We start from the raw sequence: 56,700 nt of genomic DNA on the forward strand, positions 1-56,700 counted from the left end.
CCCTCCCCCTCCCCAATCTTTTCCCGTTTCAAAATAAGCCTGCCCTAATCGTGATTCGGGATGTAGTTGATGGTCGCTTCTTCCTCGGTTCGTTCAACCTTGAAAATGACGGGGCGCAGGCCGTCGTTGCAACTGCATATGGCTACGCCCGGCTTTTCGATCCAGTCGCCGTAATAAAACTGTCCGCTGCCGTGCGCCAAGGCGAAAACATACTGATAGATAGCCTTCCACGCCTCATCACAGAACCCGTCCGGCTTGGCGTAGTCGGCGTAAAAGATTTGCCCTTCCTTGAGCATCGGACACTTGCCGATCCCCTTGGAGCCGTATTCCTTAGCCAGTTCCTCATCAAAATGCCGTTTGAGGACGGTGATCCTACATCGTTTCATGTCTCTCTCCGTGGTGGGGTTGGAAAAGGCACATCCGGGAAACTGCCGCCAAGGGACAGCCCCCGGCGCTCCCGAAAACCTTATTCTGTCCCATTTGCGAAAGTCTTTGAAGAGGAAGGGGGGAGGTTTGGAGGGGGGAAGGGGAAACTTTCTCCAGAAAGTTTCCCCTTCCCCCCTCCAATTCCTCATTCCCCTCCAGCCTTCTCAGAATGCAGCTTCCTGAAAATGGTACTGCGGTTGACCTTGAAGACTTCGGCAACCTTCTGGACGGAACCATGCACCTTGAGGGCCTTGCGGAGGATGCCGCGCTCGATGTCGGCCATGATGTCCTTGAGGGGGCGCTCATAGTTGATGCCGTCGTCAGGGAAAAACAGCTCCTCACTTTCGTTGCCGGTCATGTGCCGGGGCAGGTCCTTGACGGAGAGCGGGCCGTGATCCTTGGTGATTACAATGCTGTGCATGAGGTTCTGGAGCTCGCGCACGTTGCCGGGCCACGAGTACTGGCGCAGGGCTTCCATGAGGCCGGGCGTGAGGTTCATGTGCTTGCGGTACTTGGAGGTGAACACGTTCAGAAAATGCGTCACGAGGGGCTGGATGTCGTCGGGGCGCTCGCGCAGGGGCGGGATGTTCACTACGGCCACGTTGAGGCGATAGTAAAGATCGCGCCGGAAAAGGCCCTTTTCGACGCGTTCCGCAAGGTTGCGGTTCGTGGCGGCGATGATGCGGACGTTGACCTTGCGGGGCTTGGAGGAACCCACGCGCATGATCTCGCCGTCCTGAAGCACGCGGAGCAGGCGGGTCTGCATGGCAAGGCTCAGTTCGCCGATTTCGTCGAGAAATACCGTACCGCCGTCGGCCATTTCAAAATAGCCGCTCTTGCCCTTGTTGCCCGCTCCGGTAAAGGCCCCCGGCATGTAGCCGAAGAGCTCCGATTCGGTGAGGCTTTCGGAAATGCCGCCGCAATCCACCTTGAGGAACATCTTCTCCTTGCGCGGGCTGAGCTCGTGCGTGAGGCGGGCCACCACGTCCTTGCCGACGCCCGTTTCGCCGAGGATGAGCACCGTGGCGTCGGAACTGGCGAACCGTTCCACAAGGCTCATGACCTCTTTCATTTCACGGCTTTCAAAGACGGGGACGAGTTCGCGGGTCTGTTCGCGGGCAAGGAAGGCGAGGCGGTCGTGGAACTGCTCAATGAGTTTCTTCTGGGCGGTCATCTCCTCCTGAAGCTGGGTCAGGACGGTGATGTCGCGGGCAAACGTCACGACAAGGCACAACTGCCCCTTGTCGTCGAAAACGGGATGCCCGGTCAGAACCAGGCGTTTCCCGTTGGCGAGCTGCTGGACGTGGGTGGCCGGTTTTCCGGTCTCGACAATCTGCGGATTGACGACTTTGTCGAACGTCCCCTGCTGGACAAGCGTACGGATGTTTTTGCCCCGGATTTCCCCCTGCCGCAGCCCGGTCAGGGTTTCGTACATTTTGTTGACGAACAGGGTCGTCCCCTCCACGTCACTGATGAAGACACCATCGGAGAGGGTGTCGAGGATGCTTTCAAAATGGGGGGCAAGGGACTTCATAGAAGCGTTTTCCATAGGCATCGCGGGAGAAATAAAATGATTGCAGGGGAATTGATTCCCCCATGCTAGTGCCTGCACGCAAGAACGTCAAGGTGTGCGCGGAAACGGGACGGGAAGATGGCAAGAAAAACAAAACCCCCGCCCGGCTTACCGGGCGGAGGCATCTTTTTCAAAGGGAGAGGGACGGAAGCTATTTTTCTTCCGGCACGGCGCCGCGGGTTTCATCGACGATCCGCTGGATGCGCTGTGCGACGCCGTCGGGCAGGCTGACATCGCCCATGGCGTATTCGCGGCTCAGGAAGTCGTACTTCTGGGTTCCCAGACGGTGGTAGGGCAGGGCTTCATAGCCGACATTCTCATAGCCCTTGAGGAATTCGCCAAGGGCGTGGGCAAATTCGTCATTATCGTTGAAGCCGGGAATGACGGGCGTACGTACTTGGACATGCAGGTTGGGGAACTCGGTGATCAGCTTCTTGAGGTTGCTGAGGATGAGCTCGTTGCCGACGCCGGTGCCTTCACGGTGCTTTTCGCTGTCCATCTGCTTGACGTCGAACAGGACATAGTTGAGGTACTGGGCGGCTTCCTTGAGGGTTTCCCACGGAACGCAGCCACAGGTTTCGACGGCGGTTTTGATGCGGCGATGGCGGGCCTCCCGGAGCAGCGGGAGAGCAATGTCGGCGTGCATGAGGGGCTCACCGCCGGAAAGGGTCATACCGCCGCCGGAGCGGGCATAGAATAGGGCGTCCTTTTCCACTTCCTTGAGGATCTGATCGACGGTTTTGTTTTCGCCGTAGATGATCATCCCCTGAGCGGGACAGGCATGGGCGCAGTCGAGCGTCTTACAGGCGTCGCATTTGCTGCGGTCGAGCGTCAGCGTGCCGTCTTCGTTGACGGTGATGGCGTCGTGCTGGCATGCCTTGATGCAGCGATGGCAGCCGATGCAGCGGCCCTTGTTATAGGCGACCTGCGGGTGCGAGGCTTGGGATTCGGGGTTACTGCACCATTTGCACGACAGGGGGCAGCCCTTCAGGAAGACGATGGTCCGGATGCCGGGACCGTCGTGAACGGAATATTTCTGGATATTGAAGACGGTTCCGGTCGCCTTTCTATCTTCAAAGGAACCCATGGACTACCTCTTTTTTTCTGAGCGTTAAAGTTGGAAATGGCGGGCCAGATAACTCCGGCCCGCCATTTATTTAATCATTCATCCTGCGTACCGCAAGCGGCCCAAACTTACATCTGGTCGTGGCCGGTACGGGCGATGAGGTCGTTCTGCAGGTCGGGGGTCAGGTCGACGAAGTAGGCGCTGTACCCGGCGATGCGGACGATGAGGTTGCGATACTTCTGAGGATCCTTCTGAGCCTTCTTCAGCGTATCGGCGTTGATGACGTTGAACTGGATGTGCCACAGCTTCAGGTCGCACCACGTACGGATGAACTGCACCAGCTTTTCGGTACCGGCATCGCCTTCAACGCACTTGGGGGTGAACTTCACGTTGATCAGACGGGCAGCACGGGCGCGCATGCCGTAGTTCTTCGTGTTGTGGTTGGAGAGCAGGATGGCGGTGGGGCCATTGTGGTCGGCGCCGTGGGACGGGGAAGAACCGTCAGACAGCGGGAACCACGCCACGCGGCCGTTCGGGGTAGCGGAAACAACCTTGCCGAAGGGCACGTGAGAGGTGAAGGGCACGTAACGGGCGTCGTTGTTGATGCCCATTTCCTTGCCGTACTTGGCGGCGAAGGCAACAGCCATGCGGTCGAGTTCACGGCCGATTTCGTCGGCGTATTCGTCGTCGTTGCCGTAGCAGGGAGCCGTGCGGAGAAGCTGCTGGATGTCTTCGTAGCCTTCAAAGTTGGCTTCGAGGGCGTCGATGAGCTGATCCATGGTGAGCTTCTTGTCTTCAAACACGAGCTTCTTGATGGCGGCCAAGGAGTCGATGACGGTGCCGAGGCCCATGAATTCAAAGTAGCCGAAGTTCAGGCCTTCGGGGATCTGGGGCTGATGCAGGTCGATGCAGTGCTTGCGGCAGAGGGCGTGCAGCACGGAACCCATGGGCTGGGCGAAGTGCTTGGCGCGGGTCTGGATAACAATGTACTGCTGGATGAACGTCGTGCGGAGCAGGAGCATATGCTGCTGCACGTAGGCGTTCCAGAATTCATCCCAAGTCTTGAACTTACGGGCGTCGCCGGTCGGGATGCCGAGCTGCACATCGCCGTACTTCTTCATCTTGCCGTCATACAGGGTCATTTCAACGGCGGAGGCGAAGTTGGTGTAGGCGCCGCCGGAGGTGTAGGTGTCGCGGTTGGGCATACGGATTTCGATGCAGCCGGACACGGCGTAGTCAAGGGCTTCCTCAAAGGTAGCGCCCTTGGAGACGTACAGCGGGATGCATTCTTCGTCGTTGCACAGCTTGGGGAAGCCGGAGCCGAACTTGATGGTTTCGGCGACGTCCCACAGGTAGCGTTCAGGGGCGCGGCTGTGGATACGGGCGGCGAGGTCGGGGTAGTGCAGCGGGAATTCGCGCTTGGACTTCAGGAACAGATAGGTCAGATCGTTGGTCGCGTCGCGGCCGTCCGGGGTCTGGCCGCCAATGGTGACGGCTTCCCAGTGAGCGTAGCCTTCGTTGAAGGCGCCGCCGGCGGGGGAGATGTACATGTCGATGAACTCGGCCATGCCGACCCACATGCATTCCAAGTATTCCAGAGTCTTTTCATCGGTCAGGGTGCCGGCTTCCATGTCCTTCTTGTAGAAGGGATAGAAGTACTGGTCCATACGGCCGTTGGAAATGGTGGTACCGGTCTTCTGTTCCAGACGAGAGAACATCTGGGTGAAGTACTGGGACTGAACGGCTTCGTAGAAGTCGCGGGCCGGGTTGGCGGGCACGTGTTCGGCGTTTTCAGCCATGCGGATGAGTTCGGCCTTACGAACCGGATCAGCGCAAGCTTCGGCGGCCTTGCGGGCAGCTTCGGCATGGCGCTTCGCCCACAGGATGATGGCGTCGCACACGAGGATGGTAGCTTCGATGAAGGGGCGCTTGTCCACCTGATCCACGGGGGAAGCGGGATCAAGAGCGGCCAGCTTTTCTTCCATTTCCTGCTTCAGGCCATTGAAGCCGCGCTTCAGCACCACTTCGTAGTCATGCACCCACTGGATGGAGGAACGGAACGAAGAGGTTTCGTTGACGATGAAGCGGGAGATGAGGCCGTCGGGATCGTCGTAGGTCAGCTTGTGAACTTCGGGGGGAAGAGCCTTGTTCAGGGCTTCATGATAGGTGCGGCCCTTCCAGAAGGGAGCGATCTGCTCAACCACGATCTTGGCGTCTTCGGGGCTGATGGAAGCCGGAGACTGCGGACGAGTGGGAAGGTCGCGCACGGCGATGTCGAGGAAGTCGCCGTCGAGTTCGGGATACAGGATACCGTAACGGCCGTCATGACCGCCGCAACGGCCGAGGAGGAGCTGATCGTCCTGCACCATGACGGTGATGTTCTTGGCAACGTTCATCAGAGCCTTGGCCCAGCGGAGAACCAGAGGCTGGCCCACGGTTTCAGACATGGACTGGGTGAAGTACAGGGCGCGTTCCACGTCGATAGCGGGCTTCTGGCCGTCGAAACGTTCCAGCAGCTTGAACACGCGCTTGTGGGATTCGCGATAGATATCTTCTTTACCGGCGATCTTGTCTTCGAGACGTTGCTCATGAGGCGATTTGATTTCAGCTACCTGAGTCATGTCACTTCTCCGTGTAGGAATTAAGGTTGTGTTATGATGTGTGGAGCTTTCCGGCGAACCGCTCGGAAGTTCTCGTTCCCTTCTTCACTTGTCTTGCTTAGAATAAAGCAAGGGCCGTGCCAGAAAGGTTAGAAAAAATGTTTTCCTGTTATTTTGCGCGATTGCGGAAGAGAGGATTTTGGAGCCTTTTTGTGCGAATAGGCGTAGTCGCAATTTTGCATCACTTATTAGGAATAAACCGCAAATAGCAGACATCTTATGTTGCATTTTTGCGACAGAGAGGGGTTTTCCTGCAACCTGTGCCCGTTTTCGGGCAGTGAACAGAAACAATTCCTGACAACAGTTTTTATCTAATTGATATTATATGATAAAAAACGCCCTTTGAAAGAGGAGGGGGAGGTTGGGATAGAAAAGATGATGCAAAAATGCGACATGGGAAAATCTTGTTTTGTGAAAAAAAGAGTTTTAAAAATCCTCCCCACAAGCTGGAACTATCGGAAAAGACAACCGATCCGAGCTGGGCCGCATCATCTCCCAAAGGCAATCTGTGCCGAGGAAGGGCATAAACAGAAGCCTTATAAGTGCAAAACCCTTTAAAACTAGACAAGTGGGCATGGAAAAAGGAAGAAAGGCTTTCTCCTCAAAGGCTCCCGCTGCCGTACATCCCATAATAAGAAAGGGGGAGAGGCCCCAGCCCCTCCCCCCACAAAAGGCATACGCTACAATCAGACGATGCGGAAGTTGTCCACAACGCAGCAGCGGCGCAGACGCACGAACGAGCGGGCGCAGGTCACACCTTCACCGGTGGGGGTGGAGATGGTCATGGTCGTCCAGCCTTCGCCACCAGCGCCGAGGGCGGCGAGGTGCGGGCCGTTCTTGACGAACAGGCTGGTATTCATGGCACGGGCCATCTTGTCCATGTTGTCGATGTTGCGGGAGTGCATGCCGGCGGTGTGGGACAGGCCGCGTTCGAGGATGAGGGCCCATTCAATGGCCTCATCCACGTTGGCGGCGCGCAGCACCGGCACAACGGGCATCAGCTGTTCCACGCGGGCGAACACATGGTTGATGTCGCGCTTCACGTCCACGATGAGCAGACGGCAGCTGTCGGGCACGTCAATGCCGGCGGCCTTGGCGATGACGGCGGCGTCACGGCCGACCCATTTCGGGTTCGGGTTCGGAGCCTTGCCGCCTTCAACCTGGGGATAGTTGCGCAGAACCACGCGGGCCACGGCGTCAGCCTGTTCGAGGCTGATTTCCACGGCGCCGATGGCCTTCATTTCGGCCTTCAGCTGATCGGCGATGGAATCCACGGCGATGATTTCTTTTTCGTCGGCGCAGATGATGTTGTTGTCGAAGGAAGCGCCGTCATAGATGCTGCGGGCAGCGCGGGCGATGTTGGCGGTTTCGTCGACGACGACCGGCGGGTTGCCGGCGCCGGCGGCGATGAGGCGCATGGTGGCGACCTTGCGGGCCTGGGCCACAACAGCTTCACCGCCGGTCACCACGAGCAGCTTGATGCGGGGATGCGAGAAGAGCTCCTGAGCCACTTCGATGGTGGGTTCCTTCACAGCGACAAGCAGGTTGGCGATGCCGGTGGCTTCGATGATGGCCTTGTTCAGAACCTGAATGGCCGTCTGGGAAGCGCGCTTGGCGTTGGGGTGGGGAGCGAAGACTATGGCGTTGCCGCCAGCGATCATGCTGATGGCGTTGTTGATCACCGTGGCGGTCGGGTTGGTGGAGGGCGTCACGGAAGCGATCACGCCCCAAGGAGCGTTTTCGATGAGGGTCAGGCCCATGTCGCCGGAAATGGCCATGGGGGAGAGGCATTCGGTGCCGGGAGTACGCTCGCAAACGAGGATATTCTTGGCAATCTTGTCGCTCACGCGGCCCATGCCGGTTTCGTTGTGGGCGATTTCAGCGAACGACTTGGCGTTTTCAAGGCCGGCCTTGCGGATGGCGGCGATGATTTTGTCACGCATGGCGACGGTGCTGATCTTCTTCTGAGCGACTTCGGCGGCCTGCACGGCGTCTTCGAGGCGGTCGAAGAGGCCGAAGTCGCCGCAGTCGCAGCCGCAACCGCCGGCGGCGACAACGGTCGTAGCAGCCGCAGTGGGCTGATCGGACATCATCTTTTTCAGAACTTCAACGACAATGCGTTCCACATCTTGTTGGCGCACGTCCATATCTATACTCCTATGCTGGAAGCCGGACCCCGCGGGCCTTTGAGGACTGCCGGGCGGGGGGCCTGTTTTTTCTGTTTGTCACCCTCGTCAGAAAACGAGGCAGAGCGGAAAACCGCGGCTTTCCGTAGGGGCGGTGAGCCGCCCACAGGGGCTATTCCCCCTGATTTTTGCGATAAATAGCTGCCTTACCTGCATTTACATGGTCGACGATGCCGACAATGACCAGATCCAGAGGCGCATCTTTGTCGATGGCAAAACGTGCGGAACTGCCGCGGGACACGATAACCCATTCGCCCTCGCCCGCGCCGATGGGATCGGCGGCGACTTGGGAGCGGCCGATGGATTCACCCTTCTCATTGAGCAGATCAACGAGGAGCAGCGAGTTGTACGGCAAACCGGGGCACCGGACCGTGGAAACGACCTGACCAATGACTTTTGCAAGTTCCATGTATGTCTCCGTTCCCGGAAGACGGCCTTCCGGGAGCATTCCGTAAGGAAGCTGACGGCCGGGCCGGGGCATGAGGCCCCGGCGAGACCGACGAGCAGGGCTTAACCCAGCTTAAGTGCGCGGACGAGCTTACTTGCGGCTCAGGGGGAACACGGCTTCCAGGTCCTGATGGGGGCGAGGAATGACATGGACGGCCACGAGCTCGCCACCCACGCGCTGCACAGCGGCGGCGCCGGCGTCGGTAGCGGCTTTGCAGGCGGCCACGTCGCCGCGGACGAGGGCGGTCACATAGCCGCCGCCGATCTGTTCGTAAGAAACGAGCTGCACGCGAGCAGCCTTGACCATAGCATCAGCGGCTTCGATGAGACCAACCAGACCACGGGTTTCGATCATGCCAAGAGCGTCCATTGTGAACTCCTTTTAGGATTGTTGTTAGCTTGGTTACCCGGAACGGAACGATCGGGTAACGCGTTACCGTGTTGTGTGCCGTTCCGTTTTATTGCTGTCCTCCGCGGTTCATGCCCAAGCCGACGACACTGATTTTGTAAATGTCGTCGCTGCTGCATCCCCGCGAAAGGTCATGCCAACCGTGCGCAAAGCCCTGGAGCAGGGGGCCGAGGGCCGTCCAGCCGCCGAAGCGCTGCGCGATTTTATAACCGATGTTGCCGGCTTCAAGGGAGGGGAACACGAACACGTTCGCGCTCCCGGCGACCGGGCTTCCCGGCGCCTTGAGCCTGGCGACTTCGGGCTCGACGGCGGCGTCCAGCTGGAGTTCGCCGTCCACGAGCAGATTGGGTTCACGGGTCTTGATTTCCTCAAGAGCCGCGCGCACCTTGTCGACGCGTTCATGCTTGGCGCTGCCCTTCGTGGAGAAGGAAAGCAGGGCCACACGGGCGTCGTCGCCCATGACGCGCTTGTACACTCCGGCGGTGCTGATCGCAATGTCCGCAAGCTGCGCGGAGGTGGGTTCAGGAATGACCGCGCAGTCGGTGAACATGCAGACTTTGTTGTCCTTCAGCATGAAGAAGAAGCTCGACACGGTCTTGCTTCCGGCTGCGGTGCCGATCATGCGCAGGCCGGCGCGGATGACGTCGGCCGTGGAGGACAAGTTCCCGGCAACGCCGATTTCGGCTTCACCGCGGCGAACCATGAGGGCGCCGGCGGCGAGGGGATTCTTGACGGCTTTGACGGCTTCCTCTTCCGAAATGTCCTTGCCCTTGCCCTTTTGGATCGCCATGTACTCCGCGGCGTTGTGCTGAAGCAGGGCCTGGTTGTACGGGTTGACGACCTGAAGGGAAACGCCGGTTTCGCCGCTTTCCTGCAGCGCGGTGCGTACCTTTTCGGGGTCGCCGATGAGGATGGGTTCGACGAGGCCTTCGCGGATCAGCTTGGCGGCGGCGGAAACCACGCGCCGGTCTTCACCGTCGGAGTAGACCACGACACCTTTCCGGGCGCGGCATTTTTCGAGGCAACGTTCGAACACGCTCATTACAGACCAACCTTGCTGATGTCGCGGCCGGATTCGGCAACGACGGTCAGGAGCATGAGGACATAGATGGCGCTGCTCAGGCGGTTCAGGGACGCGAGGATGTCTTCGCGTTCCATGCCGACCTGCACATAGGCCACTTCAACTTCACGGGCCTGGGCGCGCAGCCAGTTGAGCAGCGCGACGTTCGGGCCGAGGGCCACGTCAGGGACAATGTGGCCCTGACCGAGGTACTTCATGGGATCGTGGGAGACGAGGCGGATGGCTTCGGCGTTCATGCCGCACAGGGACTGCGCGGGCACGGCTTCGCCGGAGACTTCGGCCTGAAGGATCTGCCACAGCCACACGTTGATGTCGGAAAGGCCGTTCCTGAGGACGGCGGGGAGCTTGTTGTTGCCGTCGAATCCGGTCTGCACCAGCACCGTGCTGGAAATGAGGGTATCCAGCTTGCCGCGCAGGAAAATGCGCGGGTGGGACTTGGAGACGACCGTATCGGCGTCAAGGTAGGTTCCATCGGGGAACGAGGCCTGTTCGGCAGCCGGAGCGGCCGGGGCGGCGGGAGCCTCTTCCGCAGCGGGGGCCGCGGGTTTGGCTTCCTCGACAGGCGCCGCTTCCACGGTGCACTGACCGGGCAGGATCACGCGGCAGTTGCGGCTGCGCAACAGCTCCGTGGCCGCCGGAGTCAGGCGTTCGCCGGCCTGAAGGCGGAATTCGCCCCCCTGACCCAGCTCGCAACGCTGTCTGACATCTTCTTCGGTAAGAAAGATCATGATTGTTTCCTTCGTTATGGTCTAGGAACGCGGCTAGGCGGCTACCGCGACCGTGGCGCACCGCACGTGCCCGGAAGAGGAGAGTTCCACTTCCGTGCCCGCAGGGATGCTGAACACGTCGCCGTGGGCCGCGCTGAAGGTCGTGCCCTCAATGCTCAGGTTCAAGTCGCCTTCCAGCACGACGAGCACTTCCGTACGCCGGAACGTCCAGGAAAACGAGAGGTTTTCCCAATCCAGATAACCCACGGAGGCGGCATCCCCTTTGGCGGGGGAAAGCACGTCCATGACGGCCACACTGTCCTTCGCCCGGGAGCCTCCCCAATACTGCGCTTTGCTGTCGACGTGGGTGACGCCTCCAGCCTGCCTGACGCCGGGGCGCACCTCTGGAGCCGCACAAGCGCCCATCTCGGCAAGGACGGAAGCGATCAACCGATCGATCAACGCTTCGTCGGCGGTTCCCGCGGGAAGGGCCGACAGAACCCCGCGCCGGATGGCGACGAGGAGGTCATCGGAGCCCTGTTCCGCCGTACTGGGAGCCGCCACGGCCTCGGCGGCCATGGGGTTGCTGCCGGGCGTGAACACGACCGGAGGCACCGGCTGCGCCGCCGGAGCGGCGGACGCGGTCAGGGCCTGCGTCAGCGGAACCAGCACTTCCTGCAACTGCCGGGCGGCGGCCGCAAGCTGATCGGCGGCCAATGCCGGCGTGGGGACGTGTACAGGCTCCCGGCTGGCGGGCACTTCTGCCGGAACCGGCGAGATCGGCGGGATGGCCTCCGCCTCGTGCCCCGCCGAAGCGGAAGATGGGGCGGCGGGCGCTTCCGTCGTCAGGGTTATGCCGTAATGCCGGGCATCGTCCTGAGCCTGCTGGGTGACGATGTCGCCCTTGGCGTAGACGATGACCGACTCGCCGGCTTTCCATGCGAGCCGGACCGTTTCGGCGGTGATGATCTGTTTGGTCATGCCCCAATTCCTTTAGGTGGCGTGCGGCGTATCCTGTGCAGGGCGGCACCGTTTCCCGGAGCCTGCCGGCACGCCTCCGTTACGCGAAACGACTACTTCTTGGCCTTGCCCTTGGGGGCCTCTTCGGCGGCGGGAGCGGCTGCTTCGCCTTTGGCCGCGGCCATGCGGGCCAGCTTTGCGGCCTTGCGGGCGGCCTTTTTCCGCTTGATGTCCTCAAGCATGTCCATGAGGGAGTCGGGTTCCTCAGCGGGGCTGGGGATGATGTTGTAGCCGTTCAGGCCGTTGAGGCTCTGGGCGAGCAGGGCGCCGGTTTCCACGGCGGCCTGGCAAGCGGCCACGTCACCCTTGCAGATGACGCAAACGCGCAGCCCGTCGACCTTGTGCGCAGCGATGATTTCCACTTCGGCGGCCTTGGCCATGGCGTCGGCCACCTGAATGGCGATGACGAGGCCGGCGGTTTCGACGAAGCCGAGGGAAGGTTTATATTCCAAACTCATAGGTTACTCCTGACTGCCTTAGGCAATCTGCTCGAAGACGGTTTCAGCCGGGCTCGGGATGACGACCTTGCTCACGAGGAGTCCGCTTTCGGCGGCGGCCGTGGAGCCGGCTTCGACGGCGGCGTTGACTGCGGCCACGTCGCCGGTCATGAGGGCATAGCCCTTGCCGCCGAGTCCGAGGGCCACGCGGACGTCAAGGAGCTGCACGTCGGCAGCCTTGACGGCGGCATCGGACGCCACCACGATGGAGGCGGCGGAGAAGGTTTCGATGATGCCGAGCGCGCCGCGTTCCGTGATGCCCGTGGCGCCGGCGAGGGCGCCGATCACATCCCGGTGGATGTTGGGGATGATGAACCAGTCCACCAGCGCATCGGCATGGGTTTCGCGTCCGGCGTTCACGGAAGCGGATACGGCAGCCACGTCGCCGGTCACGGCGGCCACGAACTTGCCGGGGCAAATCGTCTTGAAGAACAGCGGATCGACCTGAGCGGTTTTCACCATCTGGTCAGCCGCGTCGATACCAGCGGCAATGCTGTTGAATTCCACCATTCCTACGGCTGTGTATGATTCAGACACAGGGCCTCTCCTTTTTTGTCAGGGGGCGGGCCGGCCGCCCCTTTCCGTATCGTGTTGCAGGCTACTTGCCGATGACGACGGCGCCGTCGACGCTCTTGACCACGCCGTCCATGCTGGCGTGAATGCGGGCGCCGAGACCCTGTTCGGGGATTTCACCAATGACATCGCCGCACTTGACGCGATCGCCGGCCTTCACCACGGCCTGAGCCGGAGCGCCGATGTGCTGCCGCAGCGGGATACGCACTTCAGCCGGGGAGAGCGAGCCCAGATCGTTGGTGGGCAGCTCCATGTAGCGGCTGATGCCGATTTTGTTGACCAGGCGGGGCACGGGCACCCGGCGGAATTCACGCCACTGGGTATAGGCTTCGTTCACGTCGCGGCTGCCTTCATACTTCATCCCGGCCGCGCGCAGCTCATTCTTGATGGCCTGATTGATGCGGCGGGGGGACAGGCCCATAGGACAGGCCACATGCTCGCACACGCCGCAGTCGCAGCAGAGGAGCGCGAGCCTGCCGGCTTCGGAGGTCAGCTCGGCGTTGCTGCCGAAGGCGCGCATGACGCGATGCGTTTCAAAGGGATGGCCGAGGAGATGGCGGGGGCACAGCTCGGAACAGCTGCGGCACTGGATACAGGCCGAAGCCGCGCGGCGACGCATGAAATTGAGGGGCGTGGTCGCGTTCCGGTGCAGGTAGTGCCCGCGGGGCAGGATGATGAGACCGCCGGAGGTCTTGGTGACCACTTCCTTGGCGAAGGCGTCGGCGCTGTCCACCATGCGGCCCATCATGGGGCCGCCGAGAACGAACACGGGATCGCTCACGGTGGGGCCGCCCGCGGCCTCAAGGCAGGCGGAAAGCGGAGTGCCGATCGGCACGCAGACGATGCCGGGCTTCTTCACTTCGCCGGTGACGGTCAAAAATTTGTGCGTGACGGGCTTGCCGTCAAGGGCGTGGGCCACGGACACGAGCGTGCCGACGTTGGCGACCACCGCGCCCACCATGAGGGGCAGGCCCAGCGGGGGAACGGAACGGCCCGTCACTTCGCGGACGAGGGTCTGTTCGTCCCCGGCGGGGTAGAAGTTGGGGAGCAGCGCCAGCTCGATGGGCCGATTGCCGATGGCATCGGTCAGGATCTTGGTGGCTTCCTTATATTTTTTCTTCAATGCGATGACGCCGCGCTTGGCACCGGTGGCCTGCATCAGCTCGCTGAACGCCCGGACGATGTCGTTGGCGTGGTGAAGCATGTGATGCTGGTCGGTGTGCAGAAGGGGCTCGCATTCGCAGCCGTTGGCGATAACCGTGTCGGCGTCGGCGGCGTACTTGACGTGCGCCGGAAAACCAGCTCCACCTTCACCAACGATACCGGCCGCTTTCACCGCCGCTATGAACGCCTGTTTATCCATGCTATCCTCTCGTTACCCAAAACAGTTCGGCAGGCCGCGGCGCGTTTCCGCACCACGGCACTGCCCGGAATCTCAATTCACCGCAAAAGCCTAGCGTCCCATCGGGGCGAAGGGCTGGAACGGCAGCGGGAACTTGGCGTTGTTGAAGCCGTTGGGGGCCATGGGCTTCGTGGTGTTGAGGGAAACGCCCTTGTCGAGGCCGAGGATCTTCGCGGCGGTCTTGTACATGACCTTTTCGCGGACTTCTTCGCTGATGTTGAGCTTCTTGTAGATCTCGATGGCGTCGGCCTGTTCGATGAACGGGTGCGCGGAAGCGAAGATGACCTTGTCGCCGATCATCTTGTTCAGGGCGTCGACATATACGTCGGCCATGGGAGCCAGTTCGTATTCGGACAGGTCCATGTAGACGTTGGCGTTGCGCATGCAGGCGAAAATGGCTTCGTTGACGAAGGGATAGCCGCCGTGGCTCATGATCAGGATCAGTTCGGGGAAGTCGCGGGCGACGACGTCGATCTGACGGGGATCAATGTAGTCCATGATGGCGCGGGGAACCTGGGCGGGCGGGGCGGTGGTCACGAAGACCGGCACGCCGAGCTCCACGCACTTGGCGTAGATGGGATAGTAGCGGGCGTCGCTCGGCGGGCAGTGGGCGAGGTACGGGTCGGTGGCGATGCCGCGCATGCCGAGATCCTTGATCACGTGTTCGACTTCGCGAACGGCGTCCATTCCCTTGTGGGGGTCGATGCCCCAGAAGCCGAGAAATTTGTTGGGGTAGGCGCGGCAGAATTCAAGGATGCTGTTGTTGTTCGCGGGGAAACCGTAGGTGGTTTCGCAGTCGCGGCCGGAAACGACGCACAGCTCAACGCCGCGGCGATCCAGGTCGGCCACGATTTCGGGCAGCGACTGGGGGACGCGCTTGTCGAAGCCGATGGCTTCGCAGGTGGCTTTGAACATCGAGCTGTTCTTGATGCCGTTGATGATTTCCGGCGTGTTCGGGCGGAAGCGGAAGTCGATTATTTTCATCAGTTGACTCTCCTGGCTTGGTGCACAAAAAGATTTGTGAGCATTAGAGCAAATGCCGTTCCAGTTTTGCACAGACAAGGAGATTCCCCAACGACAGCAAGGAAATGGGGGCTAACAAAAAACATTCCTGTTTAGATGCAGGTAAGGATTGTTTTTTGTTGGAACCTATGCAACAGGCTGGAATACAAACTTTTTGTCCGCGTTATCGCCTTAAGGCCACAGCATTGCATGGTGCATAAATGCACCGTCGTTGCAAAAGTGCGACCAAGTCGATGCGCATGCGCCACCGGTTTTTTCAGTTGGTGCGTTTTTGCATCATCTGACTTGTGAATAAAAACGCAATCGGATCGCTCCTTGTGTCGATCCGCAGCACAAGGGCCTTTATGCCATGATTGCACCGGTGAAGCAAGGGGAATCCATATCTAGTGAGCGTTACAAGGAAAAACCAAAAGGCAGAAAACGGGTGATGCCGCGCAGGGAGTGCGCAGCCAGATGGGGCCGGGAAGGTGCGGGCGGGGACGATAGGCCGGGAGGGGGCAGACAGGGCGGCGGGAAGCGCAGCCAAAAGGGGCCAGCCATCGCCGCCGGCCCCTTCGCAGCGGCTACAGGACTTCCAGCGTGTACTGGTCGTTGGTGAACACGCAGAGCTCGGAGGCTATCTTCATGCTTTCCAGCGCGATGTGCTCGGCATCGAGATCGCTGTGGCGGACGAGGGCACGGGCGGCGGAGAGGGCGTAGGGGCCGCCGCTGCCGATGGAAGCAATGCCGTCGTCAGGCTCGATCACGTCGCCGGTTCCGGTGAGCACGAGCGTGTGATCCTTGTCGGCCACAAGGAGCATGGCCTCCAGCTTGCGGAGGAACTTGTCGCTCCGCCAGTCTTTGGCGAGTTCCACGGCGGCGCGGATCAGGTTGCCGCCGGTTTGTTCAAGGTGGGCGTCAAAGCGCTCGAACAGGGTAAAGGCGTCCGCCGTGGCCCCGGCGAACCCGGCGACGATTTGATCTTTATACATCCGCCGGACTTTCTTGGCGGTGTGTTTCATGACGATGCTCTGGCCCATGGTCACCTGCCCGTCGCCGATGAGGGCGACGTGGCCCTTGTGGCGCACGGCGAGGATGGTGGTTCCGCGAAGTTCCATGAATGATCCTTTGTTCTCTGTAATGGGGTGGGGAAGCTATCCTTCCAGAATAACCACGGCGGCGGCATTGTCACGGGTATGGGTGAGCGTGAGGTGCAGCTTTTTTGCGCCGAGGGCATCGGCCTTTTCCCTGGCCTTCCCGGACAGGACAAGCTCAGGCTTGCCGGAGGGCAGCGAACGCACGGCCACGTCACGGGGGCCTATGCCTTCGGCGAAGCCCGTGCCCAGCGCCTTGACCGCGGCCTCCTTGGCGGCGAACCGCGCGGCCACATAGGAAACGGTACGCGCGGACGGGGAGGCGGGATCGCCGGGGACGGCGCTCCGTTCGTCGTCCGCCATGATGCGGTTGAGGAAATGTTCCCCGAAACGGTGCAGTGAACGTTCCACGCGGGAAAGTTCGATCAAGTCCAGTCCAATGCCGATGATTGCCATATGCGTCCCCTCAGGCGGCAGGTTGCCGCCAGCGCGGGACGATGTCAAGTTGACGCTGTGCCGCCGGATGGTTACACGTTGGAAAAATGACGGGCCCCGCTTCCGTATCCTGCCGTACCCCCACCGCGCCCGGCGTCCCGTCCGTACTGTTTTGATAAGGAGCATCTATGCGCATATGCATTGTCGGCACCGGCTACGTCGGTCTTGTAAGCGCGGCGTGTTTCGCCGAAATGGGCAATGATGTCCGCTGCGTGGACGTCAACCCGGAAGTCGTGGCCCTGCTCGACAGCGGGCGTATCCATATTTTTGAGCCCGGCCTCGAAGACCTTGTCAGCCGCAACCGGCAGGAAGGCCGCCTGCGGTTTACGACCAGCCTTGCAGAGGGCTTGGACGGCGCCGAGTTCGCCTTCATCACCGTAGGCACGCCTTCGCGTCCCGACGGCTCCTGCGATCTTTCCTATGTGGAAGGCGTGGCCCGGCAGATCGGCGAGCAGATGCGGGGGCCGCTTATTGTCGTGGACAAGTCCACAGTGCCCGTCGGAACCGCCGACCGCGTCCGCGAGCTCGTCGCCGCCGCCCTTGCCGCCCGTGGCGAGGAGATTGCCTTCGATGTGGTGTCGAACCCCGAATTCCTCAAGGAAGGCGACGCGGTTTCGGACTTCATGAAGCCTGACCGGGTTATCGTCGGCACGTCTTCTGAAGAGACCGCCGCCGCGATGCGGGAGCTTTACTCCCCCTTTGCCCGGAGCCGTGAAAAGCTCATCGTCATGGGCGTCCGCAGCGCCGAGATGACCAAATACGCGGCCAACTGCATGTTGGCGACCAAGATTTCCTTCATCAACGAGATTGCCACGCTGTGCGAGAAGGTCGGCGCGGATGTGCGCGATGTGCGCACGGGCATCGGTTCGGATCACCGCATCGGCTACCAGTTCATCTATCCCGGCATCGGCTACGGCGGCTCGTGCTTCCCCAAGGACGTGAAGGCGCTCATCCACACCGCCCATGAAGCGGGTATGCGCCCTGAACTTCTGGAAGCGGTCGAAGGCGTGAACGCCCGTCAGAAGCGCTCCATGGCGTTCCGGGTGGCGGAGTATTTCGAGCCGCAGGGCGGCGTGTTCGGCAAGGTGCTCGCCCTGTGGGGGCTTGCTTTCAAGGCCAACACCGACGACATGCGCGAATCCCCTGCGCTTTCCATCATTGAGGAACTGACCTCGCGCGGCATGCGCATCCGGGCCTATGATCCCATTGCCGGCTCCAACGCCCGCAAGCTGTTGGCGGATAACCCTCTGGTTTTCATCGAGGATAATCAATACGCCGTCTGCGAAGGTTCCGACGCCCTGCTCGTAGCCACCGAGTGGAACCAGTTCCGCAATCCCGATTTTGATCGCATAAAGGAATCCCTCGTCGCCCCCGTCCTTTTTGACGGGCGTAACCTTTATTCTCCCTCGGCACTCGGCAAGCGCGGCTTCGCGTATTTCTGCGTGGGCAAGAAATAGGAAAGAGGTGAGGGATGTGAAGGCTGGGGGAGGGAGCCCTTCGGAGAAGGGCTTCCCAGCTCTGCCGCCGATGCCCGTACTCCTCGAAGGTTTGCCGACGGGCACGGCCCAAATGCCGCCATCCGTCGCCCTCCCCTCTCTCCGCTCCCTCCCAAGGCTTTTGACAGGCGGGGAGGCCGTGCGGCGGGAATTCGTTCCGCGTTTAGGTTGTCAGGGATGATGGCCTTTTTGAAAGAACGTCCGTTGAGAGATAAGAAAGCCGACTGGGAACTATTCAGTCGGCTTTCTTTGTTTTTTGATTTGGTTCTGCTATAGTATATGGTTGTTTTATTTCAACAGTATGCTAAAAATAGAGAGTTTTTCTCCAAATTTTCCGCTGGCGGGTCCATGATTGGGGCATTTTATTGGTTATTCCTTTGGCATTTCAAGAAATGAAGCATCAACCGCTTCCTATGAGACAGCCTTTGGTTTTTTGAAAGACCGCTCCCTTTGCCTCCGGGGAAAAATGACGAGAGGGATTCGATAAAGTCAAAAGTCTTTGAAGGGGTGGGGGAGGTTTGGAGGGGGCGGGGAAACTTTCTCCAGAAAGTTTCCCCGCCCCCTCCAATCTTTTTCCTTCCCTACATCAGCCGCCGCACTTGGTGTAGGCGCAGTTGGGGCAGCGATGGCAGCCTTCCTGAAAAATGAGCTCGCCGCCGCAGTCGGGGCAAAGCTGGCGGTCGAAGGCCGAAACGGTGTGCGTGGGCACGGGGTTCCTGCCCTTGAGATAACGGTTTTCGAGTACCCATGCGATGGCGTCGGGAATCGAGAGCAGAAGCCCCTTCTTCTGCAATATGGGATGCTCGCCGCCGATCCCTTTGAGCTGGCCCACCACGTCGGCAACGTCGATGCCGGATCGGAAGGCCAGAGAGACGAGCCGCCCGATGGCCTCGGCCTTGGCGGTCACGGAATGCCCTGACTTGCCGATGGTCGCGAAAATCTCGAAGGGCTTGCCGTCCACCTCGTTCACCGTGAGATACATGCCGCCGAGCCCGGTCTGCACCTTTTGCGTGAACCCGGTTACGAAGTCGGGGCGCTTGCGCACGCGCACTTGCGGCTCTTCTGTCGGCTTTGCTGTTGCGGGGGCGCTCGTGGTCAGCACCTGCGTGGACTTGCTGCCGTCGCGGTAGACCGTCACGCCCTTGCAGCCTTCTTCATAGGCCATCCAGTAAATAGCGAAAATGTCGTCGCGCGTAGCCGAGTTGGGCAGGTTTACGGTCTTGGACACGGCGTTGTCCGTGTGGCGCTGGAAAGCCGCCTGCATACGGAGATGCCACTCGGGCGCGATGTCCATCGCGGTCACGAATACCCGGCGCAGCTCTTCGGGAAGCTGGTCGAGGCTCTGGATGGATCCAAGCTCCGCCACGCCTTCCAGAAGCGGCTGGCTGTAGCAGTCGATTTCGCGCAAGGCTTCCTCGAAGTGCGGGTTCACTTCCACAAGGCGTTCGCCGTCCATGACGTTGCGGGCGAAGCTCAGGGCGAACAGCGGTTCCACGCCGGACGAGCAGCCCGCGAGGATCGACAGCGTGCCCGTGGGCGCGATGGTCGTGATGGTCGCATTGCGCAGGGGCGGGATGCCCTTGGTGGGGTAGACGGACGTTTCGTAGGCCGGGAAGGGCCCGCGTTCCGCCGCGAGCTGGATGGAAGCCGCCCGGCCGCGCGTTTCGATGAAATCCATGATCCGCTCGGCCAGCGTGATGGCGTCCGCGGAATCGTAGGGGATGCGGAGCTGGTACAGGAGATCGGCCCAGCCCATGACCCCAAGGCCGATCTTGCGGTTGCGGCGCACCTGTTCGGCAATGCGTTCGAGGGGGAATTGCGAGGCGTCCACCACGTTGTCGAGGAAACGGACGGCAAGCGCGATAGTCCTTTCGAGCCCCGCCCAGTCGATGCCCCGGTCGGCGGGGTTGGTTTCGTCGAGATGCCCCGGCACGAAGAAGCTGGAAAGGTTCAGCGAGCCGAGGTTGCAGGCTTCATAGGGCAGGAGGGGCTGTTCGCCGCAGGGGTTGGTGCTTTCGATCTCGCCCTGCGCCGGAGTGGGGTTGTCGCGGTTGATCCGGTCAAGGAAGATGATGCCGGGATCGCCGCTTTGCCACGCCTTGTCCACAAGCAGGTTGAACACTTCGCGGGCGTTGAGGCGTCCTTGCTCCTTGCCGCTGGCGGGGTTGACGAGGGGGTAGTCCCGATCCTGCTCCACGGCCTGCATGAAGGCTTCGGTAATGCCTACGGAGAGGTTGAAGTTGTTGAATTCGCCATCCTGCTCCTTGGCCCGGATGAATTCGAGGATATCCGGGTGATCGATGCGCAGGATGCCCATGTTCGCGCCGCGCCGGGTGCCGCCCTGCTTGATCTGCTCGGTGGCGGTATTGAAGATGCGCAGGAAGGACACCGGGCCGGAGGCCACGCCGCCGGTCGTGCCCACGCGGGAGTTCTTGGGCCGCAGGCGGGAAAAGGAGAAGCCCGTGCCGCCGCCGGACTTGTGGATCATGGCGGCGAATTTTACGGCGTCGAAAATTTCTTCGATGGAGTCGCCGACGGGGAGCACAAAGCAGGCCGAAAGCTGGCCGAGCTCGGAGCCCGCGTTCATCAGCGTGGGCGAATTGGGCAGGAAGCGCCAATCGGTCATCATATCGTAGAACGCGCGGGCCAGCGCGTCGGGCTTCCACGGGGACTGTCCGTATTTGGCTTCTTCTTGCGGCTACGGAGGAAGCCACGCGCCAGAAGAGCTCGGTCGCGTCCTCGACGCATCGGCCGTTCTCGTCCTTGCGGTAATAGCGCTTGGAAAGGACTTTTTCCGCATTGGGATTGACGACGGGGGGAGTGAGATTGAGAGGCTTGTTCATCATGATGACACCAGCATTGTTTTGGGGCTTAACAGGTTCTCCACGATACGCGGGAGGGAAGGAAAAGGCTATCGCAGAAAATGAGGCCGGGACGGGAACTGCCGGGCATTTTTGGAAAAATCGGCAGGAGAAAGATTTTTATGGAAGGCTCTGCCAGAGTATGTGGCTGTTTGTGTTTGGCTCTGTCATCGTACATGGTCGTTTTGTCTTGGCAATATACTAAAAATCTATTCTTTTTGGCTCTGTCATAGTACTTGGTTGTTTTATTTTAGCAATATACTGAAAATATATGCTCTTTCTCCAAGTTTTCCGCTGGTGGGCTCTGTGATTGGGGGATTTTATTGGTTATTTCTTTGGAATTTCAAGGAAATAAAGCATCAACCGTTTCCTACGGCACAGCCTTATGGAAAAACGCTATGTCAGATTCCCATCTTCCATAACGCGAAAAGCCCCCTGAGGCGACCCTCAGGGGGTGGAAGCGAGAAGTTGTTGACGGGAAGGGCTATTCGGCCGGAGCGTAGTAGCAACGCTTCGGGGACATGATCTTGCCCGACTTTTTCAGTTCGTCGATGGCCTTGGACACTTCTTTGGAATCGACGTCAAGGGCTTTGGCGACATCGCCGGGACGGACGGGCTTGCCCGCATCCTGCATGGCCTTGAGAACCTGTTCCGCTGTAACTGCCATAATGAACCTCCATGAAGCGGCTCTGCCGCCCGTATTTTTCTTAGGAACAATTCCTGATAATCAAAATTCCCTGTCCCTGTCAAGGATTTTATGTACCCGACGCCGGAGAAGCGGGGCGGCAATCATCTGGATTTTTGCGGGAAAAGGCGCTACGTTCCGAGGAAAAGGACAGCGGTATGAAATATCTCATCATGGAAGATTTTGCGGGCCAGCCGGTCAGCTTCGTGTTCCCCAGCCGCGTGGATCACGGCGACATGCGCGAGCAGCTCCCCTATGGGCGGGTGCTGGGGGCCGGTTATGTGGAGTTGCGCGACGGCGCGTTTCATTGCCACGGCGGATACGCCGAACTGGATATTGTGGCCCGTCCTGAGGATGAGGCCATTTTGATGAACGCTTTCCAGAAAGCCGACTAGGGCTTGCCTCCGGCAGGGCTGTGTGTCCCCGGAATTTTCCTAAAAAGCTCTTTCGGCGGCAAACAAGCGGATGCGGCCTGTCCCAGCCCTCGGAGATCCCATGCCTGAATTGCCCGAAGTCGAAACCATCGCCCGTACCCTCGCTCCGCAAGTCGAGGGGCGGCGCATTGTGGCTTGCGAGCTGCTCAATCCTTCCACCTTTGAGGGGACGATTCCGCTCGGCAAGGTCGTGGGCGGCGTCATCGGCCGTCCGGGACGCCGCGGCAAGCTGTTGCTGCTGCCCCTTGCATTCGGTTCGGAACCGTTGCCTTCTGTAGACGGGGCGTGTCCGTCCGGTTCGCTGGCCCGGTGCCTTGCCTGCGGGGATGAACGCATCACCGGGCTTGGCTTCCACCTTAAAATGACGGGCCGCCTGTTCGTGTATCCTGCGGGTACGCCCCCGGAAAAACATACCCGGCTCCTTTTCGATCTCGACGACGGCTCGCGTCTTTTTTTCGATGACGCACGCAAGTTTGGCTACGTGCGGGTGCTTTCGCCCGCTGCGGTTGCGTGCTGGCCTTTCTGGAACAGCCTTGGCCCGGAGCCGTTGGAGATGGACGCCGATGCCTTCGCAGCCCGTTTTGCCGGGCGGCGGGGCAAGATCAAGGCCCTGCTCCTTGATCAGACCGTGCTGGCGGGGTGCGGGAATATTTACGCGGACGAAAGCCTGTTCCGCGCGGGCATCCGGCCCGATGCACAGAACGTGTCCGCCGACCGCCTGAAGCGGCTTCACGCGGCCTTGCGGGAAGTCCTGCTCGAATCCATTGACGCGTGCGGCAGCTCCATCCGGGATTACCGTACGGCGCGGGGCGACGCCGGGGCTTTTCAGAACGCCTTCCGTGTCTACGGGCGTTCCGGCGAGGCCTGCGTTGAGTGCGGGGTTCCTCTGGAAAGCTGCCGCATCGCGGGGCGGGCCACCGTTTTTTGCCCGAACTGTCAGCTTGCCTGACATTCGTTCATACAACCCTTTTACTAGACCGCAAGGATTGAAGAATGCAGAAGACGATCTGCCTGTTGCCGGGTGACGGCATTGGCCCTGAGATTGTTGCCGAAGCCGTGAAAGTGCTTCGCGCCGTGGAAAAGAAATTTGGTCATTCGTTCACCATGACGGAAGCCCTGCTCGGCGGCGCGGCCATCGACGCCGTGGGCGTGCCGTTGCCCGACGCCACCGTGGAGGCCTGCAAAGCCGCCGATGCGGTGTTCCTCGGCGCGGTGGGCGGCCCCAAGTGGGATACCATCGATCCCGCCATCCGTCCCGAACGCGGCCTGCTCGGTATCCGCAAGGCCCTCGGCCTGTTCGCCAACCTGCGTCCCGCGACCCTGTTCCCCGAACTTGCCGGCGCGTGCCTGCTGCGTCCCGACATCTCCGCCAAGGGCCTTGATCTCATCGTCGTGCGCGAACTGACGGGCGGCATCTATTTCGGCCAGCCCGCCGGGACCGAAGTGCGCGACGGCCTGCGCACCGGCTTCAACACCATGATTTACAATGAAGAGGAAATCGCCCGTATCGGCCGGGTGGCCTTCTCCACGGCCCGCAAGCGCCGTAAGAAGGTGTGCTCCGTGGACAAGGCCAACGTGCTTGCCGTGTCCCGCGTGTGGCGCGAAGTGATGATCGAAGTGGGCAAGGAGTTCCCCGACGTAGAGCTGACCCATCTCTATGTGGACAATGCCGCCATGCAGTTGGTGCGCGATCCTTCGCAGTTCGACGTCATCGTGACCGGCAACCTCTTCGGTGACATCCTCTCCGACGAGGCCTCCGTCATCACCGGCTCCATCGGGATGCTGCCTTCCGCTTCTCTCGGCACGGGCAACCCCGGCCTGTTCGAGCCCATCCACGGCTCCGCGCCCGACATCGCCGGGCAGGGCAAGGCCAATCCGCTGGCGACGATCCTGTCCGCCGCGATGATGCTCCGCCTTGCCTTCGACATGGACGCCGAAGCCGCCGCCATTGAAAGTGCCGTGCACAAGGTGCTCAGCGACGGTTTCCGTACCGGCGACATCATGGAAGCCGGGAAGGTGCAGCTTTCCACCGCCGCTATGGGCGACAAGGTTATTGAAAATCTGTAGGGGATAGGGAAAATTGGGGGAGGGGAGAGGGAACCTTTCTGGAGAAAGGTTCCCTCTCCCCTCCCCCAAGCCCCCTCCTCTCTCCCTCCCAAGACTTTTGACTTTATTGAATCCCTGCTGGCGTTTTTCCCTGATATGAAGGAGGAGAACGCTTATTTTTTGGGCTGTGTTACAGGAAACGGCTGATGCTTTTTTCCTTGAAATTCCAAAGGAAAAACCCGCAAAATGCCTTAGCCTTGGATTCCGCCAAGGGGAAAACTGGATAAAAGGCTGTATTTTTCACCGCGTTGCGGAGGTGAAACAGCCACATGCTATGACGGAGCCTTTTCGGACGGGCTCTAAAACTCTGGTGTTTTCTTCGGCTTTATGGTTTTTCTGGGAGGAATTTCAAGTGTGGAAGAGGGTGGAGTGTTCCCTCTGTACGCACTGGGATAAGCGCATAACTAAAATGGCGGGAATCATAGTTAGCGGTTCCTTCTGCGCGCAGGGATAAATGCGAGTCCACCCCACCGTATTGTGCATGCTGGAGTTCCTCCTACGTACGCGGGGATGAGCGTTCTGGGCGCTGGGCCACCGGGCCGGGCTGGTGTTCCCTCTACGCGCGCGGGGATAAGCCCTGCTTCAGGACTCCAACGCGGACATTGAGGCCGTTCCCTCTACGCGCGCGGGGATAAGCCCCGGAACCGTTCCGGGCCAAATTGGAGAAAGGTGTTCCCTCTACGCGCGCGGGGATAAGTGACACAGGAGCATAAGACGCCATAGAGGGCTGCAGTTCCCTCTATGCGCATGGGGATAAGTGGTTTGGGGTTGGGCACAGGGTGTTTTCGTAACGCTCTGTTATAGTTTGTGGTTGTTTCATCTCCACAGTGCGGTGAAAATACAGCCTTTTTATCCAGTTTTCCTCTTGGCGGGAGCTACGGATAAGGCATTTTGTCGGTTATCCCTTTGGAGCTTGAAGAAAAAAAGCATCAACCATTTTCTACAACACAGCCTTTCGTAATTGTCGGAGGCGGCATTCATGACGGATTTTTTGAGTTCACCGGTGGGGATGGCTCTGCTTGCGGGGTACTGTACATGGGCGTTTACCGCATTCGGGGCGGGCATGGTCTACACCGCGAAATCGTTTTCCCGCCGGACACTTGATGTGATGCTCGGTTTCGCGGCGGGTGTGATGGTCGCGGCCTCCTACTGGTCGCTGCTCGCCCCCGCTCTGGAGATGAGTTCCCATCTCGGCCGGTTGGCCTGTATTCCCGTGGCGCTGGGCTTTCTTGCCGGGGCGGGGGTATTGCGTCTGGTCGACTTCATCCTGCCGCACATCCATCCTACGGAAAACGTCCCCGACGGCCCGCCTTCAAAGTTGCCCCGCAGCGCCTTGCTCGTGTTTGCCATTACCTTGCACAATATTCCAGAAGGGCTCGCCGTGGGCGTAGCGTTTGGGGCGGCGGCCTCCGGCGCTCCCGAAGCCAGCATTGCCGGGGCGATGACCTTGATGTTCGGCATGGGGCTGCAAAACATACCTGAAGGCGTGGCCGTATCCGTGCCTCTGCTTCGGGAGGGCTTTTCCAAAAATCGCGCCTTCTTCTTTGGGCAGTTTTCCGGCATCGTCGAACCTATAGCCGCTGTTTTCGGGGCGCTGGTCGTGGGTATCGCCCAGCCTATTCTGCCCTTTGCGCTGGCTTTTGCTGCTGGGGCCATGATTTTTGTGGTCGTCGAAGAAGTGATCCCCGAATCCCATGCCTCCGGGCACGGGGACGCGGCCAGTCTCGGCGTCATCATTGGGTTTGTGGTGATGATGTGCCTTGATGTGGCGCTGGCTTAGATGGTTGATTGGGGAGGGGAAGGGGCCCCTTTCTGAAGAAAGGGGCCCCTTCCCCTCCCCAAACCCCTCCCTTTCCCCTCCAAAGACTTTTGACTGGTGGGGAGGCCGCGCGAAGGGAGTTCGTTCCCTCTTTGGTTCGCTCTTGGTAAGAAAAGGCTGTGTTATAGAAAATGGTTGATGCTTTTTTCCTTGAAGTTCCAAAGGGATAATCGGCAAAATGCCTTGGCCGTGGATCCCGCCAAGGGGAAAACCGGATAAAAAGGCTGTATTTTCACCGCACTGTGGAGATGAAAACCACAAACTATAACAGAGCCTAAGAAAAACAGCCTGAACGGAGTTCGTTCAGGCTGTTTCTTTAGTCTGCGGAATGACTTTCAAGAGGGATTCGATAACGTCGAAAACCTTTGAAGAGCGCGGTGGCAGTTTGGAGGGGGCGGGAGAAACTTTCTTTAGACAGTTCCTCCCGCCCCCTCCAAAGAGCTTTATGACGCCCTGAAATTACTGTTCGGAGTTCATAGCGGCCTTGAACTTGCGCGAGATGCGGAAGGCAAGCACATCGTGGGCGTCAAGGGTGATTTCTTCGCCGGTCTGGGGGTTGCGGCCCTTGCGGTTCTTCTTGGTGAAGGCTTCAAACTTGCCGAAACCGCTCAGCAGCATTTCCTTCTCCTCTTTGAGGGCTTTCTTCATGATTCCGAGCATGGCGTCCAGCACCTTCTTGGCGTGCTGCTGTTTCATGTCGGACTGGGCGCAAATCGACTTGGCGATATCTGCTTTGGTGACGGTTTTGCTCATGGTTTCTTCTCCGGGATCTCGCTGTGCTAGCGACATATTTTGGTGCGGCCCGTCCGGTACATACCGTTTGCGAGGACGGCGGAATAGGCGCTGTGGAAGAACAGCGGTCGTGTGCCGCACTGTTTTGAGACTATGCCCTATCTGAGTTCGTATTTCAATTCCCCTTTTTCGCTATCGCCATAAAATGACGCTTTTTTTTGTCCAATGCGTGGAAAAATCCCTGCGCTGGGGGAATATATTTTTTTATTTATTTGTGAAAGATGTATTATTTGATATTATTACTTAATACATTGATTTTATTAATAAAATTATCGTATTAAAAGAGTGTGGCCGTTGATGTCCAATGGGTTTGTTCTGGTGTAATGACAAGTATTTTAAAAAAAACTAACAGGATATAGAGTTAACATTTGTTATTTATTGTGAAAAAAAGAATTATTATTCCGTACAGAATGAAGAAATAAAACCAAAAAGAAAAATCGTCACATCTTTTCTGTAAGTTCCATTTTTAGAGGAAAAATGGCCTTATGAGGAATTGTAGAGGCGTTTTTCCACGTTTCCGCAACAGGGCCACTGTCTTTCTGGATGGCTCTGGCGTAGGGGGAATTGCTTTATCGTCACCGCATAGTGACAATACAACCTTTTTCCTCAGCCTTTCCGTGGGCTGATTTCATGATTGAAGTGTTTTCCTCGTTATCCATTGGCTCTGTTATAGTTTGTGGTTGTTTCGTCTCCACAGTGAGGTGAAACTACAACCTCTTTCTCCGGTTTTCCCCTTGGCGGGATCCATAGCCAAGGGGAAAACTGGAGAAAAAGGCTGTATGTCCATCGCACTGTGGAGGTGAAACAACCGTTATAACAGAGCCTTTCAAAAATAAAACATCAATTGCTCACTGTGACGGAATCTTCGTATTCATCTCGTGTTCGCCATTTGGGATGTTCCCAGACAGGGCATCCAGGGGGGAACATGGTTCCTCCGTGAAATGCTTTCAGCCGTGAAGTGTTTTCAGCTCGTTAAATCCGCACAGCGTCCATAGCGCCGGGTAGAGCAAGGTACAAAACAAACAATGCTCAAACGGAAGAGCCCATTCCTACAAAGCAAGACCGGCCGGGATGAGGGATTCGATAAAGGCGAAAGTCTTGGAAGGGAGAGAGGAGGGGGCGTGGGGGAGGGGAGAGGGAAACTTTCTCCAGAAAGTTTCCCTCTCCCCTCCCCCACATTCAACACTCTACGGAAACTAATCCCATTCGCGCTTGTCTTCGATGGGCTTGATCTGCGGGGGCAGCGTGCCGGGGGCAAGCACCTTGAGTTCCGGGCGCAGCTTGATGCGCTCGCGGAAGAGGTGCAGCAGCTCGTCTTCCTGATGGAAGTTGCTGGCTTCCACATAAAGGATCATCTCGTCGATGCCGCCGGGGTTGATGACCTCGATCTGCCAACGCTTGATGTCCTCGAAGCGGGCCATGACCTGCTCCACCTGATGGGGGTAGACGAACATGCCCTTGATGCGGGCGGTGGTGTCCACGCGGCCCACGATGCTGCCGAGGCGCGGGCTGGTACGCCCGCAGGCGCAGGGGGCGCGGTCTATGTAGGAGAGGTCGCCCGTGGCGAGGCGGATGAGCGGGTACGTCTTGTTGAACGAGGTCACGACGATTTCGCCCACTTCGCCGTCCTTCAGCGGGATGCCGGTGTCGGGATGGCAGATTTCCACGTAGCAGCGGTTCGAGATGTGCAGGCCGGTCTTGTGGAAGCACTCGTAGCCGATACAGCCCACGTCTGCCGTGCCGTAACCTTGGCGCAGGATGATGTCGAACTTCTTTTCGAGCTGGTTGCGCATCTTTTCGGAGAGGCGTTCGCCGGTGACGAAAGCCACTTCCTGAAAGAGATCCTTACGCAGGTTGATGCCCTTTTCCTCGGCTTTCTGGGCGAGGTGCATCAGGTAGCTCGCCGTGCCCACGTAGCCGGATACGCGCAGCTTCTGCATGATGTCGAGCTGGGTGCCGGGATCGGTCGGGCCCGCCGGGATGGAGGCGCAGCCGAGGTTGCGCAGGGGCTCTTCAAACATCAGCCCCGCCGGGGACAGGTGGTAGTTGAAGGTCACCTGAACCACGTCGCCGGGACGGAAGCCCACGGAATAAAAGGCTTCGGTGTATCCCCAGTAGTCGTCCATGCGGTCTTCCGGGTCGAAGATGGGGCCGGGCGAAAGGAAGATGCGCTTCAGTTCGCCTATGTCCTTGGTCAGCAGGCCGCCGAGACGGGGGCCGATGGACTGGAGGAAGATGAGCTCTTTCTTCTTCAGCAGCGGGATGTGCTTGATGTCGGAAAGGGTCTTGAATTTCTCCACATTGAACTGGGCGCGGTCAAAGCGTTTTTTGACGTCCTCAGAATATCTGTAGGCGTAGGAGAGCAGATCCTTGAGCTGGATCAGGCAATACTGGCGGCGTTCGCTCTCGTCGAGCACTTCGCGGCGGTTGTAGATGCCTTCGGTGCGGTCTTTGCGGGTCATGTCAGCATGCTCCGTACTGTTTGGAATTCAGGGAAAGGCATTGCTTAGCGTATTTGTTTGGAATAATGCAAGTCCTTTTTTAAAAAATACATTATTTCAAAGTGTTAGTTGATATTGGATGAGGCGTTTCGGTTCACGAGGATACGGCGTTTCAGGGAGTCGTACACCGGGGGCGAGCCGGCCCTGTTGGCGACGACCGTGGAGATGAAGGCGACGATGGTCATTTCGGGCAGGCACTGGAACGCGCCGGACATTTCCGCGACCAGCGCCGTGCCGGTGAGCGGCGCGCGCACCGTGCCTGAGAACAGGCCCGCCATGCCGAGCACGAGATAGGCGGGAAGCTGCGGTTCGGCGGAAAAGCCGTTTCCGATGAGCAGGGTCCCGCCCACGGCTCCGACCATGCTGCCGATGGCGAGCATGGGCATGAGCAGGCCGCCGGGCACGCCGGAGGCGAAGCTCAGGATGGAGAAGATGATTTTGACGCACAGGAGGAGCGCCACCGGGCCGAGCAGGAGCGGACCGGTGGGCGTGAGGCCGCCGAGATCGGCTGTGGAATAGCCGATGCCCACGAGCACCTGCGGATAGGCGTACAGCAGGACGCCGCTGAGCAGGAAGGGCAGGAGCGGCTTGAGGGGGGCCGGGATCAGTTTCTGGCGGTCATGGAGTTCCGTCACGCGGATCAGGGCGGCATTGTAAAGGGCGCTGAACAGCCCCGTCCCCACGCCGAGCAGTGCGGGGATCCAGATCTGCCCCCAGTTCAGGGAGGGGATGGAGGCGAAGGGGAAAACCAGCCCGAAGCCGAACAGGATAGTGACGACAAACCATGCGGAAAACGAGGCCACGCCGGTGAACAGCAGGAGCGGCACGGTCACGATGGTTTTGACTTCCTCAAAGGCGAACAGCATGCCCGCGAACGGCGCGCCGAAGGCGGCGGCAAGGCCGGCGACGCTGCCCGCGATGAGGAAACGCGGGGCATGGCCCGGATCTTCTCCGGCGAGCTTTTGGAAGATCCGCCCGAATCCGCAGCCCACAGCCGCGCCCATCTGGATGCTTGGCCCTTCGCGGCCCACGGAGAGGCCGCCGGACAGGGACAGCAGGGTTCCGACGAACTTGGCGGTCACGATGCGGAATCCCGGATAGGGAAGCAGCCCGGCCAGCGCCAGTTCCGTCTGGGGGATGCCGCTGCCGCTGATGAGGGGCTCCTTCCTGACCATCTGGCCCACGATGAGCGCCAGCAGGATGAGCGTGCCGAAGACGATCAGCGCGGTGGCGGGATCGTCCGCGCCGTACCTGAGCGTGGCGGCGATCCACGCATTGCCGTGATCATAGAGCCAGCGGAATACGCCGATGACGCCTCCGGTGCAGCCGCCGACGAAAGCCGCCTGCACGATAAGGCGGAGCACGCTTTCATTGCGCAGGGCCTGCGTTTCGCGCAGGATCGGCACTTGGCGGGTGAATCTCGCGATCCGGGCTTTCGTTTTTCTTTTCATGGCAATGGCGGGGAGGAACGCTTCCCCTGTCTCCTTCCGAGGGGCGTTATGGGCGTCAGGCGCCGTTTGGGGGGGCGGCGTTTGCGTCCGGGGGAACCTGTTATGCCGAAAAGCGGAAGAAAAGGCTATCCCCCTTGAGAAAAGGGAGAAAACGCCCGCCCGCAAGCCTTCGGAGGGCGGCCTACCGTTGTTCAAGGCCCGGAGCGGCTTGAAGAAGGAAAAAGAGGCGTGAGCGGCGGTTGTTATGCGGGGACGAAACGCGCTGGCATTTTCCCCGCGGCAATGCGGGGTATTCTGTCCAAAAGCTGCGATTGTTTGACGCGAGAAGGTTTTTCCCGCGGCAATGCGCGCTGCTCCCGGAAGGGCGCGTTTCGGGGCATCGGGGCAGGGGGTGGCAGCTTTGGGAAAGGGCGGGAAGGGAGGAGGATGGGGGAGGGCGTTAGGCCGACAGGCTTGGGAAGGGAAAAGGCGCTGCACCCGTTGGGCGGCGCTTCGGCTTTATGTCGGCAGGGGGGAGGGGAAAGCGCGGGGCTCACCCCCTTTCTTCGGAAACGCCCTCCCTTCCCCCAAAACGGTTTTTTAGGCGCTCATGCTCAGGAACTGCCGGATAAGCTGCATGCCGATGGCGAACGCAATGAGGTAGAGCGGGCCGAGGGCCAGCCCGGTGCGCGACCACGGCAGGCGCATGGAGTACTTGCAGCCGATGAAGCAGCAGACGCCGAACCAGATGCTGCCCACGAGCGGGCCGACCAGCGGGACGATGCAGACCACGGTGGGCGCGGCGCTGTAGGCGATGACCCGGAACACCGTGCGGAACTGGACGTTTTCCGGCTGCACGAGCCGCAGCATGAGGTAGAAGACCGACGCGAAGAAGCAGAGCTGGATGGCGAGGATGCCCGGCGTCAGGAGGATGGTCAGGGGCAGGCTCATGCTCTGGGCCATGTCGCCGAGGACTTCCTGCAATTTGGGATCGGTGATGGAAGGCCCGCTGGCCTGGATGCTCATGAGGTACCACATGCGCTCGACGAGGGTCTGGAACAGGCCGAGGATGAGGTAGAACACGAGCGGGCGGGTCAGCTTGCCGTTGCTGGCGGGCAGGGCGGCGAAGAAACGGGGCGCGTTGAACATCACCCGCAGGATGGTCTGGTAAAGGGCCATGAAGGGGTTGCAGCGTTTATCCTCCCACGGGACGTCGGTGCCGTCGGCGTGCATGGCGGCTGCGATGCCGCCCTTGCCCTTGCTTTCCCCGTCGCGTTTCTTCTGGAAGTTGTTCCAGAAGTCGGAACGGTTCTCCGCGGCGTTTTGCGGGGGGGCCGGCTGGCCCTTTTCGGGGTCGGTTTCGGGGGCTTCGGGAGACGGCGAGGAGGCGTCATGGTCGCCCGGAATACGGGGAACCATCGCTCCGGGCGGCAGGGGATCGTCGCCCTCCACGTCCGGGGGCAGGGGGCGTCCGGCGGGGGCCGTTTGCGGGGCGGCTGCGGGCGTCTCGTCGATGACGGGCGTCCCGTCCGGGTTACGGAAACGGAAGCGGCATTTGCAATGCGGGCAGGTCGCCACCGCCGCATTGGCGGGAATGGCGTTTTCGTCTATCTGGCGTTCAAACCGGCATTCGGGGCAACGGATCAGCACAGGGCACCTCTAAGGGAAAATCGTACATTGCACTGAACATATAGTCTCATTTTCTACAAATCAAGGGACGAATTTTTGTACTCCCACGCCGCCTTCCGGCGGCGCGTCGGCCCGGCCTGCTCCTTTTTGCCCCGCCCGGCGCGGCGATCCCGCGAAAAACGGGGGGGATGACGCGTCCGGGGCGGGTTCCGTTTTCCCTTATTTTGTTGTACGGTAGACGCTTGGCACCATGCGGGATGCCGTCTGTTTCTTTCGGAAAAGCAGGGCCCCGGCCGTCCCGCCCCGTCGTCCCATCCGAAAAACGTTCCATTTCTCAGGGGAAAGCATGAACAAACTTGTGAAAAAACTGATGCTTGTCGCCGCCACGCTCATGCTGGCGGCCGGTCCCTCCTTTGCCGCGGACGCTGTCCGCATCGGCCTGATGTGCCCGCTTACCGGCAAGTGGGCCAGCGAAGGGCAGGACATGCAGCAGATCGTGAGCCTGCTCGTTTCGGAAGTGAACAAGGCGGGCGGCGTTAACGGCAAGCAGATCGAGCTGGTCGTGGAAGACGACGCGGGCGATCCGCGCACGGCCTCCCTCGCCGCCCAGAAGCTGGCCTCCGCCGGGGTGATGGCGGTCATCGGGACGTACGGCTCCGCCGTGACCGAGGCTTCCCAGAACATCATCGACGAAGCCGAAATCATGCAGATCGCCACGGGTTCCACCAGCGTGCGCCTGACGGAAAAGGGCCTTCCCCTTTTCTTCCGCACCTGCCCCCGCGATGACGAACAGGGCCGCGTGGCCAGCAAGGTCATTGCCGCCAAGGGCTTCAAGAAGGTCGCCATCCTGCACGACAACTCCTCCTATGCGAAGGGCCTCGCCGAAGAAGCGCAGAAGGGCCTCAAGGGTGCGGGCGTGCCCGTGGTGTTCTACGACGCCCTGACTCCGAGCGAACGCGACTATACCGCCATCCTGACCAAGCTGAAGGCCGCCGATCCCGACCTCATCTTCTTCACCGGCTATTACCCCGAAGCGGGCATGCTGCTCCGCCAGAAGAAGGAAATGCACTGGGATGTGCCCATGATGGGCGGCGACGCCGCCAACAACACCGACCTCGTGAAGATCGCGGGCAAGGACGCCGCCAAGGGCTATTTCTTCATCAGCCCGCCGTCCGCCCACGACTTCGATACCCCCGAAGCCAAGGATTTCTTCTCCCGCTACAAGGCGCAGTACAACAGCCTGCCGAGTTCCGTGTGGTCGGTGCTGGCCGGCGACGCCTTCAAGGTCATCGTCGCGGCGCTTCAGGCCGGGACGGATGCCGATCCGGAAGCCGTGGCCAAGTACCTCAAGAAGGATCTCAAGGAATACCCCGGCCTGACCGGCAAGCTCGGCTTCAACGAAAAGGGCGACCGCATCGGCGACCTCTACAAGGTCTACGAAGTGGACGGCAACGGCGGGTTCGTGCTCCAGAAGTAAGGTTTCCGGCTCCCGGAAGGACGCTTTCCGGGAGCCTCCAGAAGTTTCGGCTTCTTTTTTCGGGTACGGTGACGGGGTTTTCCGGTCGCCGTGCTTCCGTGTCCGGGGCCTCCGGCACGGCGGGCCGGGTCCATGAAGCCCCGGTGCAGGGAACCCCCTTTCCCGCCCGCCTCAATCCTTTATCAAACCCCCTGATGATATGAACGAATTTTTACAGCAGCTCATCAATGGCCTTGCCGTGGGCGGCATTTATGCCCTCGTCGCGCTCGGCTATACGATGGTGTACGGCGTGCTGAAGCTGATCAACTTCGCGCACGGCGACATTTTCACCATCGGGGCGTATCTTGGAATGACTCTGCTTGTGTCCGGCGGCCTCGCCGGGAGCATGACGCCCGTGCTGGCGGTGGGGCTTGTGGTGCTCATCGTGTTTGGGCTGGTGGCCCTGCTCGGCGTCGCGCTGGAGCGGGTGGCCTACCGCCCGCTGCGCAAGGCAAACCGCCTTGCCGCCGTGGTGTCCGCCCTTGGCGCGTCCATCGTCTTCCAGAACGCGGTCATGCTCATCTACGGCGCGCGCGTCTACGTCTACCCGGAAAACCTCATTCCCACGCTGACGTTCAATATCTTCGGGCTGAACGTGCCCGTGATGCGCGTCATCGTCATCGTCAGCTCGCTGGTGCTGATGCTGGCCCTGTACGCCTTCATCAACCGCACCCGCATGGGGACGGCCATCCGCGCCGTCGCCATCGATCAGGGCGCGGCCCGGCTCATGGGCATCAACGTGGATCGCGTGATCTCGCTGGTGTTCTTCATCGGCGCGGGGCTCGGCGGCGTCGCCGGGGTCATGGTGGGCACGTACTACGGGCAGATCGACTTTACGATGGGCTGGTCTTACGGCCTCAAGGCGTTCACGGCGGCCATCCTCGGCGGCATCGGGAACATCCCCGGAGCCATGATCGGCGGGCTGCTGCTCGGCGTGATCGAGGCGCTCGGCGCGTCGTACCTCGCCATGGCATGGAAGGACGCCATTGCCTTCCTCGTGCTCATCCTCATCCTCATCATCAGGCCCACCGGCCTCCTCGGTGAAAGGGTGGCCGACAAGTTATGAGCCTGTTCAAACGCTATTACCCCGTGCTGGTCGCCGTCCTTGTGGCGGTGCTGCCGCTCGGCATGAACACCTATTGGACTGAAGTGGCCGTCAACGTGGGGCTGTACGCGCTGCTGGCGCTCTCCCTGAACGTCATCCTCGGCCAGGCGGGGATCTTCCATATGGGGCACGCGGCGTTCTATGCCGTGGGCGCGTATGTGACCGCCATCCTGAACACGCACTACCAGATCCCCATCCTGCTGCTCATCCCCGTGGCGGGCGCGGCGGCGGCGCTGTTCGCGCTGGTCGTGGCCCGGCCCATCATCCACCTGCGCGGCGACTACCTGCTCATCGTGACCATCGGCATCGTGGAAATCGTCCGCATCGCCCTGATCAACGACGTGTTCGGGCTGACCGGCGGCGCGAACGGCATTTTCGGCATCGCGCGCCCGGAAATCTTCGGCATCAAGATCCGCAAGGCTATCCAGTTCTATTATCTCATATGGATTATGGTCGGCGTCACCGTGTTGCTGTTCCATTGGCTTTCCGAGTCGCGTTTCGGCCGCGCGCTGAACTGCATCAAGGAAGACGACACCGCCGCCGAGGGCTGCGGCATGGACGTGGCGAACCTGAAGCTCATGGCCTTCGTCATCGGCGCGTTCTGGGCGGGCATGGCCGGGAACCTCTTTGCCGCCAAGATGACCATCATTTCACCGAGTTCCTTTACCTTCTGGGAATCGGTGGTGGTCTTTGCCGTGGTCATCCTCTCCGGCGGCAGCCAGATCGGCGTGCTGCTCGGCACCTTCCTCATCGTGGCCCTGCCGGAAATGTTCCGCGACTTCGCCAGCGCCCGTATGCTGGTCTTCGGCCTTGCCATGATGATCATGATGGTGGTGCGCCCGCAGGGGCTTCTGCCGCCTTCGCCGCGCCGGTACGATGTGCGGCGGCTGTTGCGGCGCACGCGTGATTTCAGCTCGCCGGTCGCTCCCCGGACGGCCCGGAAGGAGGGCGCGGCATGAGCCTTCTCTCTTTGCAGACAGTGACCAAGATTTTCGGCGGGCTGACCGCCGTGAACGAAGTCTCTTTTGACGTGGAGCAGGGCAGCATCGTGGGGCTCATCGGGCCCAACGGCGCGGGCAAGACGACGGTGTTCAACCTGATCACGGGGAACTACGTCCCGGACGGCGGCGACATCCGGTTTGCCGGACAGTCCATCAAGGGCATGAAGCCGCACACCATCGTGAGCCTCGGCATTGCCCGGACGTTCCAGTCCATCCGCCTGTTCCCCACGCTGCCGCTGGTGGAAAACGTCCTTGCGGGCCGCCATTGCCGGATGCACAGCGGGATCATCGGCTCCATGTTCCACACTCCGGCGCAGCGCCGTGAGGAGCGGGCCGCCCTTGAGCGGGCCATGAACGAACTGGAGTTCGTCGGCCTTGCCGACAGCTATGCCGAGGAGGCCGGGAGCCTGTCCTACGGCAACCAGCGCCTGCTCGAAATCGCCCGCGCGCTCGCCTCCGATCCCAAGCTCATCATTCTTGACGAGCCCGCCGGGAGCATGAACGACCCCGAAACGGCGGTGCTGATTGAGCTTATCTACGCCATCCGCCAGCGCGGGGTGACGGTGCTGCTCATCGAGCACGACATGGGCCTTGTCATGAAGGTGTGCGAGAAGCTCCTTGTGCTTGAGTACGGTTCGCTTATCGCCAGCGGTTCGCCCGACGTCGTGCGCCGCGACCCCAAGGTCATTGAAGCCTATCTGGGGCAGGATGATTGATACGAGTCGGGGAGGGGGGAAGGAACCCTTCTGAAGAAGGGCTTCCTTCCCCCTCCCCGAACCCCTCCCCTCATCCTCCTAAGACTTTTGTAATGGAGGCGGGGGGGATATGTTTTTCCCGTCTGTAAACGGACGATCCGGGAGTTCGGATGTTTCTGGAAGTCGAAAATCTGCAAGCCGGGTACGGCACGGAAGAAGTGCTGCACGGCGTGAGCCTGCGCGTTGACGAAGGCGAAATCGTGAGTATCCTTGGTGCGAATGGCGCCGGAAAAACCACGACCCTGCTGACCATCAGCGGGCTTGTGCGGGCTTCCGGCGGCGCGGTTCGTTTTCAGGGGGAGGATCTGCACACCCTGCCGAGCCATGAAGTGGTGCGGCGCGGGCTGACGCAGTCGCCTGAAGGCCGCCGGGTGTTCGGGGTGCTCACCGTGCTCGAAAACCTGCGCCTCGGTGCGTTCACCGTGGGGGACAAGGAAAAGGCCGAGCAGACGCTGGACTGGATTTTTGATCTGTTCCCCCGCCTGCACGAGCGCAAGGATCAGCTTGCCGGGACGCTTTCCGGCGGCGAACAGCAGATGCTGGCCATCGGGCGTGCGCTCATGGGCCAGCCCAAGCTGCTGTTGCTGGATGAGCCTTCGCTCGGCCTCGCCCCCCTGCTTGTGAAATCCATCTTCGAGACGATCCGCGCCATCAACCAGTCCGGCGTGACCATTCTTATTGTGGAACAGAACGCCCGCGCCGCGCTCAAGCTGGCGACCAGGGGGTATGTGCTGGAGCTTGGCCGCGTCGTCATGGAAGACACCGCCGCCCATCTCCTTGCCAACCCAAGCATTCAGGAAGCCTATCTCGGGGCGTAGGGCGAAGCCCTTGGGGAGGGGGAAGGGCCCTTTTGGGAAAAGGGGGCCTTCCCTCTCCCCCACCCCCATCCCCCTAAAACGGTTGCAATGCGGTTGCCCTGTTATAAAAGTTTGGGGGACGGGTGGGCCTCCTGATGGTTCGGGCGGTATTTTTTAGGCTGTGTCATAGGAAGCGGTTGATGATTTATTTTTTTGGGATTCCAAAGGAATAACCAATAAAATGACCCCATCATGGAGCCGCCAGCGGAAAACTGGAGAAAAAGTCTGTATTTTCACCCTGCTGTGGAAATAAAACAACCATATCCTATGACAAAGGCTTTTTTAAAGAGGAACGCACATGAGTGACTTGACGCCCCGCGAAATCGTCGCGGAACTGGACAAATACATTATCGGTCAGAATCAGGCGAAGCGCATGGTTGCCGTAGCGGTTCGGAACCGTTGGCGCCGCCAGCGCCTTGCGGCGGAACTGCGCAACGAGGTGGCGCCCCGCAATATCATTATGATGGGCCCCACGGGTGTGGGCAAGACTGAAATCGCCCGCCGCCTCGCCAAGCTGTGCTCGGCCCCGTTCATCAAGGTCGAGGCCACCAAGTACACGGAAGTCGGCTATGTGGGCCGCGACGTGGAATCCATGATCCGCGACCTTATGGAAATCGGCATCAACCTTGTGCGGGCCGAAGAGGCCGAAAAGGTCAAGGGCCGCGCCGAAGCCGCTGCTGAGGAGCGTCTGCTCGATCTGCTTCTGCCCTCCGGCGACGGCAGGGAGAACACCCGCGAGAAGCTGCGCGAGCTTTTCCGTCAGGGGTTCCTTGATGACCGCGAGGTCGAGTTCGAGGTGAAGGAACAGTCGCAGCCCATCGGTATGTTGGGCGTGCCCGGCATGGAGCAGCTCGGCGATCAGATGAAGGGCGCGTTCAGCAAGCTGTTCCCCCAGAAGACGCACCGCAAGAAGATGAAGGTCGGCGCGGCGTGGCGCCATCTCATCGAAGACGAGTCCTCCAAGCTCGTGGACGAGGACAAGATCACCGATCTCGCCCGTGAGCGTGTGGAGCAGATGGGCATCGTGTTCATCGACGAAATCGACAAGCTCGCCAGCGGTTCGCAGCAGCGTTCCGCCGACATTTCCCGTGAAGGCGTCCAGCGCGACCTGCTCCCCATTGTGGAAGGCAGTGCCGTGAACACCAAGTACGGCCTTGTGAACACGGATCACATCCTGTTCATCGCGGCGGGTGCGTTCCATTTGTCCAAGCCTTCCGATCTTTTCCCCGAACTGCAGGGCCGTTTCCCGCTCCGTGCGGAGCTGGAACCCCTTGGGAAGGAAGAATTTTACCGCATCCTGACCGAGCCCCACAATTCGCTTACCCGCCAATACGAGGCCATGCTTGAGACCGAAGGCGTGCGCATCGAATTTACGGATGACGGCCTGCGGGAAATTGCGGCCTTCGCGGAAGACGTGAACTCCCGCACCGAGAACATCGGGGCTCGGCGGCTGCACACGATCATGGAAAAAATCCTTGCCGACATTTCGTTCGACGCCTCGGAAAAGCGGGGCAGCACGCTGGTCATCGACCGTGAGCATGTGGTTGCCCAGCTTGCCGACGTGCGCGCCGATGCGGAACTGAGCCGGTTCATTTTGTAAGACGCGGAGTCTGTCACATGGACGCAAAACTGCAATCTCAGGTTCTTATCGAAAGCCTTCCCTATCTGCGCAAGTTCCACGGCGAAACCGTCGTCATCAAATACGGCGGGCATGCCATGAAGGATGAGGCGCTCAAGGCCGCCTTCGCCCGGAACATCGCGCTGCTCAAGCTTGTGGGCATCCATCCCGTGGTGGTGCACGGCGGCGGCCCCCAGATCGGGAATATGCTGGAGAAGCTGGAAATCCATTCGGAATTCCGCGAGGGCCTCCGCGTGACGGACGACGCCACCATGAACGTCGTGGAGATGGTGCTGGTCGGCTCGGTGAACAAGGACATCGTCAACCAGATCAACCGGGCCGGGGCGCGGGCCGTGGGCTTGTCCGGCAAGGACGGCATGCTGCTGCACGCCGAGAAAAAAGCGATGGTCGTCACCCGCGAGAACCAGCCGCCGGAAATCATCGATCTCGGCAACGTGGGCCGTGTGACCCGCGTGGAGACTTCGCTGATCTTCTCGCTGATGAAGGACGGGTTCGTGCCGGTCATCGCGCCCGTGGGCGTGGATGACGAAGGGCATACGTACAACATCAACGCCGACGCCGTGGCCGGGGCCGTTGCGGGTGCGCTGCGCGCCCGTCGCCTGCTCATGTTGACGGACGTGGCCGGCGTGCTCGATCCCGAAGGCAAGCTCATCCAGTCCATCCGCGCTGAGGACGCCGCGGGCCTGTACGAGAACGGCACCGTGACCGGCGGCATGATCCCCAAGTTGAACTGCTGCATCGACGCCATCGAACAGGGCGTTGAGAAGGTCATGATCGTCGATGGGCGCGTCGAAAACTGCGTGCTCCTCGAACTCCTCACCGATCAAGGCGTAGGCACTGAAATCGTCGGTGAAGAGCGCTGAGAAAAAACGGCGGGGCGGATGGCGTCAGGCCGTTCCTTTTCCATCGGCCCGTTTTCCGGCGGTGACGGGAATACGCTTCGCAGCTCGGCCTTCCGCGTCAACCTTGTCGTGCGGCATCGGCTTGGCGGGGAAGACGTCCCGCAGTCCGGCCTTCCGCCATTGAAGTTGAAAAAAGCCGGGGGAAAGAGCTTCCCCCGGCACATTCCCGAATGAGGCCCCATGAGCTACGACTACCGCATCCCGCAGGGCCGGGACAAGGACAAACGGACGAACGGCATGTTTTCCCTTGGCGGGAGGCTGAGTACCGTGTTGTCCGCGCTCGGAAGCGGCGAGAAGCTCATGCAGGTTCGCCTGTGGCAGAACTGGGAAATGGTCATGGGGCCGGACATCGCGCCGCTGGCATGGCCTCTCGGCGCACGGAACGGCATCCTCATCGTCGGCGGCGAGGACAACCTCGCGCTTCAGGAACTGTCGTTCATGACCCCGGAAATCCTTGAGCGGGTCAATGCGTTCATGGATGCCCCGGTATTCGACAAGGTCGAACTGCGGCTCGTCATGGGCGACAGGCCGCTGGATCAGGCGCCCGACATACAGCCTTCCACTCGCGTCCGCCCGGCCCCTCCCCGCCCCCGGCACTTGGGCGCCCATCTTGAGGAGATGAACCCGGATTCCCCCGTCGCCCGGTGTTATGCGGCTTACCTGCGGATGCACGGCGTTCCTACGGAACGGAAAAGCTGAAAGGCAGGATTTGGCTCCTGCCTTTTTTCGTTGGCTCTGTTATCGTATGTGGCTGTTTTATCTTCACAGTACGGTGAAAAGTATAGCCTTTTTTCCCCGTGTTCCCCTTGGCGGGAGCCACGGCTAAGGCATTTTTCCGGTATCCCTTTGGAGTTTCAAGGAAAAAAGCATCAACCATTTTCTATGACACAGCCTTTTTGTTGGTCTCCGTCATAGCATGTGGTTCTTTATCGCCACGGTATGATGAAAAGAGAGATTTTTTCTCCATCTTCCGTCGATAGGCTCCATGCTTGGGATATTTTATTGATTATTCTTTTGGAGCTTCAAGAAGTAAAACGCCCGTCATTTTCTATAACACAGCCTTTCGTTATCGCCCCTCAGTTTTTTTCTTGTTTTCCCTACCTGCAAGCGCGCTTTTGCCGCACCCTTCATCCTTTCCCCGAAAGTGGATGTAAAAGTTGATTGGGGAAGGCCCCGTCATAGTATCTGGTTGTTTCGTCTCCGCAGTACACTGAAAAATACAGCCTTTTTATTCTGTTTCTTCATTGGCAGAATTCATAGCTGAGACATTTTGCTGTTTATTCCCTTGGAACTTCAAGGAAAAAGCATCAACCATTTCCCATGACGCAGCCTTTTGGAATTGTTAGTATAAAAATAAAGGTTCTGTTATAGTTTGTGGTTGTTTTATCTCCGCAATATGGTGAAAAATACAGCCTTTTTTTCCGGTTTTTCCCTTAGCGGGAGCCACGGATAAGGCATTTTGCCGGTTATCCCTTTGGAGCTTCAGGGAAAAAAGCATCAACCATTTTCTAGAATACAGCCAAAATAAAAGGCCCTGCCATAGTACCTGCTTGCTTTATATCTACACTATGCTGAGAATATAGGCTCTTTCTCTAAATTTTCACTGATGGGTTCCATGATTGGGGGCATTTTACTGGTTATTTTTTGGGAGTTTCAAGAGATAAAGCATCAAGCGCTTCCTAAGATTGTGGCGTTAACTATATAATATATTGAAATTATTAAATTATTCAATATATAAAAATATTTTAAATTATTTCAAATGATTATATGTAAAATGACGGCGCGACCTATGCCGCAGCCAAATAAAAAGTATGGCTGTGTCATAGAAAATGGTTGATGCCTTTTTCCTTGAAGTAGCAAGGGAATAAGCAACAAAATGCCTCAACCATGAACTCCACCAAGGGGAAAGCTGGGGAAAAGGCTGTATGTTCACAGTGCTGTGGAGATGAAACAACCACATACTATGACAGAGCCAAAACTATTCAAGGATACGCTCAAGCAAAGGAGCTTTTCCTTTACTCAGGGAAAGATGGGAATAGGGATTCGATAAGGCCGAAAGTCTTTGGAGGTGGAGGGATGGGGGTGTGGGGGAAGGGAGGAGGAAGCCTTTCTCCAGAAAGGTTCCTCCTCCCTTCCCCCACATTCCCCACCCCCTAAAAAGCTTGTCCCCTTATGCAAGCTCAGCTAAACTGCCTCATAGCAAGACTGAGCCTTTGGAGGGCAAACGCAATGAAAACGGATACCGGGGCCATAGGTGTTCTGGGCGGGGTGGGGCCGTATGCCGGCCTTGACCTTATGCGCAAGATTTTTGATCAGACCGAAGCGAGCTGCGATCAGGAACACCTTTCCGTGATCCAGTATTCCCTCTCTGAACATATCATCGACAGAACGCGCTTCCTGCTTGGGGAGACGGATGAAAACCCCGGTGAAGCCATCGGCGAAATCATGGTGCGCATGGCGAAGGCCGGGGCCACCGTTATCGGCGTGCCCTGCAATACGGCGCACAGCCCTCGGATCATGGACGTAGCCGTCGCCATGCTGCATGAGGCGGCTCCGCAGGTGCGCTTTGTCCATATGATCGATGCCGTGGTCGCCTTCATCCGTGAGAGCCTGCCCCATGCCCGGACGATCGGCGTCCTGAGCACCAAGGGAACCTACGCGACCGGGCTCTATCAGGATGCCCTTTCCGCCGCGGGATTCGTCCCCTTGTTCCCGGATGAGGAAGGCCGCGAGCGTGTCCAGCAGGCCATCAGCAATACTGCATACGGCATCAAGGCCCAGTCAAACCCGGTGACGCCGGAAGCGCGCGGGGCATTGCTTGCCGAGGCGGAAAAGCTGGTGGGGCAGGGGGCCGACGCCGTGATCCTCGGCTGTACGGAAATCCCGCTGGCGCTCACGGAACCCGACCTGCACGGCGTTCCGCTGCTGGACGCCACCAAGGTGCTTGCCAGGGCCCTTATCATCGCTTTTGCTCCTGAACGTCTGAAAAAAGCTTAACCCTGTTTATTTTCAGAGTATTGTGCTTTCCTTTTACATAGTAGGGACTGCCTATGTCTGTTTCTTTGCCTTCCATTGCGTCTTTCCATCAGGGCGCACACTCGGTGGCCGTCGTCGGCCTCGGGTATGTCGGCTTGCCGCTGGCCGTCGCTTTTGCCCGGCATTTCAGCGTGATCGGGTTTGATTTGAACGCCGCCCGCGTGGAAGAGCTTTCCGCGGGCATTGATCGGACAGGCGAAGTGGACTCGGCGGCGCTGCAAGCTTCCACGGCTCGTTTCACCAGCGATCCGGCGGCGCTCCGCGAGGCGGGCGTCATCATCGTGGCGGTTCCGACGCCGATCGACGAGCACCGGAACCCGGACTTGTCCCCGGTGGAAGGGGCTTCCCGGACTGTGGGGCGGCATTTGTCCCGTGGCGCGGTCGTCGTGTACGAGTCTACGGTCTATCCGGGCGTGACCGAGGAGGTCTGCGTCCCGATTCTTGAGGCCGAATCCGGCCTGCGGTGCGGTGCCGACTTCACGGTGGGCTATTCCCCGGAACGGATCAACCCCGGCGACAAGGTGCATACCCTTGAAACCATCAAGAAGATTGTTTCCGGGAGCGACGCGCCGACGCTGGATCTGCTGGCGGAACTGTACGGGACGGTCGTGCGTGCGGGCATCCACCGTGCCCCCAGCATCAAGGTTGCGGAAGCCGCCAAGGTCATTGAAAACACGCAGCGCGACCTGAACATCGCGCTGATGAATGAGCTGTCCATCATCTTTGATCGGCTCGGCATTGATACGCTGGATGTGCTGGAAGCCGCCGGGACCAAGTGGAACTTCCTGCCGTTCCGTCCGGGGCTGGTCGGCGGGCACTGCATCGGCGTCGACCCGTACTACCTGACCTTCAAGGCCGAGGAGCTCGGCTGCCATCCGCAGGTCATTCTGGCCGGGCGGCGCATCAACGACGGCATGGGCAAGCATGTGGCGGAAACGTGCGTCAAACTGCTGATCCGGCAGGGGCGGCTGGTCAACGCGGCCCGCGTGGGCATCCTCGGCTTTACGTTCAAGGAAAACGTGCCGGACTTGCGGAACACCCGTGTTATCGACGTGATCCGCGAATTGCAGGAATACGGCGTGGATGTGCTGGTGCACGATCCGTTGGCCGACGCCGGGGAAGTGCGCCATGAATATGGCCTCTCTTTTGCGGCGCTGGATGAGCTCGCCAGTCTGGACGCGCTGATTCTGGCCGTGCCGCACAAGGCGTACGCCGAAAACGGCGTTTTGGAACCGGCGGCCCTGCACGCACGGTTTGCCGTGCCCGACAAGGCCCTCCTGCTGGATGTGAAGGGCTGTCTCTCGCCCAGTGCCGTGCAAGCCGAAGGCATGGCCTACTGGAGGCTTTAAGCGGGGCTGAGGGGCGTTCCCGTCCCGCCCCGCTTTGCGTCGGGGCCGTACGCATATTCCCCCGATATGCCCCGTCCGCGCAGCCTTGTATCCTTTGGGGCGGAGGCGGTTCGTATTGGGGGCGTGTTCCGTATTCTGTAAGGCTGTGTCATGAAAAATGGTTGATGCCTTTTTCCTTGAAGTTTGAATGGAATAACCAATAAAAGTCTCAGCGATAAAGTCCGCCAAGGGAAAAACTGGGGAAAAGTCTGTATTTTCACCGTGCTGTAGAGATGAAACAACCATGTGCTATGACAGGGCCTTCTGTAAAGAAATCAAGGGCCGGATGCGGGGCATTATCGGGGGAAAATGCCTCCGCCCTCCCGGCGATGAGGCCGCTGCGGGCATTTGATGTATTTCCCAAATCTGTCTGGAAGGTATCCGAATGAAGACAGTTCTTGTAACCGGAGGCGCGGGGTTTATCGGTTCCTGCTATGTACTGTCCCGGCGCACTGCGGGGGAGCGGGTCGTCAACCTTGACAAGCTCACCTATTCCGGCAACATCGGCAACTTGGCGTCCCTTGATGGGGATGCCGAGCATATTTTCGTCCGGGGCGATATCGGGGATGCGCTGCTCGTCCGCCAGTTGCTGCATCATTACCAGCCCGATGCGGTCATCAATTTTGCCGCCGAGAGCCATGTGGATCGCTCCATCCATGACCCGGATGCCTTCGTCCGCACCAATGTCCTTGGAACCTGCACCCTCCTGCGCGGCGTATTGGAATGGTGGAAAGAGCTGTCCGAAGAAAGGCGGAACGCTTTCCGTTTCCTGCACGTTTCCACGGATGAGGTGTACGGGACGCTCCGCCCCGGTGAGCCCGCCTTCACGGAGGCCACCCCGTATGCGCCGAACAGCCCCTACTCGGCATCCAAGGCGTCCAGCGATCATTTCGTGAGGGCCTATCACGAAACCTATGGGCTGCCTACGCTCATCACGAATTGTTCCAACAATTACGGCCCGCGCCAGTTTCCTGAGAAGCTCATCCCCTTGGTCATCCTGAACGCGCTGTCTGGAAAGCCGCTGCCCATTTACGGCACCGGGGAGAATATCCGCGACTGGCTGCATGTGGAAGACCACTGCGAGGCCATCGCCGCGGTATTGGAAAAAGGGACGCCGGGAGAGTGCTACAATATCGGCGGGCGTTCCGAGCGGGCCAATATCGACGTCGTGCGGAGCATTTGCGGCATCCTTGACGAACTCCGCCCCACAGCGGCCCCCTATGAAAAGCAGATAACCTTTGTGGCGGACAGGCCGGGCCACGACTTGCGCTATGCCATTGACGCCGCGAAGATCGAACGGGAGATCGGCTGGGTTCCGCGCCGCCGTTTTGAGGAAGGGCTTCGGGAAACGGTGGGCTGGTATCTTGAGAATGCCGCGTGGGTGGAGAGCATCCAGAGCGGGGAATACCGCCAATGGCTCGAAACGAATTATAGCGGGCGGTAGGCTGTACGAAGCTGCGGGCGGCTCACGTCAAGCCGCGCGCTGGATCGGCGGTTTCAAAAGGCCCTGCCGGAGCAAGCGGTTGCTCTGGCGTTTCTTGGGATTCCAAATGAAAAATCAAGGGGATGGCTCATATATGGGGACAATCGGCAGAAGGGAGCATAAGATTACAGCGCGGAACGTTTTCTCGCCCTCGCCAAAAACGCCAAGGCATCCTGAAAACAAGGGGAAAGTTTCAAGGGCTCTGGGGCTACGGCGACCAATTGTCTCCTAGGATCAGACCTTGATGGTTATTCTGTTGCATGATTGCGCCAATCGCGAACCATGACGGGGCCTTTCCAAAAGGCTGTGTTATAAAAATGGTTGATGCTTTTTTCCTTGAAGTTCCAAAGGGATAACTGGAAAAATGCCTTAGCCGTGGATCCCGCCAAGGGGAAAACCGGATAAAAAGGCTGTATTTTCACCGCACTGTGGAGATGAAACAACCACAAACTATAACAGAGCCTTCCAAAAGCATGGGAACCGAGGGCGGGGAAATGCATCAAGGGGCGCCAGCCTCCGGGGGCATTCCCCGTTTGCGTACAGCGGCGGCTGAAAGCGCCGGGATAGCGAACCGCGGATGTTTCTCTGCTTTTTAGGGGAAGGCACTGCCATCGTATGCGGCTGTTTCATCTCCACAGCGGAGTGAAAATACAGCCTTTCTTTCTTTCTTTCTTTCTTTCTTTCTTTCTTTCTTCTCTCTCCGGTGTTCCCCTTGGCGGAATCCATAGCCAAGGCCTTTGGCTGGTTATTCCTTTGGAACTTCAAGGAAAAAAGCATCAGCCGTTTTCTATGGCACAGCCTCCGGGAAAAGGTAAAACGGTCATGGGCTGGAAAACTACGGCGTTGCAGTCTGTGGGACGTGGACTGTCATACCTTGTTTTCAAGGACGTCCGCGATGAACGCGATCATCTTCTTCCGAAAGATCTCCTCAGAGAAGCTCTCCGCCTGCCTTTTCAGCCTGTCGCGCGCCCACGCCTGTTCCGTGGAGGCTTCATAGGCGTCGAGTGCCTTGGTTAAGGAGTCAGCCGTCTGCCGTTCAAAAAAGATCCCGGTTTCTCCGTCCGCCACGCTGTCCAAGACCCCGCCCCTGCCGTATGCGATAACGGGGCGTCCGGCTGCCATAGCCTCAAGGGGCGTGATCCCAAAATCCTCTTCGCCGGGGAACAGGAATGCCTTACAGCCCGCATAGAGGGCGGGGAGCGCCGCATTGTCCACGCGGCCCGCAAAACTGACGGTCGGCCCGGCCATGCTTTCCAAACGCTTCCGTTCAGGGCCATCCCCCGCGACGACAAGACGCCGCCCGGTACGGGTACACGCTTCCACAGCCAGATCCACGCGCTTGTAGCTCACCAGCTCGCTGAGGCAGAGGTAATAGCTGCCGGGTTCCGGGCTGCCGGGGACATCCTGAAGCGCCGCCATGCGGGGGCTGGAGAAGCGTGAGATGTCGACGGGGGGATGGATGACGGCGGCTTCCTTCCCCCACCAGCGCCTGACCCGGCGCGCCACGGTGCGCGAATTGGCGACAACGTGATCGACGCGCTGCGCCGAGGCGTAATCCCACAGCCGCAGGCGATGGAACAGCGGGCGCATGAGCAGGCGCGTCACCGTTCCGGCGGATTCCAGATAGTCTTGATAGAAATCCCAGAGATAGCGCATGGGGGAATGGCAATAGCAGATGTGCGGCGTGTCGGCTCGCGTGATGACCCCTTTGGCGGGCCCGGACTCGCTGGAGATGACGAGATCATAGCCGCGCAGATCCAACTGTTCCAGCGCAAGCGGCATCAGGGGGAGGTATTTCTGGTAATGCCGCACGCTTCCCGGAAGCTTTTGGATGAATGTCGTGTGGATCGGGTGGGAGGTGATGGTTGGGGAGAGCGCCTCGGGGCGGACGACATGCGTATAGATATCCGCCTGTGGAAAAATCCTGCACAAGGCTTCGACGACCTTTTCCCCGCCGCGCATGCCCGTAAGCCAGTAATGGATAATAGCTACGCGCAGATGCGGCAATGTTTTTTCATCCATGCGATATTCCTCGGCGTTTTCTCTGGAAACCTTTTGTGGGGCGGGAACGGTCGGCGGACGCGCCGAACCCATACCCGGCGGGGGCAGCCGTGTGCGTAGCTTGTGGAGGGGATACCTCCCCACCCCTCAGACCGCACCGGGCTGCGGGGTTATTTCCATGACTCGGCGACGCGTTCGGGCAGGGTCATGAGGTAGTCCCCATAGCCGGATTTTTGCAGCGGGGCCGCCAGCTTCATGAGCTGTTCCGTCGAGATGTAGCCCTTGCGCCAAGCGATTTCCTCAATGCAGGAAACTTTGAGGCCCTGCCGGGTTTCGATGGCCTGCACGAACGTGCCCGCCGCCATGAGCGAATCGTGGGTGCCGGTGTCCAGCCACGCGATGCCGCGCCCCATCAGCCCCACATGCAGTTTCCCCGCGTCGAGATAGGCCTTGTTGACGTCCGTGATTTCCAGTTCCCCCCGTGGGGAGGGTTTGATTCCGCGTGTGATGTCCACGACGTCCTGATCATAAAAATAAAGCCCGGCGACGGCGTAGCTGGATTTGGGATGCCGGGGCTTCTCCTCAAGGGAGCGGACTTTCATATCCTGATCGAACTCGACCACGCCGTAACGTTCCGGGTCGCTGACGTGATACCCGAAGACGGTCGCGCCCTCTTCCTGTTCGCGGGCGCTGATGAGGAGATCTTCAAGGCCGTTGCCGAAGAAGATGTTGTCCCCAAGGATCAGGCAGGAGTGGCTTCCCTTGATGAAGTCAGCGGCGAGAAGGAACGCTTGGGCGATGCCTTCCGGCTTCGGCTGCGTAATGTACTCAAAGGAGCATCCCCACTGGCTGCCGTCCCCAAGGAGTTTGCGGAACTGCCAGCCGTCGTCCGGCGTGGTGATGATGGCAACCTCACGGATGCCCGCCAGAAGGAGAACCGACAACGGATAATAGATCATCGGCTTATTGTAGACCGGCAGCAGCTGTTTGCTGACGCTGAGCGTGAGGGGGTGAAGCCGCGTGCCGGAACCGCCCGCCAGCAGGATGCCTTTCCGTGGTGCCATATGTAAAACCTTCCCTTCAAATTGAAGGCTGTGTTATAGAAAATGGTTGATGCTTTTTTTAAATTTCAAAGGATTAACCGATAAAATGCCTTAGCCGTGGATCCCGCCAAGGGGAAAACGGGAGAAAAAGGCTGTATTTTGACCGCACTGTGGAGATGAAACAACCATATATTATAACAGAGCCAAGTTGAAACAGGCAAATACCATTTCCAAGGAGGGCAGGGCAAGCGGCGCTCCTTTTGGGGAAAATCCGCATGATGGGCCAGCCGCCTGCAATGCCTATCGGCCCGGCTTTTCCTTCCTTACGAGCTTCAGTGCGCCTGTGGGACAGACGGTGACGCAGGCGGCGTCCAGCCCGGCATCAAGGCGGTCTTTGCACTGATCGCATTTGACGGCTTTCCTTTTGCGGGGATCAACCCAGATCAGGCGATGCGGGCAGGCCCTTTGGCATGCCCCGCAGCCGACGCACGCCTCTTCCCGTATGAAGACGATCCCGTCGCTCTCCCGGCGGATAAGCGCCCCTTTGGGGCAGGCTTCCACACAGCGCGGCTGGGGGCACTGTACGCAGGCCCGGTAGCGGGTATGAAGCACAACCCGGGGCTCCCCGTCCAGCGGTGCGGGCGTTTCCGGGCGTGCATGTTTGACGGTGATCGGCGTCGCCTCTTCCGCGGCGTCCTCAAAGCGGGGGCCATCGACAAGCAGGGTTCCGAGGGAAATGCCCGGTGCGCTGTCATGGGCCGCCTTGCAGATGGCTTCACAGGCATGGCAGGCGATGCAGCGATCTTGATCAACGACAAGGCGGTATATGCTCATAGTGCCTCACCCGGATGCCTTGCATCCGGCGATTGTTTGCTGATGCGGCGCCCCCGCAGGGGATACGGGGCACGCCCTTTCGGGATGTTCACTGTTGCAATGAAAGACGCATTTCAACTATATGAAGTTCAAAATGAATTTTTGAAAAACCATTGAAAAGCCGAATGTCCCGTCCTTTCCTGAGGGCCGGTTCAGTCCGTTTCCCCGGCTTTTCGGATCGTTATGAAGTGCTCCTGAAGGGCCAGCCCCCCGCCGAGCGGATCTTCATGGCCGAGCCCGCTGATCATGCAGGCTTCATCCGCCACGCCCTTGCCGAAGGCCCGCGTTTCCTGGGGCGTTTCCCTGCCAAAGCCGTGCAGCATGAAGGCGGCTTCGGGGTGGATGCCCGTGGTCACCTTGGCACGCAAACGGCCAACGGGGCCTGCGGCTGTGCGTACTTCAACCCAGTCGCCATCGGCAATGCCAAGGGCCTGGGCCCGTTCCTTGTGAATCCACAGCGTATTGGTGGGCGCGAGTTCGGACAGCAAGGGGTTGTTCGTCGTGCTGGCCTGCGTATGCAACGCCGCCCGTCCGGGAATGATGCGGAACTGGTCGGGCGCGGCGGGCCGTCCCGGTGCCGTGTAGGGCGGCAGGGTGTCGTGCCCGGATTCAGCCCATAAACGGCTGCGGGCCTCTATCTTGCCGGAAGGCGTGGGCAGCGTGACTTCCGCAAGGGTTTTCCAGCGCGGAGCGGACGCGAGCGGCACAAAGCCGGTCGCGTCGAACGCCTCTATGCCGAGCCCCGTGCCTTCAAGCTGATAGTTCCATATATCTTCAATGCGTGAGAAGGCGAGCTTGTCGAGCCCAAGGCGGGAGGCGAGGCCGCACAGGATTTCCCAGTCGGCGCGCGTGTCGAAACGCGGCTGCACGGCGCGCTGGCGGCGGAAGAACTGCGGCTTCAGCCCCAGCTTGGAGGCCAGGATGCTTTCCCTGGACAAAGCCGGGGAGAGCGGCAGCACGATGTCGGCATAGTCCGCCGTGGGCGACCATGTGGTGGTGACGGCGACGATGAGGTCGAGCTTGTCCAGCTTGCCCCGCAGCGTATCCGGGTCGGGCAGCGAAGACAGGATGTTGTGGCGCATCGAGATGTAGGCGCGGATCGGATACGGATCGCCGGTCACGGCGGCGTCGAAGGCCCGGTGGAGCAGGCCGGGCTGCTGCCAGCCGGCCTTGTCCGCCATCGGCTTGGCGACATTGGGGTAGAGTGCCGAGAGGGGCCGCAGCCGCTTTCCCACTTCCTTGGGGGAAAGGCTGATGGGCATGCCGCCGCGCGCGCCGATGGAGCCGAGCAGGGCGTTGATGAGGTAGGCGCTGCGCACGGTGACGAAGCTGTCCGCATACCGGGCCGTGAACCAGCCGGGATACCAGAGGACGCGGGGCGCGGCCTCGGCCAGTTCACGCGCCAGCCTGACGATGCGGCCGGCCTTGATCCCGGTTTCGGTTTCCGCCCACTGCGGCGTACAGGGGCGGACGCGCTCCTCCAGTTCCCCGAAGCCGTCGATATACGGCAGCATCTGGGGATCATAGAGCTTTTCCGAAATCAGCACGTGCAGCACCGCAAGGTTCATGGCGTAATCGGTGCCGGGGCGGACGAGGAAAAAGGTGTCCGCTTTGGCGGCGCTGACGGTGGTGCGGACATCCATGACCGTCACTTTGCAGCCGTTGGCCCGCGCTGCGGTGATGCCAGCGACTTCCGAGAGGTTCAGCGCCTCCAGCGCGTTGCGGCTTTGGAGCACGATGTGTTTCGACTCCCGGTAGTCAATGACGAGACGACCGCGATCCAGCCCCAAAACGGATGTACAGGCCTGATCCACGTTGCGGGTGCAGGTAACGCCGTGGCTGTAGATGTTGGGCGTGCCGAGGCCACGCGCGAAGGCTTTGTAGAGATCCGTAAACGGGCCGCCCCGGTGCGAGAACATGATGCTTTCGGGGCCGTATTGATCCCGTATGGTGCGGAGCTTGTCGGCTACGGCGTCGAGCGCCTCTTCCCAACCGACGGCGCGCCATTTATGCCCTCCGCGGGCCCCCACGCGCATCAGGGGCGACTGCGGGCGCTCGGAATCCTTTTCCAGCGCGAGTGCCGCGATGCCGCGAGGACACAATGCCGAACCCGTGGCTGCGTGGGGATTGCCCTGAATCCAGACCGCTTCGCCGTTTTCGACCCCGACGGCAACCGGGCACCGTGTCCCGCACATGCCGCATACGCTATAGACTGTCTTCATGATGCGTTCCTGTCTGGAAAGAGAGGGTGAGAAAATATGTCGAACGTCCTATTGCTTCGCCCAAAATGTTGCGCGATGGAGGCTGGTTAGCGGAGGTTTCCCCGCATCCGTTCCCTCACGCCGCCCGATATGCCCTTCCAAGGCGCTTCAGTGTACCCCGTCGGGGTATCCCGATCAATGGAGCCGTGCGGGGGAGACATCCGCTTTTGCAGAAAAGCCGCATTTCAACTATCTGAAATTCAAAATGAATTTTTTAAAAAAGCTCTGTCATGGTATGTGGTTGTTTCATCTCTACAGCACGCTGAAACTACAGCTTTTTTATCCGGTTTTTCCATTGGCGGAATCCACAGCTAAAACATTTTGTTGGTTATCCCTTTGGAACTTCAAAGAAATAACCAATAAAATCCCCCAATCACGGAGCCCAGCAGCGGAAATATTGAAGAAAAAGTGTATATTTCAGTATATTGCTGAAACAAAACAACCATATACTCTGACAGAGCCTTAAAAAATCATCGAAAAGGCGAATGCCTCGCGTGGGGAGGCATTCACGCCTTCAATGAAAATAACGCCATAACAATTTAAAATAACAGATGAATTTTTGCATCAGAAAAACGAATGCCCCGCGCCGGCGTATCCCGGCCCGGACAGGCGAACCCATAAGGCTCAAAGCCGTTGGAGCGGCGGCAGGGGAGAAGCTCCCTTGAGAACGGCTTCTTGTTGTTGTTCTTCTTCTTCTTCTTCTTCTTCTTCTTCTTCTTCTTCTTCTTCTTCTTCTTCCCTCTTCGTTACAGCAAGCGCCAATAAAAACGCCCCGGCTTTTCGTGCGGGGCGCATCCTGACGGGAAAGCGGGCATGGCGCTCAATAGGAAGCGATGTAGTCATCCATGTTCGCCGCCGAGCAGTTGCGGCTTACCCAAAAGGCCGAAGCCCAAACCATGAGGGCCGTGGCTTCGGTATCGTCCAGACGTTTCAGCTTGGCCTCAAGGCTGCTGCGGCTCGCGCCGTAACGGGAAGGCAAATCGGTTTGCTCACACAGTTCGGCAACGCGCAGGAGAAGGTAGGAAAGGCGCGTATGGGCGGGGAGCAGGCGCTGATCGCGGTGGGCCGCAATGATGATTTTAAGCTCCGGGCCGGTAAAGGTGCCTTTGATGGTCGTAATCGCACGGAAAAACGTGTCCACCGCCCACGGCAGAATGAATTCGGCCCCCGCACTCTTTGTGCGGAAGTAGTCCTTCAGCCAGCGTTCCTGCTGCTCGTTGATGCGTGCTGCGACCTGGGGCATGCGCGGCTCCTTGTGAAGAATATTGATGAGACGCTATCGCAGAATCCCTTACTGTTCAAGTGCCTCCGCGCCCGGAAGCTGTAAGCGGGAACGTATCGCCATACCATACTTTTTTCATGGTCAGGCCGCAGGCCGGGGCCGTGAGGGGGGCCATCCGGCGATCGCAGGCGCCAAGGATGCCGGGAATGTCCGCCGGTTCCAGTTTGCCCCGCCCGACGGCGACGAGCAGCCCCATGATGTTGCGGACCATCTGCTTGAGAAAGCCGTCAGCCTCGAAGCGCCATGTGAGTTCAAGGCAGCCGTCGGGGAGGCGGCCCTCAGGGGTGCGGGTGATGGACAGGATGGTACGCACCGTCGTGCGGAGATCCGTCCCGGCGTTTTTCAGGCTGGCAAAGTCCTGTTTGCCAAGGAGGTATCGGCTCCCCTCGTCCATACGCCCCACATCCACAGGGCCGCAGGCCCAGACGAAAGGGAAGAGCTGCGGCGGCGTGTAACGCTTGGAAAGCCAGAGGCGGTATTCGTAGGTCTTGCGGACGGCGCTGTGCTGCGCGTGGAAGGTATCCGGCACAAGGACGGCGTCCGCAATGCGTATGTCGCGCGGCAGGAGCGTATTAAGGGCCAACTGCCAGTCCATGCGGGCGCGCGATTCGGGAATGTCGAGATGGGCGACCTGCGCTTCGGCGTGAACGCCCGCGTCAGTCCGTCCGGCGCCGTGCACGTGGACACGCTCGCCGAGCACATGGGCCACGGCATCCTCGATGATGTTCTGAATGGTGGGCAGGGGGGAGGCGTTTTTGAGGGCCTGCGTCTGCCACCCGTGGTATTGGGTGCCTACGTAGGCTATCGTCAGCTTGAGGCGGGGCATGGAAGACCTTTGGGAAAGACGAAAACGACAAGAGTCCCGACCCCCGATCCGCAACAACGGCGGGGCTGACGGAACTACAGCATCAGGGCCGGTTCGGAGCGGGGCGTCTGCCCCTCTCCGGGACTACTTGGAACGGTGTTCGCTGCTGGTGATGCTGAAGGCGAGGGCATAGAGATAGTGGAAGAAATCCACGTACTCCACGACGACCTTTTCAGGTACGTGAATCCGGGCCCCCGCAAAGTTCAGGATGCCGCATACGCCCGCTTCGACCAGGTGGTCGGCCGCACGCTGCGCACGTTCCGGCGGCGTGGTGATGATCCCGATTTCAATGCCCTTGGCGTCCACGGCGGACTTAAGGTCGCTCGTACACGTGACTTCCAGCCCATAGACCTGCTCACCGATCTTGAACGGATCGCAGTCGAAAGCCCCCACGATGTTGAAGCCGCGGGCCTTGAATTCGGCATGGTGCAGCAGCGCGCGGCCGAGGTTGCCCACCCCGATCAACGCGGCGCGCCATTCGCGGTCGACGCCAAGGGAAGCTTTGATGGCGGCGATGAGGCTGGCTACATTGTAGCCTACGCCACGCACGCCGAATTCGCCAAAATAGGCGAGGTCTTTGCGCACTTGGGATGCGTTCACGTCGCATGCTTCAGCAAGCGGGCCGGAGGAGATGACCTCCACGCCGTTGCGCTGCATGCTTTCAAGCACTTGAACGTACACGGCAAGGCGACGAATGGTGGCTCTGGGAATACGTTCGCTTTTCAATGAGAGCATAGTGGTATCGCATTGCTAAAGTTGGAAAAACAAGAGGAGAGAACGGCGCTGCCGGTCCCTCCCCGGAAACCCCGGCAGGCCGGGGGCCCGCCGGGAATAAGCCGCTTGCTTATTAGATGAAGGGGTTGGCGAACAGGATGATCAGGTTCACCACGAGGGAGTAAATGGCCAGCGATTCCACGAAGGCGAGGCCAAGGATGAGGCTGACCTGAATCTTGCCGGCAGCGTCGGGGTTGCGGGCGATGCCTTCGCAGGCGCTCTTCAGGCCGAGGCCCTGACCGATGCCGCAACCGGCGGCGGCGACGGCCATGCCGATGGCGCAGCCGAAGACGGCGAGGCCGAGAGAGGCGGAATCCAGTTTCACGGGAGCGCCGTCGGCGGCGAAGGCGAGGCTGGCGATGCCCATCATGGCCACGGTGCTGAGCAGGGTCACAAGAATCTTGCGCATGTATATTGCTCCTTGAGCGGTTGTATTGTGTTGGTCAGAAGACCATTTCCCCCGAAAGGTACGGCCCCCTTAGTGGGCCGGTTCCATAGCGCCCTTGAGGTAGATGAGGGCCAGCATATAGAAGATGAAGGCCTGCAATACCTTGGCGAGCAGGAACAAGAAGTAGATGGGCAGCGTGCTCACGAGCGGCGCCATGAGGAAGAAGAGCAGGAGCACGATTTCCTCGCCGCGGATGTTGCCGAAAAGACGGAGCGTCAGCGACAGCGGGCGGGCGAGGTGCGAAATGAATTCAAGGATCATCATGAACGGCGCCAGCGGGAGCATGGGGCCCATGAAATGGTGGATATAGTGGCCGCGCCAGCGTTTGATGCCCTGATAGTTGTAGTACAGGAACACGAACAGGGCCATGCCGATGTTGGTGTTGATGTTGGCGGTCGGGGCGTCGCAGGCGGGGATGAGGCCGAGTATGTTCTGTACGGCGATGAAGAGGAACAGGCCGCCGAGCACGGGGAAGACCTTGCGCCCGTCCTCGCCCATGTTGGTGACGGTAAAGTCCTCAAGCCCGCCTATGATTGACTCGAAAATGTTTTGCATCCTGCCGGGAACCAGCGAAATATTGCGGCGCACAAGCCAGCCGACGGCAAAGAGGATGAGCATGGCCATCCATGTATAGAAGACATGCCTGAATTCCACCGTCTGCCCGGCGATGGTGATATGATCCAGATGAACCAGTTCGGAGATGAGAATCGGCTCAGGAAGTCCGCCTGCCATGTGTGCGCTCCTTCAAATGTCATTTACGCGTACGATGCGTCCGAAAAGAGGCGTCCCCAAGGGTGGCGGACACGCCTTTTCATGCCGGCCGGAATCGGTTCGATAATCGGCTGTAAACACAGCCTCATGGAACTCATGATGCGGCTTGCGCGGGCCCTCTGCAACCCGTCAGATCGGCTTTTTCAAAGCCTTTTTCAGGCCTCCCGCGGTCATGCCGACGAGAAGCACGCCAAGCCCCAACAGTACCGCAGAGATAGGGCCTTTAAGCCATACCAAAACCATGTACAACAAAATTCCGGTAAATAAAAGTCTCATGTTCGTGCGGAGGAGAAGGGCCATAAGGCTGCT

At 59.7% G+C, this 56,700-nt stretch carries 50 protein-coding genes and 1 pseudogene (1 of these 51 only partly in view); 18 read left to right on the plus strand and 33 right to left on the minus strand.

Going from position 1 to position 56,700, the window contains the following annotated elements; translation table 11 throughout:
• Positions 1–44: 44 nt before the first annotated feature.
• The 16 genes from ACZM8Y_RS00400 to acpS form a co-directional block, all read right to left on the minus strand.
• On the minus strand, positions 45–386 hold the full coding sequence (locus ACZM8Y_RS00400; protein WP_482330286.1) for a TIGR04076 family protein: 342 nt from the start codon (positions 384–386) through the stop codon (positions 45–47).
• A 185-nt stretch (positions 387–571) separates the two neighbouring features.
• The gene (locus ACZM8Y_RS00405) at positions 572–1,960 is read right to left on the minus strand and encodes a sigma-54 interaction domain-containing protein (RefSeq protein ID WP_482330287.1); all 1,389 of its coding nucleotides are present in this window, start codon (positions 1,958–1,960) and stop codon (positions 572–574) included.
• Positions 1,961–2,150: 190 nt separating this feature from the next.
• The gene (gene hpsH, locus ACZM8Y_RS00410; protein ID WP_302552084.1) at positions 2,151–3,086 is read right to left on the minus strand and encodes a (2S)-3-sulfopropanediol dehydratase activating enzyme; all 936 of its coding nucleotides are present in this window, start codon (positions 3,084–3,086) and stop codon (positions 2,151–2,153) included.
• Positions 3,087–3,193: 107 nt separating this feature from the next.
• Positions 3,194–5,686 (minus strand): (2S)-3-sulfopropanediol dehydratase, encoded by a 2,493-nt coding sequence (hpsG, locus tag ACZM8Y_RS00415; protein ID WP_302552085.1) that lies wholly within the window; start codon positions 5,684–5,686, stop codon positions 3,194–3,196.
• 725 nt (positions 5,687–6,411) lie between these two features.
• Positions 6,412–7,872, minus strand: coding sequence for an acetaldehyde dehydrogenase AdhE (gene adhE / locus ACZM8Y_RS00420; RefSeq protein ID WP_337431904.1), 1,461 nt, complete (start codon positions 7,870–7,872; stop codon positions 6,412–6,414).
• Between the two features lie 151 nt (positions 7,873–8,023).
• Positions 8,024–8,320, minus strand: coding sequence for a EutN/CcmL family microcompartment protein (locus ACZM8Y_RS00425; RefSeq protein WP_005024909.1), 297 nt, complete (start codon positions 8,318–8,320; stop codon positions 8,024–8,026).
• A 129-nt stretch (positions 8,321–8,449) separates the two neighbouring features.
• The gene (eutM, locus tag ACZM8Y_RS00430; RefSeq protein WP_005024910.1) at positions 8,450–8,728 is read right to left on the minus strand and encodes an ethanolamine utilization microcompartment protein EutM; all 279 of its coding nucleotides are present in this window, start codon (positions 8,726–8,728) and stop codon (positions 8,450–8,452) included.
• 88 nt (positions 8,729–8,816) lie between these two features.
• Positions 8,817–9,809 (minus strand): phosphate acetyltransferase, encoded by a 993-nt coding sequence (pta, locus tag ACZM8Y_RS00435; protein WP_308770606.1) that lies wholly within the window; start codon positions 9,807–9,809, stop codon positions 8,817–8,819.
• Positions 9,809–10,576, minus strand: coding sequence for a cobalamin adenosyltransferase (locus tag ACZM8Y_RS00440; RefSeq protein WP_302552088.1), 768 nt, complete (start codon positions 10,574–10,576; stop codon positions 9,809–9,811). Before ACZM8Y_RS00440 ends, pta begins: the two co-directional genes overlap by 1 nt.
• 33 nt (positions 10,577–10,609) lie before the next feature.
• On the minus strand, positions 10,610–11,536 hold the full coding sequence (locus ACZM8Y_RS00445; protein WP_482330288.1) for a cupin domain-containing protein: 927 nt from the start codon (positions 11,534–11,536) through the stop codon (positions 10,610–10,612).
• A 92-nt stretch (positions 11,537–11,628) separates the two neighbouring features.
• The gene (locus ACZM8Y_RS00450) at positions 11,629–12,033 is read right to left on the minus strand and encodes a BMC domain-containing protein (protein ID WP_302552090.1); all 405 of its coding nucleotides are present in this window, start codon (positions 12,031–12,033) and stop codon (positions 11,629–11,631) included.
• 18 nt (positions 12,034–12,051) lie between these two features.
• On the minus strand, positions 12,052–12,609 hold the full coding sequence (locus tag ACZM8Y_RS00455; RefSeq protein WP_009733378.1) for a BMC domain-containing protein: 558 nt from the start codon (positions 12,607–12,609) through the stop codon (positions 12,052–12,054).
• A gap of 61 nt (positions 12,610–12,670) precedes the next feature.
• On the minus strand, positions 12,671–14,008 hold the full coding sequence (locus ACZM8Y_RS00460; protein WP_302552091.1) for a 4Fe-4S dicluster domain-containing protein: 1,338 nt from the start codon (positions 14,006–14,008) through the stop codon (positions 12,671–12,673).
• A 90-nt stretch (positions 14,009–14,098) separates the two neighbouring features.
• The gene (locus ACZM8Y_RS00465) at positions 14,099–15,031 is read right to left on the minus strand and encodes an amidohydrolase family protein (protein ID WP_302552092.1); all 933 of its coding nucleotides are present in this window, start codon (positions 15,029–15,031) and stop codon (positions 14,099–14,101) included.
• 602 nt (positions 15,032–15,633) lie between these two features.
• Entirely contained in the window at positions 15,634–16,167 is a 534-nt protein-coding gene (gene hslV, locus ACZM8Y_RS00470) for an ATP-dependent protease subunit HslV (RefSeq protein ID WP_302552093.1), read from the minus strand.
• Positions 16,168–16,203: 36 nt separating this feature from the next.
• Positions 16,204–16,599 carry a holo-ACP synthase gene (acpS, locus tag ACZM8Y_RS00475; RefSeq protein ID WP_302552112.1) on the minus strand — a complete coding sequence of 132 codons (396 nt, stop codon included), beginning with the start codon at positions 16,597–16,599 and terminating at the stop codon, positions 16,204–16,206.
• Positions 16,600–16,766: 167 nt separating this feature from the next.
• Between acpS and ACZM8Y_RS00480 the strand changes: the two genes are divergently transcribed.
• On the plus strand, positions 16,767–18,095 hold the full coding sequence (locus tag ACZM8Y_RS00480) for a UDP-glucose dehydrogenase family protein (protein ID WP_482330289.1): 1,329 nt from the start codon (positions 16,767–16,769) through the stop codon (positions 18,093–18,095).
• 625 nt (positions 18,096–18,720) lie between these two features.
• On the opposite strand, the pseudogene ACZM8Y_RS00485 reads toward ACZM8Y_RS00480, so the two are convergent.
• Positions 18,721–20,980 (minus strand): annotated as a pseudogene (locus tag ACZM8Y_RS00485) (vitamin B12-dependent ribonucleotide reductase).
• On the opposite strand from ACZM8Y_RS00485, the gene ACZM8Y_RS00490 reads away from it, so the two are divergent.
• A complete protein-coding gene (locus tag ACZM8Y_RS00490; RefSeq protein WP_482330551.1) occupies positions 20,979–21,200 on the plus strand; it encodes a hypothetical protein in 222 nt (73 codons plus the stop codon). The pseudogene ACZM8Y_RS00485 and the gene ACZM8Y_RS00490 overlap by 2 nt on opposite strands.
• Before the next feature lie 279 nt (positions 21,201–21,479).
• Here the strand turns inward: ACZM8Y_RS00490 and ACZM8Y_RS00495 are convergent, their stop codons facing one another.
• Positions 21,480–21,662 (minus strand): DUF8462 domain-containing protein, encoded by a 183-nt coding sequence (locus tag ACZM8Y_RS00495; RefSeq protein WP_009733384.1) that lies wholly within the window; start codon positions 21,660–21,662, stop codon positions 21,480–21,482.
• A 176-nt stretch (positions 21,663–21,838) separates the two neighbouring features.
• Here ACZM8Y_RS00495 and ACZM8Y_RS00500 point away from each other — a divergent pair, with 176 nt between their 5' ends.
• The 4 genes from ACZM8Y_RS00500 to ACZM8Y_RS00515 all read left to right on the plus strand — a co-directional run bounded on the left by ACZM8Y_RS00500 (position 21,839) and on the right by ACZM8Y_RS00515 (position 26,000).
• Positions 21,839–22,075: a hypothetical protein gene (locus ACZM8Y_RS00500; RefSeq protein WP_302552097.1), complete on the plus strand. Its 237-nt coding sequence runs from the start codon at positions 21,839–21,841 to the stop codon at positions 22,073–22,075.
• 100 nt (positions 22,076–22,175) lie between these two features.
• Positions 22,176–23,063, plus strand: coding sequence for a bifunctional DNA-formamidopyrimidine glycosylase/DNA-(apurinic or apyrimidinic site) lyase (gene mutM / locus ACZM8Y_RS00505; protein ID WP_479859948.1), 888 nt, complete (start codon positions 22,176–22,178; stop codon positions 23,061–23,063).
• Positions 23,064–23,107: 44 nt separating this feature from the next.
• A complete protein-coding gene (gene leuB / locus ACZM8Y_RS00510; RefSeq protein WP_302552099.1) occupies positions 23,108–24,181 on the plus strand; it encodes a 3-isopropylmalate dehydrogenase in 1,074 nt (357 codons plus the stop codon).
• Between the two features lie 1,018 nt (positions 24,182–25,199).
• A complete protein-coding gene (locus ACZM8Y_RS00515) occupies positions 25,200–26,000 on the plus strand; it encodes a ZIP family metal transporter (protein ID WP_482330550.1) in 801 nt (266 codons plus the stop codon).
• Positions 26,001–26,498: 498 nt separating this feature from the next.
• Here the strand turns inward: ACZM8Y_RS00515 and ACZM8Y_RS00520 are convergent, their stop codons facing one another.
• The 4 genes from ACZM8Y_RS00520 to ACZM8Y_RS00535 all read right to left on the minus strand — a co-directional run bounded on the left by ACZM8Y_RS00520 (position 26,499) and on the right by ACZM8Y_RS00535 (position 32,412).
• On the minus strand, positions 26,499–26,792 hold the full coding sequence (locus ACZM8Y_RS00520; RefSeq protein ID WP_302552102.1) for an integration host factor subunit alpha: 294 nt from the start codon (positions 26,790–26,792) through the stop codon (positions 26,499–26,501).
• 1,235 nt (positions 26,793–28,027) lie between these two features.
• Positions 28,028–29,293 carry a phenylacetate--CoA ligase family protein gene (locus ACZM8Y_RS00525; protein WP_005024941.1) on the minus strand — a complete coding sequence of 422 codons (1,266 nt, stop codon included), beginning with the start codon at positions 29,291–29,293 and terminating at the stop codon, positions 28,028–28,030.
• Positions 29,294–29,397: 104 nt separating this feature from the next.
• Positions 29,398–30,783 (minus strand): chloride channel protein, encoded by a 1,386-nt coding sequence (locus tag ACZM8Y_RS00530; RefSeq protein WP_479859921.1) that lies wholly within the window; start codon positions 30,781–30,783, stop codon positions 29,398–29,400.
• 579 nt (positions 30,784–31,362) lie between these two features.
• Positions 31,363–32,412, minus strand: a complete 1,050-nt coding sequence (locus ACZM8Y_RS00535; RefSeq protein WP_482330549.1) for a YIP1 family protein — start codon at positions 32,410–32,412, stop codon at positions 31,363–31,365.
• A 325-nt stretch (positions 32,413–32,737) separates the two neighbouring features.
• Between ACZM8Y_RS00535 and ACZM8Y_RS00540 the strand changes: the two genes are divergently transcribed.
• The 12 genes from ACZM8Y_RS00540 (at position 32,738) to rfbB (ending at position 46,034) form a co-directional block, all read left to right on the plus strand.
• On the plus strand, positions 32,738–33,868 hold the full coding sequence (locus tag ACZM8Y_RS00540) for a branched-chain amino acid ABC transporter substrate-binding protein (protein WP_302552105.1): 1,131 nt from the start codon (positions 32,738–32,740) through the stop codon (positions 33,866–33,868).
• 199 nt (positions 33,869–34,067) lie between these two features.
• The gene (locus tag ACZM8Y_RS00545) at positions 34,068–34,973 is read left to right on the plus strand and encodes a branched-chain amino acid ABC transporter permease (protein ID WP_302552106.1); all 906 of its coding nucleotides are present in this window, start codon (positions 34,068–34,070) and stop codon (positions 34,971–34,973) included.
• Complete coding sequence (locus tag ACZM8Y_RS00550; protein WP_279140699.1) at positions 34,970–35,971, plus strand: branched-chain amino acid ABC transporter permease; 1,002 nt, start codon at positions 34,970–34,972, stop codon at positions 35,969–35,971. The genes ACZM8Y_RS00545 and ACZM8Y_RS00550 overlap by 4 nt, the downstream gene beginning before the upstream one ends.
• Positions 35,968–36,729 (plus strand): ABC transporter ATP-binding protein, encoded by a 762-nt coding sequence (locus ACZM8Y_RS00555; protein WP_009733393.1) that lies wholly within the window; start codon positions 35,968–35,970, stop codon positions 36,727–36,729. The genes ACZM8Y_RS00550 and ACZM8Y_RS00555 overlap by 4 nt, the downstream gene beginning before the upstream one ends.
• Before the next feature lie 149 nt (positions 36,730–36,878).
• The gene (locus ACZM8Y_RS00560) at positions 36,879–37,586 is read left to right on the plus strand and encodes an ABC transporter ATP-binding protein (RefSeq protein ID WP_009733394.1); all 708 of its coding nucleotides are present in this window, start codon (positions 36,879–36,881) and stop codon (positions 37,584–37,586) included.
• 337 nt (positions 37,587–37,923) lie between these two features.
• The gene (gene hslU, locus ACZM8Y_RS00565) at positions 37,924–39,225 is read left to right on the plus strand and encodes an ATP-dependent protease ATPase subunit HslU (protein ID WP_302552107.1); all 1,302 of its coding nucleotides are present in this window, start codon (positions 37,924–37,926) and stop codon (positions 39,223–39,225) included.
• Between the two features lie 17 nt (positions 39,226–39,242).
• On the plus strand, positions 39,243–40,127 hold the full coding sequence (gene argB, locus ACZM8Y_RS00570; RefSeq protein WP_308771871.1) for an acetylglutamate kinase: 885 nt from the start codon (positions 39,243–39,245) through the stop codon (positions 40,125–40,127).
• Between the two features lie 18 nt (positions 40,128–40,145).
• Positions 40,146–40,340 (plus strand): hypothetical protein, encoded by a 195-nt coding sequence (locus tag ACZM8Y_RS00575; protein WP_308771870.1) that lies wholly within the window; start codon positions 40,146–40,148, stop codon positions 40,338–40,340.
• Between the two features lie 6 nt (positions 40,341–40,346).
• A complete protein-coding gene (locus tag ACZM8Y_RS00580) occupies positions 40,347–40,865 on the plus strand; it encodes a DciA family protein (RefSeq protein WP_479859683.1) in 519 nt (172 codons plus the stop codon).
• A 1,530-nt stretch (positions 40,866–42,395) separates the two neighbouring features.
• Positions 42,396–43,163, plus strand: a complete 768-nt coding sequence (locus ACZM8Y_RS00585) for an aspartate/glutamate racemase family protein (RefSeq protein WP_479859729.1) — start codon at positions 42,396–42,398, stop codon at positions 43,161–43,163.
• 53 nt (positions 43,164–43,216) lie between these two features.
• Positions 43,217–44,551: a nucleotide sugar dehydrogenase gene (locus ACZM8Y_RS00590; protein ID WP_308770609.1), complete on the plus strand. Its 1,335-nt coding sequence runs from the start codon at positions 43,217–43,219 to the stop codon at positions 44,549–44,551.
• 424 nt (positions 44,552–44,975) lie between these two features.
• Entirely contained in the window at positions 44,976–46,034 is a 1,059-nt protein-coding gene (gene rfbB / locus ACZM8Y_RS00595) for a dTDP-glucose 4,6-dehydratase (RefSeq protein ID WP_482330548.1), read from the plus strand.
• Between the two features lie 906 nt (positions 46,035–46,940).
• On the opposite strand, the gene ACZM8Y_RS00600 is transcribed toward rfbB, so the two are convergent.
• The 11 genes from ACZM8Y_RS00600 to ACZM8Y_RS00650 form a co-directional block, all read right to left on the minus strand.
• Complete coding sequence (locus ACZM8Y_RS00600; protein ID WP_482330547.1) at positions 46,941–48,095, minus strand: glycosyltransferase; 1,155 nt, start codon at positions 48,093–48,095, stop codon at positions 46,941–46,943.
• A 149-nt stretch (positions 48,096–48,244) separates the two neighbouring features.
• On the minus strand, positions 48,245–49,138 hold the full coding sequence (gene rfbA, locus ACZM8Y_RS00605; RefSeq protein WP_302553042.1) for a glucose-1-phosphate thymidylyltransferase RfbA: 894 nt from the start codon (positions 49,136–49,138) through the stop codon (positions 48,245–48,247).
• 279 nt (positions 49,139–49,417) lie between these two features.
• Complete coding sequence (locus tag ACZM8Y_RS00610) at positions 49,418–49,951, minus strand: 4Fe-4S dicluster domain-containing protein (protein WP_482330546.1); 534 nt, start codon at positions 49,949–49,951, stop codon at positions 49,418–49,420.
• 191 nt (positions 49,952–50,142) lie between these two features.
• The gene (locus ACZM8Y_RS00615) at positions 50,143–52,212 is read right to left on the minus strand and encodes a molybdopterin-containing oxidoreductase family protein (protein ID WP_482330545.1); all 2,070 of its coding nucleotides are present in this window, start codon (positions 52,210–52,212) and stop codon (positions 50,143–50,145) included.
• A gap of 663 nt (positions 52,213–52,875) precedes the next feature.
• Positions 52,876–53,094 carry a hypothetical protein gene (locus ACZM8Y_RS00620; protein WP_489501488.1) on the minus strand — a complete coding sequence of 73 codons (219 nt, stop codon included), beginning with the start codon at positions 53,092–53,094 and terminating at the stop codon, positions 52,876–52,878.
• Positions 53,072–53,494: a hypothetical protein gene (locus ACZM8Y_RS00625; protein WP_479859643.1), complete on the minus strand. Its 423-nt coding sequence runs from the start codon at positions 53,492–53,494 to the stop codon at positions 53,072–53,074. Before ACZM8Y_RS00625 ends, ACZM8Y_RS00620 begins: the two co-directional genes overlap by 23 nt.
• A 55-nt stretch (positions 53,495–53,549) precedes the next feature.
• A complete protein-coding gene (gene truA / locus ACZM8Y_RS00630; RefSeq protein WP_482330543.1) occupies positions 53,550–54,359 on the minus strand; it encodes a tRNA pseudouridine(38-40) synthase TruA in 810 nt (269 codons plus the stop codon).
• 123 nt (positions 54,360–54,482) lie between these two features.
• Entirely contained in the window at positions 54,483–55,133 is a 651-nt protein-coding gene (locus tag ACZM8Y_RS00635; protein WP_302553047.1) for a redox-sensing transcriptional repressor Rex, read from the minus strand.
• A gap of 112 nt (positions 55,134–55,245) precedes the next feature.
• Positions 55,246–55,581 carry an ATP synthase F0 subunit C gene (atpE, locus tag ACZM8Y_RS00640; RefSeq protein WP_302553048.1) on the minus strand — a complete coding sequence of 112 codons (336 nt, stop codon included), beginning with the start codon at positions 55,579–55,581 and terminating at the stop codon, positions 55,246–55,248.
• Positions 55,582–55,650: 69 nt separating this feature from the next.
• A complete protein-coding gene (gene atpB / locus ACZM8Y_RS00645) occupies positions 55,651–56,352 on the minus strand; it encodes a F0F1 ATP synthase subunit A (RefSeq protein WP_302553049.1) in 702 nt (233 codons plus the stop codon).
• A gap of 168 nt (positions 56,353–56,520) precedes the next feature.
• A protein-coding gene (locus ACZM8Y_RS00650) for a hypothetical protein (protein ID WP_308770615.1) crosses the window boundary here: on the minus strand, positions 56,521–56,700 show its end. Its footprint extends 273 nt past the window's final position; the window shows 180 of its 453 coding nt (coding positions 274–453); its start codon lies off the right edge, out of view; it ends in the stop codon at positions 56,521–56,523.

This window comes from Bilophila sp. (assembly GCF_057864385.1).

Bases quoted from the DNA above. Each gene is read 5' to 3' on its own strand.
- ACZM8Y_RS00515 (WP_482330550.1), top strand. From the start codon at position 25,200: ATGACGGATTTTTTGAGTTCACCGGTGGGGATGGCTCTGCTTGCGGGG.
- rfbA (WP_302553042.1), bottom strand. From the start codon at position 49,138: ATGGCACCACGGAAAGGCATCCTGCTGGCGGGCGGTTCCGGCACGCGG.
- mutM (WP_479859948.1), top strand. From the start codon at position 22,176: ATGCCTGAATTGCCCGAAGTCGAAACCATCGCCCGTACCCTCGCTCCG.
- ACZM8Y_RS00450 (WP_302552090.1), bottom strand. From the start codon at position 12,033: ATGAGTTTGGAATATAAACCTTCCCTCGGCTTCGTCGAAACCGCCGGC.
- ACZM8Y_RS00400 (WP_482330286.1), bottom strand. From the start codon at position 386: ATGAAACGATGTAGGATCACCGTCCTCAAACGGCATTTTGATGAGGAA.
- ACZM8Y_RS00445 (WP_482330288.1), bottom strand. From the start codon at position 11,536: ATGACCAAACAGATCATCACCGCCGAAACGGTCCGGCTCGCATGGAAA.
- ACZM8Y_RS00540 (WP_302552105.1), top strand. From the start codon at position 32,738: ATGAACAAACTTGTGAAAAAACTGATGCTTGTCGCCGCCACGCTCATG.
- ACZM8Y_RS00575 (WP_308771870.1), top strand. From the start codon at position 40,146: ATGGCGTCAGGCCGTTCCTTTTCCATCGGCCCGTTTTCCGGCGGTGAC.
- hslV (WP_302552093.1), bottom strand. From the start codon at position 16,167: ATGGAACTTCGCGGAACCACCATCCTCGCCGTGCGCCACAAGGGCCAC.
- ACZM8Y_RS00495 (WP_009733384.1), bottom strand. From the start codon at position 21,662: ATGGCAGTTACAGCGGAACAGGTTCTCAAGGCCATGCAGGATGCGGGC.
- rfbB (WP_482330548.1), top strand. From the start codon at position 44,976: ATGAAGACAGTTCTTGTAACCGGAGGCGCGGGGTTTATCGGTTCCTGC.
- ACZM8Y_RS00520 (WP_302552102.1), bottom strand. From the start codon at position 26,792: ATGAGCAAAACCGTCACCAAAGCAGATATCGCCAAGTCGATTTGCGCC.
- ACZM8Y_RS00625 (WP_479859643.1), bottom strand. From the start codon at position 53,494: ATGCCCCAGGTCGCAGCACGCATCAACGAGCAGCAGGAACGCTGGCTG.
- ACZM8Y_RS00460 (WP_302552091.1), bottom strand. From the start codon at position 14,008: ATGGATAAACAGGCGTTCATAGCGGCGGTGAAAGCGGCCGGTATCGTT.
- ACZM8Y_RS00480 (WP_482330289.1), top strand. From the start codon at position 16,767: ATGCGCATATGCATTGTCGGCACCGGCTACGTCGGTCTTGTAAGCGCG.
- atpE (WP_302553048.1), bottom strand. From the start codon at position 55,581: ATGCGCAAGATTCTTGTGACCCTGCTCAGCACCGTGGCCATGATGGGC.
- ACZM8Y_RS00635 (WP_302553047.1), bottom strand. From the start codon at position 55,133: ATGCTCTCATTGAAAAGCGAACGTATTCCCAGAGCCACCATTCGTCGC.
- ACZM8Y_RS00585 (WP_479859729.1), top strand. From the start codon at position 42,396: ATGAAAACGGATACCGGGGCCATAGGTGTTCTGGGCGGGGTGGGGCCG.
- leuB (WP_302552099.1), top strand. From the start codon at position 23,108: ATGCAGAAGACGATCTGCCTGTTGCCGGGTGACGGCATTGGCCCTGAG.
- ACZM8Y_RS00525 (WP_005024941.1), bottom strand. From the start codon at position 29,293: ATGACCCGCAAAGACCGCACCGAAGGCATCTACAACCGCCGCGAAGTG.
- argB (WP_308771871.1), top strand. From the start codon at position 39,243: ATGGACGCAAAACTGCAATCTCAGGTTCTTATCGAAAGCCTTCCCTAT.
- ACZM8Y_RS00405 (WP_482330287.1), bottom strand. From the start codon at position 1,960: ATGAAGTCCCTTGCCCCCCATTTTGAAAGCATCCTCGACACCCTCTCC.
- hpsH (WP_302552084.1), bottom strand. From the start codon at position 3,086: ATGGGTTCCTTTGAAGATAGAAAGGCGACCGGAACCGTCTTCAATATC.
- hslU (WP_302552107.1), top strand. From the start codon at position 37,924: ATGAGTGACTTGACGCCCCGCGAAATCGTCGCGGAACTGGACAAATAC.
- hpsG (WP_302552085.1), bottom strand. From the start codon at position 5,686: ATGACTCAGGTAGCTGAAATCAAATCGCCTCATGAGCAACGTCTCGAA.
- ACZM8Y_RS00440 (WP_302552088.1), bottom strand. From the start codon at position 10,576: ATGATCTTTCTTACCGAAGAAGATGTCAGACAGCGTTGCGAGCTGGGT.
- ACZM8Y_RS00490 (WP_482330551.1), top strand. From the start codon at position 20,979: ATGATGACACCAGCATTGTTTTGGGGCTTAACAGGTTCTCCACGATAC.
- ACZM8Y_RS00615 (WP_482330545.1), bottom strand. From the start codon at position 52,212: ATGAAGACAGTCTATAGCGTATGCGGCATGTGCGGGACACGGTGCCCG.
- adhE (WP_337431904.1), bottom strand. From the start codon at position 7,872: ATGGACGTGCGCCAACAAGATGTGGAACGCATTGTCGTTGAAGTTCTG.
- truA (WP_482330543.1), bottom strand. From the start codon at position 54,359: ATGCCCCGCCTCAAGCTGACGATAGCCTACGTAGGCACCCAATACCAC.
- ACZM8Y_RS00530 (WP_479859921.1), bottom strand. From the start codon at position 30,783: ATGAAAAGAAAAACGAAAGCCCGGATCGCGAGATTCACCCGCCAAGTG.
- ACZM8Y_RS00610 (WP_482330546.1), bottom strand. From the start codon at position 49,951: ATGAGCATATACCGCCTTGTCGTTGATCAAGATCGCTGCATCGCCTGC.
- ACZM8Y_RS00550 (WP_279140699.1), top strand. From the start codon at position 34,970: ATGAGCCTGTTCAAACGCTATTACCCCGTGCTGGTCGCCGTCCTTGTG.
- pta (WP_308770606.1), bottom strand. From the start codon at position 9,809: ATGAGCGTGTTCGAACGTTGCCTCGAAAAATGCCGCGCCCGGAAAGGT.
- ACZM8Y_RS00465 (WP_302552092.1), bottom strand. From the start codon at position 15,031: ATGAAAATAATCGACTTCCGCTTCCGCCCGAACACGCCGGAAATCATC.
- eutM (WP_005024910.1), bottom strand. From the start codon at position 8,728: ATGGACGCTCTTGGCATGATCGAAACCCGTGGTCTGGTTGGTCTCATC.
- ACZM8Y_RS00545 (WP_302552106.1), top strand. From the start codon at position 34,068: ATGAACGAATTTTTACAGCAGCTCATCAATGGCCTTGCCGTGGGCGGC.
- ACZM8Y_RS00425 (WP_005024909.1), bottom strand. From the start codon at position 8,320: ATGGAACTTGCAAAAGTCATTGGTCAGGTCGTTTCCACGGTCCGGTGC.
- ACZM8Y_RS00560 (WP_009733394.1), top strand. From the start codon at position 36,879: ATGTTTCTGGAAGTCGAAAATCTGCAAGCCGGGTACGGCACGGAAGAA.
- atpB (WP_302553049.1), bottom strand. From the start codon at position 56,352: ATGGCAGGCGGACTTCCTGAGCCGATTCTCATCTCCGAACTGGTTCAT.
- acpS (WP_302552112.1), bottom strand. From the start codon at position 16,599: ATGGCAATCATCGGCATTGGACTGGACTTGATCGAACTTTCCCGCGTG.
- ACZM8Y_RS00620 (WP_489501488.1), bottom strand. From the start codon at position 53,094: ATGACTACATCGCTTCCTATTGAGCGCCATGCCCGCTTTCCCGTCAGG.
- ACZM8Y_RS00600 (WP_482330547.1), bottom strand. From the start codon at position 48,095: ATGGATGAAAAAACATTGCCGCATCTGCGCGTAGCTATTATCCATTAC.
- ACZM8Y_RS00590 (WP_308770609.1), top strand. From the start codon at position 43,217: ATGTCTGTTTCTTTGCCTTCCATTGCGTCTTTCCATCAGGGCGCACAC.
- ACZM8Y_RS00500 (WP_302552097.1), top strand. From the start codon at position 21,839: ATGAAATATCTCATCATGGAAGATTTTGCGGGCCAGCCGGTCAGCTTC.
- ACZM8Y_RS00555 (WP_009733393.1), top strand. From the start codon at position 35,968: ATGAGCCTTCTCTCTTTGCAGACAGTGACCAAGATTTTCGGCGGGCTG.
- ACZM8Y_RS00580 (WP_479859683.1), top strand. From the start codon at position 40,347: ATGAGCTACGACTACCGCATCCCGCAGGGCCGGGACAAGGACAAACGG.